The 57,377-nt window shown below is 61.6% G+C and carries 54 protein-coding genes and 1 pseudogene (2 of these 55 cut by a window edge); 23 read left to right on the plus strand and 32 right to left on the minus strand.

The window, feature by feature from the left end; genetic code table 11:
* Positions 1-1,367, plus strand: partial view of an anthranilate synthase component I family protein gene (locus IEY38_RS13680; RefSeq protein WP_188978640.1) — the 3' portion only. It extends 145 nt beyond the left edge of the window; 1,367 of the gene's 1,512 nt are visible here — the last part of the coding sequence; its start codon lies beyond the left edge, outside the window; its stop codon occupies positions 1,365-1,367.
* Complete coding sequence (locus IEY38_RS13685; RefSeq protein WP_188978642.1) at positions 1,364-1,936, plus strand: anthranilate synthase component II; 573 nt, start codon at positions 1,364-1,366, stop codon at positions 1,934-1,936. The genes IEY38_RS13680 and IEY38_RS13685 overlap by 4 nt, the downstream gene beginning before the upstream one ends.
* A 20-nt stretch (positions 1,937-1,956) precedes the next feature.
* Here IEY38_RS13685 and IEY38_RS13690 read toward each other — a convergent pair whose 3' ends face one another.
* Together IEY38_RS13690 and IEY38_RS13695 are read right to left on the minus strand one after the other, a co-directional pair.
* The gene (locus tag IEY38_RS13690; RefSeq protein ID WP_188978644.1) at positions 1,957-3,813 is read right to left on the minus strand and encodes a BCCT family transporter; all 1,857 of its coding nucleotides are present in this window, start codon (positions 3,811-3,813) and stop codon (positions 1,957-1,959) included.
* A 100-nt stretch (positions 3,814-3,913) separates the two neighbouring features.
* Positions 3,914-5,161 carry an NAD-binding protein gene (locus IEY38_RS13695; RefSeq protein WP_188978832.1) on the minus strand — a complete coding sequence of 416 codons (1,248 nt, stop codon included), beginning with the start codon at positions 5,159-5,161 and terminating at the stop codon, positions 3,914-3,916.
* A 172-nt stretch (positions 5,162-5,333) separates the two neighbouring features.
* On the opposite strand from IEY38_RS13695, the gene IEY38_RS13700 reads away from it, so the two are divergent.
* Positions 5,334-5,744, plus strand: a complete 411-nt coding sequence (locus IEY38_RS13700; protein ID WP_188978833.1) for an EamA family transporter — start codon at positions 5,334-5,336, stop codon at positions 5,742-5,744.
* Positions 5,745-5,834: 90 nt separating this feature from the next.
* Positions 5,835-6,215: a Rid family detoxifying hydrolase gene (locus tag IEY38_RS13705; protein WP_188978646.1), complete on the plus strand. Its 381-nt coding sequence runs from the start codon at positions 5,835-5,837 to the stop codon at positions 6,213-6,215.
* A 21-nt stretch (positions 6,216-6,236) separates the two neighbouring features.
* Here the strand turns inward: IEY38_RS13705 and IEY38_RS13710 are convergent, their stop codons facing one another.
* Positions 6,237-6,506, minus strand: coding sequence for a hypothetical protein (locus IEY38_RS13710; RefSeq protein ID WP_188978834.1), 270 nt, complete (start codon positions 6,504-6,506; stop codon positions 6,237-6,239).
* Between the two features lie 167 nt (positions 6,507-6,673).
* Between IEY38_RS13710 and IEY38_RS13715 the strand changes: the two genes are divergently transcribed.
* Together IEY38_RS13715 and fdhF are read left to right on the plus strand one after the other, a co-directional pair.
* Positions 6,674-8,197 carry an NADH-ubiquinone oxidoreductase-F iron-sulfur binding region domain-containing protein gene (locus IEY38_RS13715; RefSeq protein ID WP_188978648.1) on the plus strand — a complete coding sequence of 508 codons (1,524 nt, stop codon included), beginning with the start codon at positions 6,674-6,676 and terminating at the stop codon, positions 8,195-8,197.
* Positions 8,194-11,505 carry a formate dehydrogenase subunit alpha gene (gene fdhF, locus IEY38_RS13720; RefSeq protein ID WP_188978650.1) on the plus strand — a complete coding sequence of 1,104 codons (3,312 nt, stop codon included), beginning with the start codon at positions 8,194-8,196 and terminating at the stop codon, positions 11,503-11,505. The genes IEY38_RS13715 and fdhF overlap by 4 nt, the downstream gene beginning before the upstream one ends.
* Positions 11,506-11,745: 240 nt before the next feature.
* Here fdhF and IEY38_RS13725 read toward each other — a convergent pair whose 3' ends face one another.
* Positions 11,746-12,477 (minus strand): creatininase family protein, encoded by a 732-nt coding sequence (locus IEY38_RS13725; protein WP_188978652.1) that lies wholly within the window; start codon positions 12,475-12,477, stop codon positions 11,746-11,748.
* Between the two features lie 129 nt (positions 12,478-12,606).
* A complete protein-coding gene (locus IEY38_RS13730; RefSeq protein ID WP_188978654.1) occupies positions 12,607-13,458 on the minus strand; it encodes a CPBP family glutamic-type intramembrane protease in 852 nt (283 codons plus the stop codon).
* A gap of 567 nt (positions 13,459-14,025) precedes the next feature.
* Between IEY38_RS13730 and IEY38_RS13735 the strand changes: the two genes are divergently transcribed.
* Together IEY38_RS13735 and IEY38_RS13740 are read left to right on the plus strand one after the other, a co-directional pair.
* On the plus strand, positions 14,026-15,327 hold the full coding sequence (locus IEY38_RS13735; protein WP_188978656.1) for a S8 family serine peptidase: 1,302 nt from the start codon (positions 14,026-14,028) through the stop codon (positions 15,325-15,327).
* A gap of 64 nt (positions 15,328-15,391) precedes the next feature.
* Positions 15,392-16,003, plus strand: coding sequence for an ArsR/SmtB family transcription factor (locus IEY38_RS13740; RefSeq protein ID WP_188978658.1), 612 nt, complete (start codon positions 15,392-15,394; stop codon positions 16,001-16,003).
* Positions 16,004-16,196: 193 nt separating this feature from the next.
* Here the strand turns inward: IEY38_RS13740 and IEY38_RS13745 are convergent, their stop codons facing one another.
* Positions 16,197-17,882 (minus strand): BGTF surface domain-containing protein, encoded by a 1,686-nt coding sequence (locus IEY38_RS13745; protein WP_326838515.1) that lies wholly within the window; start codon positions 17,880-17,882, stop codon positions 16,197-16,199.
* Between the two features lie 335 nt (positions 17,883-18,217).
* On the opposite strand from IEY38_RS13745, the gene IEY38_RS13750 reads away from it, so the two are divergent.
* On the plus strand, positions 18,218-18,496 hold the full coding sequence (locus IEY38_RS13750; RefSeq protein ID WP_170098562.1) for a PRC-barrel domain-containing protein: 279 nt from the start codon (positions 18,218-18,220) through the stop codon (positions 18,494-18,496).
* Between the two features lie 130 nt (positions 18,497-18,626).
* Positions 18,627-19,019, plus strand: a complete 393-nt coding sequence (locus IEY38_RS13755) for a DUF5684 domain-containing protein (RefSeq protein ID WP_188978660.1) — start codon at positions 18,627-18,629, stop codon at positions 19,017-19,019.
* A gap of 315 nt (positions 19,020-19,334) precedes the next feature.
* On the opposite strand, the gene IEY38_RS13760 is transcribed toward IEY38_RS13755, so the two are convergent.
* Positions 19,335-19,925, minus strand: a complete 591-nt coding sequence (locus tag IEY38_RS13760; RefSeq protein WP_188978662.1) for a TetR/AcrR family transcriptional regulator — start codon at positions 19,923-19,925, stop codon at positions 19,335-19,337.
* A 177-nt stretch (positions 19,926-20,102) separates the two neighbouring features.
* Between IEY38_RS13760 and IEY38_RS13765 the strand changes: the two genes are divergently transcribed.
* From IEY38_RS13765 to IEY38_RS13775, 3 genes are all read left to right on the plus strand, one after another.
* Complete coding sequence (locus IEY38_RS13765) at positions 20,103-20,702, plus strand: TetR/AcrR family transcriptional regulator (protein ID WP_188978664.1); 600 nt, start codon at positions 20,103-20,105, stop codon at positions 20,700-20,702.
* Positions 20,702-22,171 carry an MATE family efflux transporter gene (locus tag IEY38_RS13770; RefSeq protein ID WP_188978666.1) on the plus strand — a complete coding sequence of 490 codons (1,470 nt, stop codon included), beginning with the start codon at positions 20,702-20,704 and terminating at the stop codon, positions 22,169-22,171. The genes IEY38_RS13765 and IEY38_RS13770 overlap by 1 nt, the downstream gene beginning before the upstream one ends.
* A gap of 76 nt (positions 22,172-22,247) precedes the next feature.
* The gene (locus IEY38_RS13775; protein WP_188978668.1) at positions 22,248-22,931 is read left to right on the plus strand and encodes a class I SAM-dependent methyltransferase; all 684 of its coding nucleotides are present in this window, start codon (positions 22,248-22,250) and stop codon (positions 22,929-22,931) included.
* On the opposite strand, the gene IEY38_RS13780 is transcribed toward IEY38_RS13775, so the two are convergent.
* From IEY38_RS13780 to IEY38_RS13790, 3 genes are all read right to left on the minus strand, one after another.
* Complete coding sequence (locus IEY38_RS13780) at positions 22,928-23,599, minus strand: AIM24 family protein (RefSeq protein ID WP_170098882.1); 672 nt, start codon at positions 23,597-23,599, stop codon at positions 22,928-22,930. The genes IEY38_RS13775 and IEY38_RS13780 overlap by 4 nt on opposite strands.
* 511 nt (positions 23,600-24,110) lie before the next feature.
* Positions 24,111-24,356: a hypothetical protein gene (locus tag IEY38_RS13785; RefSeq protein WP_188978670.1), complete on the minus strand. Its 246-nt coding sequence runs from the start codon at positions 24,354-24,356 to the stop codon at positions 24,111-24,113.
* A gap of 105 nt (positions 24,357-24,461) precedes the next feature.
* On the minus strand, positions 24,462-25,307 hold the full coding sequence (locus IEY38_RS13790) for a DUF726 domain-containing protein (protein WP_188978672.1): 846 nt from the start codon (positions 25,305-25,307) through the stop codon (positions 24,462-24,464).
* Positions 25,308-25,441: 134 nt separating this feature from the next.
* Here IEY38_RS13790 and IEY38_RS13795 point away from each other — a divergent pair, with 134 nt between their 5' ends.
* The gene (locus tag IEY38_RS13795) at positions 25,442-26,044 is read left to right on the plus strand and encodes a class I SAM-dependent methyltransferase (RefSeq protein WP_188978674.1); all 603 of its coding nucleotides are present in this window, start codon (positions 25,442-25,444) and stop codon (positions 26,042-26,044) included.
* Positions 26,045-26,255: 211 nt separating this feature from the next.
* The gene (locus tag IEY38_RS13800) at positions 26,256-26,627 is read left to right on the plus strand and encodes a cupin domain-containing protein (protein ID WP_188978676.1); all 372 of its coding nucleotides are present in this window, start codon (positions 26,256-26,258) and stop codon (positions 26,625-26,627) included.
* Positions 26,628-26,670: 43 nt separating this feature from the next.
* On the opposite strand, the gene IEY38_RS13805 is transcribed toward IEY38_RS13800, so the two are convergent.
* The 6 genes from IEY38_RS13805 to IEY38_RS13830 all read right to left on the minus strand — a co-directional run bounded on the left by IEY38_RS13805 (position 26,671) and on the right by IEY38_RS13830 (position 31,585).
* Positions 26,671-26,976 (minus strand): hypothetical protein, encoded by a 306-nt coding sequence (locus IEY38_RS13805; protein WP_188978678.1) that lies wholly within the window; start codon positions 26,974-26,976, stop codon positions 26,671-26,673.
* A gap of 60 nt (positions 26,977-27,036) precedes the next feature.
* Positions 27,037-27,960, minus strand: a complete 924-nt coding sequence (locus IEY38_RS13810) for an LLM class oxidoreductase (RefSeq protein WP_188978680.1) — start codon at positions 27,958-27,960, stop codon at positions 27,037-27,039.
* A 48-nt stretch (positions 27,961-28,008) separates the two neighbouring features.
* Positions 28,009-28,755 carry an NAD(P)-binding oxidoreductase gene (locus IEY38_RS13815; RefSeq protein ID WP_188978682.1) on the minus strand — a complete coding sequence of 249 codons (747 nt, stop codon included), beginning with the start codon at positions 28,753-28,755 and terminating at the stop codon, positions 28,009-28,011.
* Positions 28,756-28,871: 116 nt separating this feature from the next.
* Positions 28,872-29,870, minus strand: coding sequence for a DMT family transporter (locus tag IEY38_RS13820; protein ID WP_170098875.1), 999 nt, complete (start codon positions 29,868-29,870; stop codon positions 28,872-28,874).
* A gap of 146 nt (positions 29,871-30,016) precedes the next feature.
* Positions 30,017-30,808, minus strand: coding sequence for an aldo/keto reductase (locus IEY38_RS13825; RefSeq protein WP_188978836.1), 792 nt, complete (start codon positions 30,806-30,808; stop codon positions 30,017-30,019).
* 156 nt (positions 30,809-30,964) lie between these two features.
* Entirely contained in the window at positions 30,965-31,585 is a 621-nt protein-coding gene (locus IEY38_RS13830; RefSeq protein WP_229775313.1) for a hypothetical protein, read from the minus strand.
* A 305-nt stretch (positions 31,586-31,890) separates the two neighbouring features.
* Between IEY38_RS13830 and IEY38_RS21280 the strand changes: the two genes are divergently transcribed.
* From IEY38_RS21280 to IEY38_RS13865, 6 genes are all read left to right on the plus strand, one after another.
* Entirely contained in the window at positions 31,891-32,868 is a 978-nt protein-coding gene (locus tag IEY38_RS21280; RefSeq protein WP_229775314.1) for a M48 family metalloprotease, read from the plus strand.
* Between the two features lie 117 nt (positions 32,869-32,985).
* Positions 32,986-33,990: an alcohol dehydrogenase gene (locus IEY38_RS13845; protein ID WP_188978839.1), complete on the plus strand. Its 1,005-nt coding sequence runs from the start codon at positions 32,986-32,988 to the stop codon at positions 33,988-33,990.
* A 124-nt stretch (positions 33,991-34,114) separates the two neighbouring features.
* Positions 34,115-35,461, plus strand: coding sequence for a metallophosphoesterase (locus tag IEY38_RS13850; RefSeq protein WP_188978684.1), 1,347 nt, complete (start codon positions 34,115-34,117; stop codon positions 35,459-35,461).
* A 204-nt stretch (positions 35,462-35,665) separates the two neighbouring features.
* Positions 35,666-36,238 (plus strand): helix-turn-helix transcriptional regulator, encoded by a 573-nt coding sequence (locus IEY38_RS13855; protein ID WP_188978686.1) that lies wholly within the window; start codon positions 35,666-35,668, stop codon positions 36,236-36,238.
* A gap of 8 nt (positions 36,239-36,246) precedes the next feature.
* Positions 36,247-38,001, plus strand: a complete 1,755-nt coding sequence (locus IEY38_RS13860) for an Nramp family divalent metal transporter (protein WP_188978689.1) — start codon at positions 36,247-36,249, stop codon at positions 37,999-38,001.
* On the plus strand, positions 37,989-38,435 hold the full coding sequence (locus IEY38_RS13865; RefSeq protein WP_188978691.1) for a hypothetical protein: 447 nt from the start codon (positions 37,989-37,991) through the stop codon (positions 38,433-38,435). The genes IEY38_RS13860 and IEY38_RS13865 overlap by 13 nt, the downstream gene beginning before the upstream one ends.
* Before the next feature lie 29 nt (positions 38,436-38,464).
* Here IEY38_RS13865 and IEY38_RS13870 read toward each other — a convergent pair whose 3' ends face one another.
* Positions 38,465-41,509 (minus strand): FAD-binding and (Fe-S)-binding domain-containing protein, encoded by a 3,045-nt coding sequence (locus IEY38_RS13870; RefSeq protein WP_188978700.1) that lies wholly within the window; start codon positions 41,507-41,509, stop codon positions 38,465-38,467.
* 42 nt (positions 41,510-41,551) lie between these two features.
* Positions 41,552-43,330: an L-lactate permease gene (locus IEY38_RS13875; protein WP_188978717.1), complete on the minus strand. Its 1,779-nt coding sequence runs from the start codon at positions 43,328-43,330 to the stop codon at positions 41,552-41,554.
* Between the two features lie 668 nt (positions 43,331-43,998).
* Between IEY38_RS13875 and IEY38_RS13880 the strand changes: the two genes are divergently transcribed.
* On the plus strand, positions 43,999-44,739 hold the full coding sequence (locus IEY38_RS13880; protein ID WP_188978719.1) for a ThuA domain-containing protein: 741 nt from the start codon (positions 43,999-44,001) through the stop codon (positions 44,737-44,739).
* A gap of 46 nt (positions 44,740-44,785) precedes the next feature.
* Here IEY38_RS13880 and IEY38_RS13885 read toward each other — a convergent pair whose 3' ends face one another.
* Entirely contained in the window at positions 44,786-45,388 is a 603-nt protein-coding gene (locus tag IEY38_RS13885) for a hypothetical protein (RefSeq protein ID WP_229775317.1), read from the minus strand.
* Positions 45,389-45,605: 217 nt separating this feature from the next.
* Positions 45,606-46,184, minus strand: coding sequence for an NAD(P)/FAD-dependent oxidoreductase (locus IEY38_RS13890; protein ID WP_188978721.1), 579 nt, complete (start codon positions 46,182-46,184; stop codon positions 45,606-45,608).
* A 111-nt stretch (positions 46,185-46,295) separates the two neighbouring features.
* On the opposite strand from IEY38_RS13890, the gene IEY38_RS13895 reads away from it, so the two are divergent.
* Complete coding sequence (locus tag IEY38_RS13895) at positions 46,296-47,336, plus strand: zinc-dependent alcohol dehydrogenase family protein (protein ID WP_188978722.1); 1,041 nt, start codon at positions 46,296-46,298, stop codon at positions 47,334-47,336.
* A gap of 458 nt (positions 47,337-47,794) precedes the next feature.
* Here IEY38_RS13895 and IEY38_RS13900 read toward each other — a convergent pair whose 3' ends face one another.
* From IEY38_RS13900 to IEY38_RS13950, 12 genes and pseudogenes are all read right to left on the minus strand, one after another.
* Positions 47,795-49,000, minus strand: coding sequence for an ABC transporter substrate-binding protein (locus IEY38_RS13900; RefSeq protein ID WP_188978723.1), 1,206 nt, complete (start codon positions 48,998-49,000; stop codon positions 47,795-47,797).
* 136 nt (positions 49,001-49,136) lie between these two features.
* Positions 49,137-50,069 carry an ABC transporter ATP-binding protein gene (locus tag IEY38_RS13905; RefSeq protein ID WP_188978724.1) on the minus strand — a complete coding sequence of 311 codons (933 nt, stop codon included), beginning with the start codon at positions 50,067-50,069 and terminating at the stop codon, positions 49,137-49,139.
* On the minus strand, positions 50,069-51,184 hold the full coding sequence (locus tag IEY38_RS13910) for a FecCD family ABC transporter permease (protein WP_188978725.1): 1,116 nt from the start codon (positions 51,182-51,184) through the stop codon (positions 50,069-50,071). The genes IEY38_RS13905 and IEY38_RS13910 overlap by 1 nt, the downstream gene beginning before the upstream one ends.
* Positions 51,184-52,164: an FAD-dependent oxidoreductase gene (locus IEY38_RS13915; protein ID WP_188978726.1), complete on the minus strand. Its 981-nt coding sequence runs from the start codon at positions 52,162-52,164 to the stop codon at positions 51,184-51,186. The genes IEY38_RS13910 and IEY38_RS13915 overlap by 1 nt, the downstream gene beginning before the upstream one ends.
* A 231-nt stretch (positions 52,165-52,395) precedes the next feature.
* A pseudogene (locus tag IEY38_RS13920) lies at positions 52,396-52,569 on the minus strand (type II toxin-antitoxin system VapC family toxin); the annotation flags it as partial.
* Positions 52,547-52,747, minus strand: coding sequence for a DUF7557 family protein (locus IEY38_RS21285; protein ID WP_229775318.1), 201 nt, complete (start codon positions 52,745-52,747; stop codon positions 52,547-52,549). The gene IEY38_RS21285 and the pseudogene IEY38_RS13920, both read right to left, overlap by 23 nt.
* Positions 52,748-52,862: 115 nt before the next feature.
* Positions 52,863-54,323, minus strand: coding sequence for a carotenoid oxygenase family protein (locus tag IEY38_RS13925; RefSeq protein WP_188978734.1), 1,461 nt, complete (start codon positions 54,321-54,323; stop codon positions 52,863-52,865).
* 53 nt (positions 54,324-54,376) lie between these two features.
* Entirely contained in the window at positions 54,377-55,366 is a 990-nt protein-coding gene (locus IEY38_RS13930) for a DMT family transporter (protein WP_170098856.1), read from the minus strand.
* Positions 55,367-55,672: 306 nt separating this feature from the next.
* Complete coding sequence (locus IEY38_RS13935) at positions 55,673-55,942, minus strand: DUF7571 family protein (protein ID WP_058991563.1); 270 nt, start codon at positions 55,940-55,942, stop codon at positions 55,673-55,675.
* A gap of 126 nt (positions 55,943-56,068) precedes the next feature.
* On the minus strand, positions 56,069-56,686 hold the full coding sequence (locus tag IEY38_RS13940) for a class I SAM-dependent methyltransferase (protein ID WP_188978736.1): 618 nt from the start codon (positions 56,684-56,686) through the stop codon (positions 56,069-56,071).
* Positions 56,687-56,828: 142 nt separating this feature from the next.
* Positions 56,829-57,107 (minus strand): SHOCT domain-containing protein, encoded by a 279-nt coding sequence (locus IEY38_RS13945; RefSeq protein WP_229775319.1) that lies wholly within the window; start codon positions 57,105-57,107, stop codon positions 56,829-56,831.
* A gap of 151 nt (positions 57,108-57,258) precedes the next feature.
* Positions 57,259-57,377 carry the final stretch of a pyridoxamine 5'-phosphate oxidase family protein gene (locus tag IEY38_RS13950; RefSeq protein ID WP_188978738.1) on the minus strand. 316 nt of this gene lie beyond the right edge of the window, so only the last 119 of its 435 coding nucleotides appear in the window; its start codon lies off the right edge, out of view; it ends in the stop codon at positions 57,259-57,261.

Genomic DNA, 57,377 nt, shown 5'->3' on the forward strand with positions numbered 1-57,377 from the left:
CAGACGGCTTCTATCTCGAAACGACCGGCGGGCAGTCGGGCTGGGGGTACTTCGGCGTCGCTCCGGTCGAGCAAATCGAGGTCACTGCGGGAGCGACGCCCGCAGAGGATGGCGGTAGTCCAAGTATCGAGACCATCGACGAGCTACTCGACCGCGAACACCTGGAACGGGGCGACTGTACGGTTCCATACCCGTGTGGCGCGTTCGGCTGGCTTTCCTACGACGTAGCACGGGAACTGGAAGACATCCCAGAGACGACCATTTCGGATGGCCTTCCACGGCTCCAGTTGGGTGTATTCGACTGCGTCGCCGCGTGGGAGGAGCCACACGATGGAGAGGTCGAACTGCACGTGACGGCGTGCCCCATCGTTGATGGGTCACCTGAAGCGGCATTCGAGCGCGGCCGGGAGCTGGCCCGCGAACTGGCAAAGGACGCCGTCCACGGCGAGCGACACGTCGAAACCCAGCCAACCGCTGCGACGCAGGCCACGTTCGAGAGCGAGTGCGGCGAAGCGGCGTTTGCTGACCGCGTCCGGCAAATAAAACAGTACGTCACGGACGGCGACACGTTCCAGACGAACGTCTCACACCGGCTGACCGCCCCGGCGGCCGTCCACCCGGTCGACACCTTCGACGCCGTCCGGCGGGTGAACCCGGCCCCGTACTCGGCCCTGCTTGAGTTCCCCGGCGTCGACCTCGTCAGCGCCAGTCCGGAACTCTTGCTGGATGTCGATGGCGACCAGTTGCTCACGGAACCGATTGCCGGGACGCGCCCGCGAGGTGATACGCCCGCGGAAGACGAGGAACTGGAGGCGGACCTTTGCAGCGACGAGAAAGAGCGGGCCGAACACGCGATGCTGGTCGACCTCGAACGCAACGACCTCGGAAAGGTCAGCGAGTACGGGTCCGTCGATGTCGCTGAGTACCGCCGCGTCGACCGGTATTCGGAGGTGATGCACCTCGTGTCGCTCATCGAAGGGGAATTGCGCGACGACGTGAGCATCGCCGACGCAGTCGCCGCGGTGTTCCCCGGCGGCACCATCACTGGTGCGCCGAAACCGCGGACGATGGAGATTATCGACGAGGTGGAGACGACGCGTCGAGGGCCTTACACCGGCAGTATCGGGGTGTTCGGCTTCGACGACCGGGCGACACTGAACATCACTATCAGGACGCTGGTCCACTACGACGGCGAATACCGGCTCCGCGTCGGGAGCGGTATCGTACACGACTCCGTTCCAGAGGCGGAGTACCGGGAGACACTGGACAAGGCCCGGGCGCTCGTCACAGCTGTCGACGAAGCCTTGGGCGAACAGGGGTCGTTCGCGGTCGAATCCGGGACCGAACCGATGGAGGGAATCCGATGATACTCATCATCGACAACTACGATTCCTTCGCCTACAATCTGGTCCAGTACGTCGGCGAGTTCGACGATGTCACGGTTCGCCGGAACGACGCTATCGACGTGGCGGACATCCGCGAACTCGACCCGGACGGCATCGTCGTCTCCCCTGGCCCCGGAACGCCAGCGGAGGCCGGCGTATCGATCGACGTTTTCGCCGAGACAGAGTACCCGGCGCTTGGCGTCTGTCTGGGCCACCAGGCCCTCTGTGCGGCCCACGGGACCCCTGTCGGCCACGCACCGAGTGTGGTCCACGGGAAGCCCTCGGAAGTCCGCCACGACGGGACGGAGCTGTACGACGGGGTCGACGATCCGTTCGAAGTGGGGCGGTACCACTCGCTGGCCGTCGAGGCGACCGCGCTCCCGGACGAGTTAGAGGAAACGGCCCACACCAACGACGAGCAGGGGGTCGTGATGGGCGTCCAGCACGTCGAAAAACCACACATCGGCGTCCAGTTCCATCCGGAGAGCATTCTCACCAACGCCGGGAAACAGCTGGTCGAGAACTTCTGTACCGGGATCACCGAGGCCTGACCACACCGCGCGAGTAGGGCCTACTTTTCTTCTGGTGGGTCCACGTCGTGATGGGTCTGGATGTCCGGCAGTTTCCTGACGGCGCGCCTGACGAGTGACGTATGGTCCCGCTCGTTCCGGTACCAGGTCACGGTCAGCCCGCCGACCGCTACGAGCGATATCACGGCGAATGGGCCGCCTGTCAGGACGGCCAGTGCCTGTAACGTCTCAGCACCTCCGAAGAGCAACACCGAGACGGCGACCGCACCCTGGAAGACCCCCCAGAAGACGATATGCGTCGCCGACGGCGCGATTTCCCGTCGCGTCGCCAGAACTGAAACGACGAGTGTTGAGGTGTCCGCCGATGTGGCCATGAACACGATGATGAGCGCGAGAAACAGGAACATGAGGAGCTGTCCCAGCGGCAACGATGACAGCAGCGGGAACCCGGCGACAGCCTCCGAACCACCGCGTTGTGCGATAGCGGCGAGAATATCGGCCCGGCCCGTCTGCTGGACGAACAGCGACGTGCCACCGAGCAAGAGGAACCAGACCATCGTCGCCGCCGAGGTTGCGACGACGCTCGTGAACACGACGGTCCTGACCCGGCGACCGCGGGAGAGGGCGGCGATGAACAGCCCGGCGAAGGGAGCCCAGGAGAACCACCACGACCAGTTCCAGACGGTCCACTCCGCAACCCACTGCCCGCCGGTGTGAAGGCTCAGCGGGACGAACTCTACCACGTATGTCCCGAGTGCCTGCGTCCCGCGCTGGAGGATGAACGACCGTGGCCCGACGGCGACGACGAGGAGCGCGAACAGGCCGAACAGGACGATGTTCAGACCGGCGATGCGACGGATACCGCGGTGAATCCCGGTCGCACTGGAGACGACGAATATCAGCGTCAGTCCGCCGACGAACAGGACCGGTCCGATTTCACCGGCCGCCACCCCCCACTGGTAATTGATGCCAGCGAGGAACTGCTCGCTCACGAGCGCAACCGAAGTGGCGATGCCGCCGATAGTGGCGAAGACAGCCAACGTATCGACTAGTTTGGTCCAGCCCGAATCCAGCCCGTCAACGCCGAGAATCGGTGCCAGCACCGTCGAGACTCGGAGCGGCGCACCCCGTGTGAACGCGAAGTACGCTATCGGGACGCCGATGACGGCGTACGCGCTCCAAGCAGAGACACCCCAGTGAAAGAGGGTGTACACCAGCGCGCCGTTGATAGCGTCCGGCGACCCGGCGGTAGCCCCGATGTACGGCGGCGGCTGATCGTAATGAAACAGAGCCTCCGTGGGCCCCCAGAACACCAGTCCGGCCGCGATGCCGGCAGTGAACACGAGCGTGAAGTACGTCGGGTACGTGTAGCTGGGCTCCGTGTCCGGACCGCCGAGTTTGATGTCGCCCCACGGCCCCACCAGCAGGAACAGGCAGTAACAGACAGCGAGGAAGACGGCAGCGAGAAACAGCGGACCACCGGTACGCAGCACCGTGGCCGCCGCAGCATCGACAGTGCCCGTCGTCCGTGTTGGGAACGCCACCTGTAGCCCGAAGAACCCGGCGAACACGAGCACCGGGAACACGAGGACAGCCGGTTCGTGCTGGGTGAGAAATCCCCGAACGGCCTGCCAGACATCAGTCTGTCGGACACGCAGGAAGACGTCGGCCGCGGCTGGCGCGGTAGTATCTTCGGAGTACGGAAGCAGCGCGATGTAACACAGCCCCGAGCTGAAAAACACGAGCGCGACAGTCAGCCATGCCGGCCCGGTCACGGCTTCGCCAACGAGCGTCGGAAAAAAGAATCCCGCGAGTACGAGCGCCCCGGACGCGGCGCACAGTGGCACCAGTAGCCGGCCGACGATCTCCGCAATGCCACTGGCGTCCGAGGTGGCCATACCTCGATATTCAGTGTCGAATACATATATTACTATCCCAGAACGCCACTGAAACTGGCGACTGTAGCGGTCGAGACCAGCGTCGCTGAAGGTGGCTGGGTCACTCGGAGTCAGCAGGGTTGCTCCCGTCGTCGGTCTCGATTTCGGTTAGTAGCGACTCGGTCGGCCCGCGACCTAGTACCGACTGCCCGAGGAGCCGGCCGCCGATAGAGCGGGGGTTGATAACCTCGTCCGCTCCGACCGCGCGGAACTTTTCGACGTGCTTCTGGTCAGTCGCCGCCGCGACTGTGCGGATGTCCGGATTGACGTTTTTCGTCGCGATGACGGCCAGCACGTCGCGTGCGTCGTCGTTGCTCCCCACCACAACCCCGTTTGCAGTCCCAACGCGTGCGTCCCTGAAGATGTCTTCGTCGGTAGGGTCACCGGTGAGCAGATTCACGCCCTCGCCCTGCAGCGACGCGACCGTTCCCTCGTCGGGCGTGACGACGACGACCTCCGTCTCGTCGCCCAGTTCTTCGAGTAGCGATGCCGTAACGTCTCCGTACCCCAGAACCACGATGTGGTCCTCGAGGAGTGTGAGTTCTGATGCAGTCATAACTCCGAACGCTGTTGCCATTCTTGATTCGATAGCTGGCCCGATGAGCGCACCCACGGCGACAGTGAACGCGCCGGTCCCGAACAGGATAATCGAGAGCGAAAACCACCGTGCCTCCGCCGTCACAGGTGTGATATCGCCGTAGCCGACCGTGGCGATGGTGACGACGACATAATACACGGCATCGCCCCAGCTGTCGAGTTCGAGGAACTGGCCCCGAAGTCCGTACGCACCCACGGTTCCGTAGAGAACGACGCCGAAGATCGCCGACAGCGACGCGATCTGGATCGGCGAGAGGTCGAGCGACTGGTCGAACCGGTGTCGGTTTCGGACTACCAACGGGTACGTGACCAGCGTCATCACCAGCAGGGGGATATCCGTGGGCTGAAAGGTGGCAAGTGGCAGCAGTGTCAGACCGAGAAAGACGACGGCTGCCACACGCCAGGCGAGCCGTTTGCGTCGCTGGAGTCCGACCGTCACGATGCCGAGGATAAACGCGAACAGCACTCCGCCGAATCGGACGAAAGGTAACGGAAGGTCGACCACTGCGGCCAGTGGACCATTGAGTGCAAGCGACGCCTGGCTGAGATTCGAAAGGCCGGTCACGAACGCCAGAAGTGCGACCACGCCGGTCAGGACGACCGTCGGCTTCGCACCGGATAGCTCGTCCCACTCGACGAACGGAATCCTGTCGGCAGGGTAGAACACGTCCTCGAGTGTCCGTTCCGACGAGTCTTTCGGGACGTTATCTATTACCACACTCTTGTCGGAGTCGATATAAAAAACACGCGGCGAGCGGACACCGAACTCAAGACAGCGGGGCCCGTACGATCGGATCAATGCGTCGATTGCACGATGCCAGATGTCGCTGTTCGCCAAGAGCGCTCAGAAAGAACTGGAACCGATTCACGCGGAGGCCGGACGGATGAACGCCGCCGTCCTGTTCGGGCTGGGAACGATGATCGCCTGGGGATTCTGGATCGCGTTTGGGAACGTCGCGTCGAGTACAATGGACCCGGAAACCGCGGCGTTCGTGTCGTACGCAGCCGCGACAGTCGTTACTGGGATATACGTCGTCGTCTCAGGTGCATCGTTCGTCGTCACGAACCGGGGGATGATGTTCGCCGGCGCGGCGGGCGTCGCGGCGGCCGTCGGCGTGGTCTCGACGTTCGTCGGTGTGACTGTGGGCCCCACGTCGATCGTATCCACCATCGGTGGAATGTACTTTATCACTGCCGCAGTCATCGGCGTCATCGCGTTCGGGGAGTCGATGACGCTGACGAAAGCCGCCGGCATCGGGCTGGCGCTGATAGCAATTGTCGTCATCAATCAGTGACTGGACACAACTGGTTGGCTTTCGAGAACGTTGTGTGAGTATGACCCGCTACGGCTGGGATTTATACAGCGAGGCTGGGTGACTTCGATCATGAAGCGCGTGATCGGCACCGATGAAGCTCCGGCCGCGGTCGGCGCGTACAGTCAGGCCACGTCGAACGGCGACCTCCTCATCACCGCCGGACAGCTCCCGCTAACGACAGACGGCGAGCTGCTCGACGACGAACCAGTCGCCGACCAGACGCGACAGTGTCTCCACAACGTCGAGGCGATTCTGGAGTCCGACGGGCTCTCGCTCGACGATGTGCTAAAGACGACTGTCTACCTCGACGACATCGACGACTTCGACGCGTTCAACGAGGCCTACAGCGAGTTCTTCGAAGCGGACCCACCGGCGCGGAGCGCCGTCGGCGTGGGTGCGGTCCCGAAAGGTGCAGCGGTCGAAATCGAAGCTATCGCCACCACCGACTAGCGAAGGCAGCCGTTCCGTCTCCTACCGTAGCTCCATCTGTTCGGCCCGCTCCGCAGCGAGGGCCGTCAATTCGTCGACGCTACTCTCCGAGCGGTCCGCGAGGACGCGGAGCAACATCCCGAGCTGTATCGCCGCTGCCTCACGGAGTTTGGCCGCCTCCTCCGTGTCGTTGCCGAAGTAGTACTCGTGGCGGCCGTCCTCGTGGATAATACCGGTGTACACCGAGCGCAAGTCGTCCTCAGTTATCGCGGCCGACGCCTCCCTCTTGACTTCCTCGAATCGTGGGTTCATCGTTTCGATTGTGGTAACGTCCCGCTGCCTCATTGTTTCGACGGAACGAGCCGGCCAGCGCTCACCCATCAGTACATAAATAAGTGATGTTTTGTGGGGTAGCGGATCCCACTGCAACCGGGACCACTCGGCCGGGATTTTTAATCGTTCAGCACGACGCACAGAGTATGCCACAGGAAACCACGGCCCTCGCTCATTCGACCGTCGTCCGGGTGTCGACGGACGGACGGTCACAGCGCGGGGACCGGGTCCGCTCCGCGGCACGGGCAGCGGCGGACTCAGTCCCGGTCGTCAGGACGGGGCCGACAGGCATCACAGCGACCACACCGCTGGTGATGATTACGAGTAACGGGCGGACAGCCTTCTACGGCGACCCGTCACCGGCGACCGTCCGTGACCTCGTCGACGAACTAGAAGCTGGGACAGTACCGACAGCCGACGCAGACGCCGTCGCTGAACACGACCCCGAGACGGCGTCGCTTCCCGTCCCGGAGCGCGGACCGCTCTCGATCGGTCGCCGCGACGTACTGGGTCCCTGCGGCTGGGTGGCCCCGCTCGAACCGGCCGACTGGTCGTTCGTCTCGCCCGAGCAGACTGCCGACGCTGCAGCAGCAGCCGGGCTGCTGGGCCGGGGCCGCGGGGACGCCGCCGCTGACGAACCGGTCGCCGAGACGTGGGAAACGGCCAGTACAACCGACGGTGACCCGGTGGTCGTCTGCAACGCCAACGACGCCACCGACCTCCCAACGGGCGACGACACGCTCCTCTCTGGCGCACCGATGGCAGTCCTCGACGGGATTGCGGCGGTCGCCGAGCACGTGGACGCCGGCGATGCTGTCATCTATGTGAGCGAGTCGCAGACAGACCTGCAAGCGGACCTTCGCAAGGCGATAGACGCAGCCGTCGACACCCTGCCGGTCGTGCCGCAACTGGTGGCCGGTCCGGACGAGTTCCGCGCCGGTGAACCGACGGCGGCGCTCGAAGCACTGGAGGGGGCCGACCGCATCGAGCCGCGACTCCAGCCGCCCGCACCGGCCAAACGTGGCCTGTACGGACGCCCGACAGTCATCCACACCCCGCGAACGTTCGCGCAGGTTCAGCGGGCCATCGCCGAGCCAGAAGGCATCGACGCTGATGCAGCGGACCCCGGAACACGAATCGTAACGGTCACTGGCGACGTTGCCAACCATGCGACCGTCGAACTCGGGTCCAGCGCAAGCCTCGCGGCGGTACGTGAGGCGGTCGAGATGGACGGGTCGTTCAAAATGGCCTGTGTTGGCGGCGTTCTCGGCGGTGTCACGCGCAGCCTCAACATGGCACCGACCGCCCAGTCGCTTCGAGCAGCCGGTCTCGGTACCGACGGCGTCGTCGAACTGTTCGACACCGACCGGTGTGCCGTCGAAACAGTCGGGAAGCGGGCCCGGTTCGCGTCGATGGAGAACAGCGGCCGATGCGTCCCCGGTCGCGAGGGGACGAAACAGCTCGCTGAACTCCTGCGCGACATATACGACGGCTCGTTCGAGAGCGACAAGATACGCGAACTGTCCCGGGTGATGCGTCAGTCGAGTAACTGCCAGACCGGCGCGCACGCGCCGCGGCCGGTGACCACAGCTATCGACGAGTTCGAACCCGAGTTCCGCGCCCACACTGACGGACACTGTCCAAGCGGTACCTGTACGGAGAAACTATGAGCACAGACAGATCGATTCCACGAGTTCCAGACCTGCACGACCCACAGCCCGAGACGCCAGTCACCCGCGAATTCGAGACCGGAACCGCTAACGACCCGGACGTGGGGACCGACACGGACGACCCGACAACGCTGACGGTTGACGGCGAGCGAGTCACAGTCGCCCCAGGATCGACAATCATCGACGCCTTGCAGGACCTTGACGACGATATCGTCAGCGTCGACCCCGGTGCCGAGGGCGTCGAAGACGACGCCGACGTACCGGCGCTGTGCTACTACGACCGCGACGGCGATTGTAGCGACGAGATCGGCCCGCGTAGTGAGTGTCGGACTTGCATGGTCGAGACCGAGAAACACGGCCTCGTCCCGTCGTGTTCGTTCCCCGCTGAAGACGGCCTATCCGTCTCGACGGACACGCCCGATGCTGAGGAGGCCCGCAGCGTCAACCTTGACCTCGTCCTCTCGAACCACAACCTCCGGTGTACCACCTGCAACGGCAACGGCCGCTGTGAACTGCAGGACGCCGCTATCAGCGAGGGCGTCGACCACCCCCGCTACGGCGTCTTCGACGAGCGCGACCAGTACGAACCCATCGACGACACCTCCTCGTTCATCCAGATCGACCGCAACAAGTGCATCCTCTGTAACCGCTGTGTCGACGCCTGCAACGACGTGCAGGTGGAAGGCGTCCTCCGAATCGAGGGCCACGGCGAGGACACTCGCATCGGTTTCCAGTCCGATGCCGAGACCATGCACGACTCGGAGTGTGTCTCCTGTGGCCACTGCGCTACCGTCTGCCCCACCGGCTCGCTGACCGAGAAAGGTATCGACGGCGCGGCGACGCTCCCGCTCCCGGGCTTTACACAGCGAAACTCCATCGGGAAAGTCATCGAACACGAGGACGCCGAGACCATCGACGACACCACCGCCCCGAATCGTGGCTTCGAACCCGACGACCCACGAGCGGCGAAGGGGAAGCAAGGCCTCGCCAGATTCGCGTCGCAAGCCAAGCGTCGGGCCGGCGACATCGCCAAAGACTACGGGAAGAAGGCGTTTCTCGCCGGCGAACACACCGCCGAGAGCATCGCGGCGAACACGATGCCCGAAGGCCGGCTGTTCGACATCGCCAGCGTAGTCAGTGACTACCGGCTCTCGAAGATCGACAAGCAGGAGACGACCTGCGGGTTCTGTGCCGTCGGCTGTCGGTTCGAGATGTGGGGCAAGGACGGCGACTCGCTCGGCGTCGTTCCAGTCGACGACCCCGACGACGCGCCCGCGAACAACTTCTCGACATGCGTGAAAGGGAAGTTCGGCCACGAGTTCGCCAACAGCGAACAGCGGATTACTGAACCGCTAATCCGCAACGACGACGGCGAACTCGAACCGACGACCTGGGACGAGGCGCTTGAGTATGTCGCCGAGCGCTTCACAGAGATTCAGGACGCCCACGGCATCGACTCGCTTGGCTGTCTCGCCTCTTCGAAGGGCAGTAACGAGGAGGCGTACCTCGTCCAGAAGTTCGCCCGTCAGGTGCTGGGCACGAAGAACATTGACAACTGCGCCCGGCTCTGTCACTCCTCGACGGTGGCGGCGCTCCAGCAGACGCTCGGCTACGGCGCGATGACTAACCGAATCAACGAGGACATCGGCGAAGCCGACGCCTACCTCATCAGCGGCTCCAACACGACGGAGTCACATCCGGTGCTTGCCACGCGGATCAAACAGAACGTCCGGGACGGAGCCGACCTCGTCGTGTTCGACCCGCGGAAGGTCGGCATCGCCGAACACGCCGACCAGTACACCCGGACCAACCCCGGCTACGACGTAGCCTGGCTTAACGGCCTGATCCGGTACATCATCAAGCACGACCTCTACGACGAGGCGTTCATCGAGCGCAACACGAAGAACTTCGAAGAAGTCAGGGAGAAGGTCCAGGCCTTCACGCCCGAGAAAGTCGAGGAACTGGCGGGCGTGTCGCCCGAAGAACTCGCCTCGGCCGCCGAGACGCTCGCCGAGGCTGACAGCGTCGTGTTCGGCTGGGCGATGGGCATGACCCAGCAGAGCCACGGCACGGAGAACCTCATCGCGATGGCCGACCTCGCGCTCGTCCTCGGGCAGGTCGGCAAGCCCGGTGCCGGCCTCTCGCCGTTCCGCGGGCAGAACAACGTCCAGGGCGGCGGTGGCGACATGGGGACGCTTCCGGGAAGCCTGCCGGGCTATCAGAACCCGGCAGACGACGAGGTCGGCGAGAAGTTCGCCGACGCGTGGGGCGAGCGACCGCCCGAGGAACCCGGACTCAAAGTGCCGGAGATGCTCGCCGAGGCCCACGCGGGGAACCTCCGCGGGATGTACGTCGTCGGCGAGAACCCGGCCCTTTCAGAGCCAGACATCCAGCACGCCGCCGAGGCCCTAGAAGATATGCAGTTCCTCGTCGTGCAGGACATCTTCATGACCGAGACGGCGGAGTACGCCGACGTAGTGCTCCCTGCGGCCACTTCGCCGGAGAAACACGGGACGTTCACCAACACCGAGCGACGCATCCAGCGGGTCCGCCCCACGTCCGAACCGCCGGGCAAGGCCCGCCAGGACTGGGAGATCACGCAGGCGTTGGCCCGTCGACTCGGCTACGACTGGGACTACGACCACCCGCGGGAAGTCATGGACGAAATCAACTCGCTCGCGCCCATCTACGGTGGCGTCACCTACGACCGGCTCGAATCCGGCGAGGAACACGGCCTCCAGTGGCCCTGCTGGGACGAGGACCACGATGGCACGCCGTACCTCTATGACTACGACGAGGGGAACTTCAACTTCGAGGACGGGAAGGCCCGCTTCGTTCCTGCCGACGGCGGACACCCCGGGGAAATTCCCGACGAAGAGTACCCGCTGACGCTCACCTCGGGGCGCGTGCTGTATCACTGGCACACGGGCCAGATCACCCGCCGCGTCGAGGGACTGATGAGCCACGTGGGCGAGAGCTTCGTCGAGGTCCATCCCGAGACGGCCGAGAAGCTCGGCATCGCCGATGAGGAGTACGTCCGCGTCGAATCACGGCGGGGCGATATCGTCGTCAAGGCGCAAGTGACAGAGCGCGTCGGCCCGGGGACGCTGTTCATTCCGATGCACTTCGCCGCCGGCGCGGTCAACAAACTCACCGGCGAGACCTTCGACCCGACCGCCGGCATCCCCGAGTACAAAGTGTCGAGCGTCCGCGTGGAAGTGCTGGGGCCGGAGACAGACGAACAGGTGCTCCGGACGCCAGACGCTGGTGGGAAACAAATCCGGAAACGAGGCGCTGGCGACGACTGAGTCGGCGCGGCCGCTTCCAGCCAGTACACGGAATCGCAAGCAGTGTCATAACAGATCCAGACAGTTACGTCATAGACAAGTATAAGTAGTTGTTATTTAGTCTTAACTCTCATCTTTGACTGTTGTTCAGCCCATTTCAAATCATATAAGTATTTTTACTGATGAAATAGACGCAAACAATCTCGAAAGGTAGTCAAATACTGTGGTTTCAATAGAAACTATCTGCTTTCGCCTCAACTCTCACTCACGAGGTCCAGCCGGTCGGTCAGCGATTTCATCAAGGAGGTCAACAAGCGACTCGGTCGCCAGCTCCAGCAGCGTCTCCCCGCGTTCGGCACTTCCCTCGCGTGGGTCGCCGACGACGCCGTTCTCGGTGAACTCGTCGGAATCGAACGCGAGATTGACACCGCTTTGCCACTCCCCCCAGCTGTCGCTGCCACCGTCAGCGGCCTCGTCCAGTCGGTCCTCGTGGACAGTCTCGGGGTTCGTGTGCTGGAGGAGCGAAGTCTCCAGCGGCCCGCCGTGGCCCATGTCGGCGCTGTGGTCGCCGACCGCGTTGAACCACGTGAACGGGACGGCGAAAGCCTCGTCGTGTCGGGTTATCGTGCCCGACACTTCACGCAACGCGTCGATATTGCCACCGTGGCCGTTGACCAGCACCACATGGTCCCAGCCGTGGCTGGCGAGACTACCGACGATGTCACGCACGTAGGACCGAAACGTCGATTCGGAGGTCCACAGCGTCCCGGAAAAGGCCCGATGCTCCTCGGCGACGCCGACAGGGACTGCCGGTGCGACGACGACAGGGTCGTCGTGGCGCTCGGCACCGCGTTCGGCGACTGCCTCAGCGTCGAGCGTGTCCGTTCCGAGCGGCGCGTGTGGCCCATGTTGCTCTGTGCTCCCAACGGGGAGCAGCGCCAGATTCGTCTCCACGTCCGCCATATCAGTCCAGGTTTCGGTCTGTAGATCCATGGGTACGTCTCTGTCCGAAGCGAAAATAAAGCCCAGTTTCTCTCCACCTGTCACCGTTGGTTGCCACTTAGCCACAGAATCGGACACGTACGTACGATCCGGCCCAAGCCTCACAGACAGAGAGAGTAGTCAGTCCCCGGCTGAGGCGTGGTTGTTACGTTGTGACCACATAAGCGGTGTCTCAACGGGTTCTACCACCCGAACGGTCAGGTAGACCAGCGTAACCATGATAGTGTATTCGAGCACGCTGACCACCAGATGTAGTTCAGATGGGACGGTCACCCTGACGAGGAACGGCGGGTGATTCATCGACGCATGGAACAGCGCGACGAGCCAGAGGTTCCCCGAGAGCGCGTACACACTCCCGTAGGCAAGACCCATGAGCGCCAGTCCGAGGAGCCTGACTGCCAGCCCGGAGCTAACGCCGTGCCCCGATGCGAGAAACCACCGCGGGAGATGAAACAGGGCGAACAGGACCGCGGCAAGGCTGATACCGGATAGCACTGCGCGACGAGTCGTCTCACCGGCCAACCGCGTGAATTTCTGCTGGAGGTACGTACGGAAGAGGAATTCTTCCGGGATCGCAGTGAACAGAAGTGAACTGAAAAGCGCCGCGAGATACAGCAGCGGGTGGGCAGCGGTTCTCGACAGCGAGGCTTCGAATCCGGAGATGCCACCCATCGCGAGAGCGACCGCAACAAGGTTGTACAGTCCCCAGAACACGGTGACCACCCCGATCACGGGGCCCAGTGTGCGAACAGACGGGAGCAGAGAACGCGGTGAGACGGTCTCTATTCTGAGCGTCCCAACCGTGAGTGCGACGAGGAAGACACCCCAGAGAATTCCCAGGACGGGCGGCGGCGATGCGCCGGGGGAGATGGTCACCAGTCCGGAGAGGACAACAATTACCAGGAGGTACGTTACAACGGGAACCAACGGCCCGCCGCTGAATCTCGGCAGGCCAATGTCAGGGCGCAACATCCAGTTGGAATCCGATGGGCGACCCAAAATTATCTTTCATCTCGCAGTCCGGTACAAACCCGTCGGCGGCGAGTACCGAGATGTGTGAGTTGGCTACAACCCAGATGCATTGAGATTTAAAACCAGTTTTTAGTCTTTGATAGTTTTAGTATGCTCCCGTCCGACGGTTCAAACGCCGGCGACCGCCTGAGACGGTTCCCGGCTGCCAGCGCCCCCCCCCATGTGCCGCCGGTTTCCCCGAATCGGAATCCATCCCGGTCCGGTTGTCCACACGACAACGGGCACAACCCGTCCTCCCCGTTGTCGATTGCTCGAATCAGAGTACGTTGGTCCGACAGTCGGATCTTGCCACACCACACAGACTGAAAGTAACGATGAAACGACGTGTCCGCTGGGTAGACTGTTCCTATGTGAATGTACGTGTGTCGGTTTTCACGGACGACGTATTCCGCGCTGCGTGTGCCCGAGTAGCCGAACATCTCGGTACAGCGTTCGATACTCACCCAGTGTTCGTTGAGAGCCCGTCGCTCTACGTTCCGGTGGTCGTATCGCGGCAGGTGGTCAACAGTGCGTGATCGGACTGTACTGTTACTGGCCGTCGTCGCAATCATGTTACTAACCGGTAGCATCGCACTCCTCGCAGTGACGGGGCCGACGGACCCCCGCTCGAATAGGGCCGATACCGCATCAGTCTCAGTGTCAGACGGATCAGCCGGCCGGTTCGAACGTCTCCACGCGGCCGGGGTTACAGGTTCGAACGTCTCGGTCGGCATCGTCGATCCGACCGGATTCGATACTGATTCGGAGATGATTGGCGGACAGATCACCGAAACACGAAGATTCGGCGGTGGGTCCGTAGACGACACCCGGGAAACACATGGAACCGCGACGGCCGCCGTCGTGTCACGGACCGCACCGGACGCCGCCCTCTATCTCGCCCGGGTCGACAGCGTCGACAGTTACAGACAGGCAGTCGACTGGCTAGTCCGGGAAAACGTCGACGTGATCGTCGCACCCGTTTCCTTCTACGGACAGCCGGGCGATGGAACCGGGCCAGTCGCCCGGAGTGCGACGCGAGCGACAGAGCGTGGGTCAGTGTTCGTCGCCCCAGCCGGGAATCTCGCACAATCCCACTGGTCAGGACAGTACACCACCGAAACCGTCCAAAACCGGACAATCGAGTTTACCAACAGGAGCAGGCAGAATTACATCCGGGGCGGGACCGAAATCGCGGTCTGGCTCTCGTGGGACCGGGGCCATACAGACGAGGAGTACACAGTCGAACTGTATCGAACGAACGGAACCGACTCCCGACTTGTCGCCCGCTCACAGCCCTATCGCGGTGACGATGTACCAAACGAGCGAATCGTTGCCGACGTCAGGCCCGGCGACTACTATCTCGTGATTCGTGGGCCCGCGTCGCCGACTAGTGCACGGTTACGGCTTGTCTCACCGACACACGACCTCCAGCACACATCAGCTCGAAACAGCATTGTCGCTCCAGGGACGGCCCGCGGAGTTATTACTGTCGGGGCATACAACAGCCGTGTCAAGCAGCTCGAACCGTTCAGTTCCCGTGGCCCGACAGTCGATGGACGGACCGGTGTTGACATCGTGGCCCCGGACAGGCAGTTCGCCGCTGCCGCACCTGACGGCTTCGTCGGCTCTTCGGCTGCAGTCCCGTACGTCGGTGGAACCGCGGCCCTGATGCTAGAGGCGAACGAGTCGCTATCGCCCCGCGAAACAGAACGCCTGCTGGAACAGACCACGAGAGACGTGGGGCGGCCGGGACTCAACAACGAGACCGGCCACGGGGCGGTCCGTCCAGTCCATGCAGTCCGGAGTGCACAGAACCGCACCGACGGTTAAATCTAGTTTTAAGCCAGCCACAGGGCTTTGATGGGTCCCGCATCATATATCCGACAGTGACGCTATGTCGAGTCTCATCGAAACGATACAAGAGCGGACCGGGACAGCGGACGAATCGCCGCGGGTACTCGATGTTGCGGAGAACGAAACCGACGACGTGCTCGATGCGCTCGCCTCGGACACCAGTCGGTCCCTGTTCCGTACGCTGTACGACGAGCCCGGAACGCCGTCCGAGATAGCGGACCGATGTGACACGTCGGTCCAGAACGTCCACTACCACGTTTCGAACCTCAAAGACGCAGACCTCATCGAACCGGTCGAGACGGTGTACTCCTCGAAGGGCAACGAGATGACCGTGTACGGCCCGGCGAGCGACCCAATTGTGCTGGTCGGCGACCACGACCTTGCGCCGCGCATCCAGCAATCGATGAGCAACGTTATTACGGGGATAGGACTCATCGGCTTTGCGAGTCTCTTCGTCCAGTGGGGCGCAGAGAGACTGGCGGACGCAACCGCCGGATCCGAGGTCTTGGCTCCTGCGAGTCCGCATGCAGGGCCAGTCAGTGGAACCAGCACGCTCGCATGGTTCGTGTTCGAAGTCGTCGAGCCGGGCGTGTTGTTTTTCTGTCTCTGCATCACCGTTCTCGGTATCGCTACGCTACTGACTGACGAGTGACTCTGGCGAACCGCTGTCATAGGAAGGACCGCTCTGCCGTGGCGATTTGAGGACAAAACCCACAGAACTTGGTCTCAGATCGCAACGTGACAGCCGTGGGTAAGGCAACGAGATCAGGTCTCAGACGGGGGTAGACCGATCGCCAAGCCCGAGATGGTTTCAAAAACCGTGCGTATAGCCCACTGTCGCGGCGTCAGTCCATCACGGACCGAAGACCGATGCCTACGCCAACGATGGCGAGCACCCCGCCGACAGCGAGAGCGCCGACACCAACCCCGAAGTCCCCAGCCTGTGACTGCTGCGCTGCCGGCGTTTCGCCGGTAACTGAATCGACATCGTTGGAAGACGAGTCTGTGGATGTGGGAGTCACATCTGTGATGCGCAACGAGCCGACCGTATCGGGCTGCCCCTCGGCCACCTCAGTCCCACGGTACAGCGACAGCTCGTAGGTGCCCGCAGCGAGTTGCGAATCGAGGGCGACCTCCGAACCGGATTCGACTGACACGGCATCGGCGTCCGCGGCGGTTTCGAGGGTGGGTTCGTCGTGGCCGGCCGCCGTGGTATCAAACAGGAGGGCGACACTATCATCGCCGTTCCCGTCATGGACGGTCGCATTGATCTCGTAGTTAACGTCCGGGCTCCCGATAGAAATGGTGGCCGCGTCAGCGGTCGCGAGAGCTATCTGAATTCGAGCAGTCTCTCCCTGCCGCCCTGTGACTACTGATTCCTCCAGCCCAAAGTCGGCCGACTCCCCAACCTCGAATTGCTCGCTTGTCGTCCCGTTGGCTTCGATGACGATCGTTCCGACAGTCGGTCTCCCGTCAGTCGACTGCCCATCGAACATGCGGTACGAGTACGTACCGGCGGCGAGCGTGGACGAGAGGTCCGGCTCCGATTCGGTCACGGTCAGCGAGTCATCGGGATCCGGCACTCTGAGCGTCGCTCCGTCCGTGCCGGCCACCGCAGTATCGAAGAGGACTGTCACCTCGCCGTCACCGTCATCGTCACTGACGGTCGCGTTGATCCGGTAGTTAGCCGCCTCGCTGCCAATGGAGAGCGTTTTGGTTCCTCCATCAGTCATTGAGACCGGAATTATTGTGGTGTCGCCCTGGGAGACCTCGACGACGTTTTCGCCATCATCAGTCGGTTCCGGGGTCACTATCTCAGGTACCGTATCAGTACAGTTTCCGTCACACGGGGCGATGGTCTCAGTACGTTCAAACAGTGTGTCGCCGTCAACATGAGCGGACAGTTCGTAGGATGTGTTCGCTGGGGGGCGCGACAGATCGAACTGGGCGACGAACGTCCCATTGGGCTGTACTATGACCTCACTTTGGTAAAGGAACGGGTTCGACGAGTTTTCTGAGATGATTTCGACCGTCATCTCCGTCCCGGGGTCCAGCGTGGTCTCTCCAGTGACCACCTGTTGTTCGTCGGCGTGCAGCGGGAGGCTGTCCTCTGAGACCGTAGCTTGCTGCTCCCCAGCGGCAGCCCCTTGGCTAGTACAGTTTCCGTCACACGGAGCGATGGTCTCAGTACGGTTAAACACCATATCGCCGTCGGCATAGCCGGACAGGTTGTAGGATGTGTTCGCTGGCTGGCGCGACAGATCGAACTGGGCGACGAACGTCCCATTGGGCTGTACTATGGGTTCCCTTCGGTAAACGAACGGGTTCGACGAGTTCTCTGACACGATTGTGACTATCATCTCCGTCCCCGGTTCCAGTGTGGTTTCCCCCTTGACCACCTGTTGTTGGTCGGCGTGCAGCGGGAGGCTGTCCTCTGAGACCGTGGCTTGCTGCTCCGCAGCGGCAAGCCCCGGACCCGTCGCCGCTGCGGCGATAAGCACTGCGGCCAGTGCCACCGACCGAACGCTCACAGAATCACCTCCTGTGGTGCGGGCAACTGTCCGTGCGTTTGAGAGCGATGCTGCCAACAATACCGCGTCGCAGATGGAGGGCAATTCGCTGGCATACAGTCAGCGGTTACGCTGGGACTGAAAAAGCACCAGCGATAGGTTAAAGCCGTCTTGAACCCGGTAATGCTGATCCGATCAATGTGCCGGCAAGTCCGTCATAATGTACCGGTTATATCTGTGACACCGTTTCGGCGGCGACCACATGGCATCCACGTACGCACCCGCTTTGTAGTAAGAGACGATATACCACAGGAAGATGCAGTAATTTTATGGTAATTTCGGGATTATTGACCAGTATGCGAACGGTCCTCGCAAACCAGCTCTCCAACGTCCGGGTCGTGAGTACCGATGGCCGCGAAGTCGGCACACTGCAAAACATTACGATCGATACAGCGACGGGCGAACTTCAGACAATTGTCATTAGCAGCGAGGTTCAGGAAATATTCGGCGTTGAGCGGGATTCCGACGGCGACATTCGATTGCCGGCGTCCCTCATCGAATCGATGCGGGACCACCTGACCATTCAGCCGCCTGCAGAACAGAGTGTTACAGGCGGCGATACTGTGGATTCATAGGTAACCCGTCGGGTGTTCAAACGGGCCGGTCAGGATGCAATTGCTAGCTGTGCGTTTGCAGCGGCAGAGTTCGGTTCTGCCGCGATGATAAGTCGTCATTCTTTTGAAAGTATGCAGGCTAGACGCCGATATGACCCCGCTTGCAGTGGTAGCTGCTCCCCTCCAGAACAACGGCACAGGTAATATTGTATTGCTCCTGTTCAACCTGTTAATTGCCGGTATCCAAATTGCCGGTATGTGGATGGTGTTTGAGAAAGCCGACCGCGCAGGCTGGAAGGCTATCGTTCCGATTTACAACTTCTATGTCATGCTCAAAATCGGCGGGAATGCGTGGTGGTGGTTAATATTGCTGCCGATCCCTATCCTGAACATTTTGGCATTGTACAAAATCCACGCTGGCGTAGCCAGAGCGTTCGGTCGGGGTATCGGTTTCGCGCTCGGACTCACGTTCCTTGGACTGCTCTTTTTCCCGTTGCTGGGCTTTGGTGATTATCAATACCGTCAGTCCGGCAGACTCGCCTGAGATTGGCTGGCGCGCAGCGACATGGGCCAACCCTCGAGACGTAGACGAGTCGAACATCGGGAGTGGATTCATCATCACAACCACGGCCCGAAACCGCTGTATCCCCATTTCAAAGGTGAGACAGCGCCAGCGTTGCAGGAGATTACTTGAGTCAGACTGTTCGCCATTGCAGGTACTCGCAAACGTCCCGGCTATTGTGGCACTGGTTGGACTCCGATTAATAGGTCGTGGTGGCTGTGGGACCAAGGTTCAGACAACCCACAGTTGGTGTTATCGGAACGGCCTGAATTTACAAGGCAGTCGACCACTGGACGATTACTGTAACATCGCGTCAACGTACTCACTCGCCGTCTGCCGGGCCGTTTCGAGTTCCTCGGTGTCATTAAGCATCACGGCGCGGGTCCGGGCACCGTCAATGATCGTCAGCAGCGAACGAGTAACGTGATCCGCGTCGACATCGGTGAACACACCCTCGTCGATCCCGTGATTGATCACCGCCTTGAGCATGTACCGAATGTACTCGTCGTTCTGGCGGAACCGGTCGCTGAACGCCTCCTTGTACGGTGCTTGACTCCGCATCTCTAGCAAGGCGACCGAGAGATCGGGGTTTTCCTGCGGTTTGACAAGCAGTTCATCGAGTAATATTTCCAGTCGGGCTTCGGGGTCCGTTGTCTCGACGTCGTGAATCGAATCGACGAACCGCTCCAGCAGATAATCGAGAAAGGCCGCAAGAAGGTCGTCCTTCGTGTCGTAGTAGTAGTGCACTGCAGCCGTCGATTTGCCGTACTCGTCCGCGATTCGTTTTATTGTGAGATCAGCGTACCCGTGTTCGCGCAACGCCCGGTAGGTTGCCTGCATTATCTCCTCGGTCTGTTCCGAGAAGGTGCGGTCCGATGGTCCACCCATTGGCTAACAGTTTCGCCCATGGTTGGATAACCGTTGTGACCTGTATGCTATTACGGACTGAATTATTAGTTAGTTAGTCTAAATTCAGCCGAATAGATCTAATTATCGTCGGCACCCCAGATTGTGGAATTCAAAGCGTTTTTGACTAATCGGTTAGTAAGTTTTGTCACAGCCGCCATGGATGACGATACAGCTACCGAAATTCTCGAGGCGACGTACCGCGCCCTCTGCCAGCACGGGTACGCCGCGCTCACGGTCAAGGACATCGCTGACGAGGCAGACCGGAGCAAAGCGTCTATTCACTACTACTACGACAGTAAAGAGAACCTCTTTGCGGAGTTTCTGGACTTCTTGTACGAACGATACACTGCAAAAATAGCGGGAGTGGAAGGGAACACGCCGCGGGAAGAACTCGATTCGCTGTTGGATACAGTTCTCACCGATGGGCGACGGACGCCCGGCCAGGAGTTCAGAACAGCGTTACTCGAAATAAAGGCACAGGCCCCGTACAACGACGCTTTCCGGACACAACTGGCCAAGTTCGATGCTGCTCTCTTTGACCAGTTGCGGGAAATTATCGCGGCCGGCGTCGAAACCGGGGAGTTCGATAGCGCGGTCGAGCCGGCCGTCGCAGCGGAGTTCCTCGTGACGGCGATCACAGGTGCCCATACCCGACACGTCGCCACAGACCGTTCGATAGACAGATTCAACGAAACGATTACACGATACGCTGAGACGCATCTTCTTGCAGACGCACCGGCGGAGGCGACCCACTAATGGGGATTCGAAGTCGCGTTGGTGCTCTGTTCAAGGGTCCCGAAGAGTTCGACCTCACGTCGGGTGGCATCGGGAAGCCGCTGTTCTTCCTCTCGATGCCGATTGTCATCACAAATCTCTTCCAGACCGCGTACAACCTCGCGGACACGTTCTGGCTCGGCCAGTACAGCACGGATGCGCTGGCGGCAATCAGCTTCGCGTTCCCAATGGTATTCCTCCTCATTTCGCTCGGAATGGGGATATCGGTCGCCGGTAGCGTCCTCGTCGCGCAGTTTACCGGTGCGGGCGAGGAGCGCGACGCCGAGTACGCCGCCTCACAGACGGTGACGTTCGCCGTCATCGTCTCGTTCGTTCTCGGCATTGCGGGCTATCTCGGCGTCGATACGTTTCTCAGCCTGATGGGCGCGTCAGAAGATGTCCTGCCCATGGCGACCAGCTACATGGAGGTCATCTCGCTCGGCCTACTGTTCATGTTCGGCTTCTTCGTCTTCGTCGCGCTCATGCGGGGCTACGGTGACACGATAACGCCGATGCTCGTCATGTTCGGCTCAGTAGTCCTCAACATCATCATCGACCCGTTCCTGATATTCGGCTGGACGGTCGTCGAGAACGCGCCGCTCGTCGGGACAGTCTCGTTCCCCGAGCTCGGGATCGAAGGGGCCGCCATCGCGACCGTCTTTTCGCGGGCGCTGGCGCTGATCGTCGGGCTGGCGATCATGTTCCGAGGGAACCGCGGCGTCCAGATTCACCTCCGCGATATGGCTCCAGACCTGTCGTATCTCCGCCGTCTCGTTCGCATTGGCCTGCCCGCCTCCGTCGAGGGGACGGGCCGTGCACTGTCGATGAATCTGCTGCTGGTCATCGTCGCGATGTTCCCGGACACAGTCGTCGCCGCCTACGGGATCGGCACGCGCGTGTTCTCGGTCGTCTTCCTGCCAGCCATCGCAGTTGCGCGTGGCGTCGAGACGATGACCGGTCAGAACATGGGGGCCGACAAACCGGACCGAGCAGCGAAAGCGGCCGGCCTCGCAGCGAAGGTGCTTTTCGGCGTGCTCACCCTGGCTGGAGTCCTCGTCTGGTTCACCGCTGCACCGATAGCCGACCTGTTCACGACGGACCCCGAGGTTGTCGAAATCACGACGCAGTTCCTCCGTTACGTCGCGCTTTCCTTCGGCTTCATCGGCATCATGCGAGCCTACACCGGGAGCTTCCGTGGTGCCGGGAAAACGCTCACCGCCGCGGCAATCTCGGTGTTGATGCTCGGGATCATCCGCTTCCCGATTGCGTGGTTCGCCGCTGTGCCGCTCGGCGAAACCGGAATCTGGATATCGTTCGCCATCTCGAACGTCGCAGGGGCGCTCATTGCCTACGGCTGGTATCGACGCGGGACGTGGCGAGACAGCAACCTCACCGAAGCCAAAGTCGATATTGACGAAGCGGGCGTCGAGATGTCGGCGGATGGAGACTGACAGCAGTGGGTGGCGAGCGCGTGTGATACCCTTCGAGTGAACCAATGCTTTCAGGGGAGCCACCGGTACTACTGCTATGCCCACAGAGCCGAACGCCAGTCAGAATCCCTCGTCGCCGCTGTTTGCAGCTATCTACGATCCGGCAACGACGCTCATCGAACGGACCCTCCTACGGCCACATCGTGAGTATCTGGTAGCGGATCTGGATGGAACGGTGCTGGACCTCGGCGCTGGAACCGGCGCGATGTTTCCGTATTTCGATAGCGTGGCGACCGCCTCAACGGAGTTTCACGCTGTCGAGCCGGACCCGCACATGCGGCGGCAGGCAACAGAGAAGGCGAACGCGCAGGCCACGCCGATTCGCATCGAGTCGTCACCGGCGGAAGCTCTCCCGTACGACGACGAATCCTTCGACATCGTCGTCACCTCGATGGTGTTCTGTACGATTCCGGACATCAAGTCCGCGATGAGTGAGGTTACCCGCGTACTCAAACCCGGCGGCGAACTGCGTTTCTTCGAGCACGTCATCGACGACGGATGGCGCGCTGGGCTACAGTCAGCGCTCGCACCGCTCTGGAAACGCCTTGCCGGCGGTTGTCATCTCACCCGGCAGACGGGGACGCGACTCGTCGCGGACCGGTCGTTCGACGTCGTCGAAATCGAGCGACTCAACCTCGGCGTCACACCGATCCGTCCGTTCGTTCGGGGACGGCTCCGCAAGCGCTCGGTGTCTCCGCCGCGACAACTCAGCGGCGATTAACTCTGGCTCTGTGTGACAGACCCTTCCTCGTTCGGCTGGATGACGACGAACCCGTCGTCACCGGTGAACTCCATCTGTATCGACTCACCGGAGGTCTGGCCGATCTCGAACGTCTTGTTCACCTCGATAGACGGTGAGAGGTTCGAACTCCACGCAACGGTGGCATCCGGGTCGGTGAACACCGGCGGCGTCATCACCAGCGGGTCGCCGTGTGTCGTCAGTGCGACTTCGCCGGGGCCGGTGAGGTAGACGTTCGTCAGCCCACCGGCGGCCATACCGGAGAGACTGCCAACGGTGTTGATTTCGTAATCGATGGTTGATTCGAACGCGAGCACGTCAGTGCCGTTGACCGATATCGATTCCCCGTCAGCGAGAGTCAGCACCTGTACCTTCTTGCCGTTCTCGGCCACGTAGAGATGGCCGTTTCCTTCAGCCTCCATGACTGGCGTCCCTTCGCCGCTCACGGCCTCCTTGACAAAGCCCGTGATGCCGCCTTCCGCCGAGGACTTGCCAGTGAACGTGACCTCGCCGGTGTACGCGACCATCGACCCGGCTTTGACCATCACCGTTCCGTCGAGCGGGATGTCGAGCAGCCTGTTGTTCTCTTTCTGGAAGCCATCGCCACCGTCCTCGGGGGCGTTGGAGCGGACAAATTCCTGTAAGTCCATAGTTACATCGAGATACTCGAGAGGCCACCGTCATAGACTTCGTGAAGGATTAAAACACAGTTTGTGCGACTGACCCACACATTGCTTTGGCCATACAGCTGTTGATAGGAAAGAAGTGAGACATTGGTATAGTCGAATAGCTGTTCCGAATAGCTATATTGTTGGTGACGCCGGCTTTGGTTTTGAGATAGCGCCGTTCCCCGCCACATCCGGACAGCGGAGTCGTACACGACACTGCCCGGGACGTACCACCGGTCGCTGTGTATGGGTCGAATTTCTTCGGGCTTTCCGCCGTCTATGGCTTCGATGGTCGAGACACTACTCAGAACGCCCACCGACCCACTCATGTGCGACAGCGATATCCACCATTCGTATATCTGTGGTATCCAGAAGCGTAGCCGCGTCCTGTCCGGGACAACGACAATGTCACACGCAATCGACGGAAGGCAATCGTCTGCGGTAGGTATTCAACCGGTAGATTGCAGTTCAATACGACTCCGAGAGCGAGGCGTCAACCCTCAACGGCATCTCTCGTATGTTCAGCGTCCAGCCCGAACAACAGTCCGGCGAGAAACAGCAGTTCGTTACCCTGGTAGTACTGTTCGAGTACGAAGTTTATCAGACCGATATCCGGTGTGGTTGCTCCCAACAGTACCAGAACGAGCGCGAACGCGGCAGCGAGACCGGCGACCCACCGGACGACGATACCCGAGAGCAATCCCACCACGAAGACGACAACGGCAGTGAAGAGGGTCATATCTCGCTCCAGCGTGTCGCAGCCGTTGGCCTGCCAGCGGTTCCCATAGGGAGCACAACACTTCCGCCGTATATAATTCTATTAGCAGCAGAAAACAGAGCCACGTCACTCGATTTCGGCGACGACACGCGCCAGACAGCCCTCACCTGGTTCGAAGTACGAGTAGTGATCGGCAACGAGATCAGAGACGTTCACGTCTTGATAGCCGTCGGGAAGCGGCCCCGCATCACGAGTCCCAGCGTGGCCGACGGCGTGGGTCCGGTCCGACGCTCGGTACACCCACGAAAGGACCTTGTCGTTGTGGCTGTAGAAATTCGACACCGGGGCGTCAACAGCCCCGATAGCGTCACCGTATCGGCCACCCTGAATCACACTATCGTAGGGAATAGCGCCACCGAGCAGTGACACCGAGGCAAGCGCGTCTGTCGCCCCTTGCTCTGCAAGCACGCGAAGTGTTTCACCGGTCACCCGTGCGCAGAGCGAATGCGCGAGCAAGTGGACGGGTCGCCCGTCGGTTTCGGCCCATTCGACCAGCCACTGACCGAGGTGAGTCCCGTTTGACTCGGCGTTGGCCTTCGCCTGCTCCCATTCGACGTCGGAATCCCAACTGTACGCGACGACCGGTGTGGGCCGTGTTCCGTCAAGCGCTACCTGAGCCGTATAGGCGTTGTCGTGCGCCCTCTCGGCGTCGGTACTAAATCCGTGGATGAACAGGAACACCGCCGACGCATCGTCGAACGCCCACGTACCACTAGTCTCGAAGGCTGGCCCCTCGGCTGTGTTGAGGAGCCCACGCGTGGTAACGACAGGGTGTGAGTCCGGTGCGGAGTACCCGCCAGAGTCGCCCTGCAACGACCAGTACACGTAGGCACCACCGCCCCCAAGCAGACCGAGGCCGCTTCCAAGACCGATGAGCAGCCGCCGTCTGGTCACACCGGTTTGACTGGCCATAGCTTGTAGCTTGTATGTGGGTCACAGGCGAAGGGATAAGTCAATTGAGATTGTCACGCTCGGAAACGGGAAGCAACGCAAGAGCGGTGTCACAGCCCATAGCCTTCATATCTCGGCGGGCGGTTAACGCAGGCATGACGACCTGGGACGAGCGATACCGAGCGGGGACGTACCCACAGCACCCGGACCCACATCCGGTGTTAGAACGATACCTGCCGACCTTCCCGCCGGGTCGAGCGCTTGACATTGCAACCGGGACTGGGCGGAACGCACTGCCGGTCGCAGCGGCCGGGAACCGCGTCGACGCGGTCGACCAATCACGCGCGGGACTTCAGATTGCCCGCGAGAACGCACGCGCCGCGGGCGTCGAAGACGACATCGAGTGGATACAGGCAGACCTCGAATCGTTCGCGTACCCGACGTCGACGTACGACCTCATTACGATCAGCTTCTATCGCCCCGTCGACCGCCTCCCCGATATCATCGAGGCGCTGGTCGACGGCGGCTGTCTGTTCATCCAGCACCACCTCAGGACGACCGACGACGTGGACGGCGGCCCCTCCGGAGACCGGTACCGGTTTGCCTCGAACGAACTGCTCAGGGCCGGGCTCGGGCTGACAGTATTGCATTACGACGAGCGGACCACGACAACGGACGGCACGACCGCCGCAACCGCCCAACTGGTCGCCAGAAAGTCAAAGGGCGGTCGTCAGTCGTATCCAGATATCTCGGAGTGAGTTGGGAGGCGAGCTATCCCCGTCGACCACAGGGCACGGTCCCACTGCGGACGAAGCCGTTCGGGACCGACGCTTTCTGTGGTGCGGGCAAACCCACTCGTATGAATCAACAGCGAGGAGAAGTAGGACCGCTCAGTTGGCGCGAATTGTATCGACTTAGTGTGACGATGCGCCCACGGTCGTTGATACCGCAACTTGGAGGGACTGAGCGATGACAGCGGCCGATTTCGACGCCGTCCGGGAATACGACGACGACCAGTTCTCGGCTGTCGAAGTGTTCCGCAGCGACCGGATGAAAGTCGTCTGTGGCTATTTCGAACCCGGACAGTTTATTCCGGTACACGCACCTGCGAGCGACGTCGCGATACACGTCCAGTCCGGGACCGGTGTCGTCCGTGATGGGGAGACGAGGCGAACGGTCAAGCCGGGCGACGTGGTGGTCGTCGAGGCCGATACCGACCGCGGTGTCAAAGCGGGCGCGGACAGTCGGCTAGAGGCGTTACTGGTGACCGCACCGCCGCCGACCGATGCGGAACACGAACCGGTCCGGAAAGGGCTCAAGAAGGACAAGTTCGACCCCTAACGTCCGGCCGGGTTCGTCTCCCACCCAGGCAACAGGACCGGAGTCACTCGACGACGTACGAGCGGTGTGAGCCGCGGGTTCGCACGTCGACGAAATGGTGGCGTGTCGCATCGCCCACGTTACCGACGGCGGAGTGGGGTGTCTCGTTGTCACTGTACACGCTCTCGGCCGGGCGCAGGTCGCGGTCAGCTAGCTTGTCGGTGACGGCAGCGGGGAGGGATGCGCCGTCCCGGACATCGACGATAAGTAACTGGTCCGTGAAGCTCTTTGCGAGAAACGCGTCGGTGATCGGCTCGTAATCGGTAAGCTCCCCAGCTAAAGCGCGGAGGGCCGCCTGCCGGTCGGTCATCGGTATCTAATAGCTCAGCCGCACCGAAAGCTGTCCGTGCGAACATCTTCCCACCGACCGTCACAGCTCGTCGATGATTTCGTTGGCGAAGGTCGTCATCGCCGCCGCTGGCTCCGCGGCGCGTAGGCCGACGATGACGTGATCAAGGCCGTAGCCTTCGAGCCGTCGGAAGTACTCCCGGAACCACTCGACACCGGCCCGATACCCCTGATGGAGCGGTTCGGGTTCGGCTGTGGGATCAGCAGCGAACTCGACTTGAAGGGCAATCGTGAACGGTTTCTCGGGAGCGTGACTCCGCCACGTGTCGAGGTACGACTCAAGCGTCGACTCGGGGAGGTGATAGAAAATCCAGCCGTCGCCGTTCTCGGCGATCCACTCCGTCGACTGTCTGGCGTTACCAGTCGGAAAGAGCGGGAGCGTGTCCGTCGTTGGCTTCGGGAGAACATCCAATTCGCCGTCGATCTGTCCCCAAGAGCCGTCAATCGTCGGGTATTCGTCTCTCCAGAGTGCGCGGAGCGCGTCGACGCTTTCGCGGACGAGTTGCCCCCGGTTCTCGGGGTCGACATCGAACGCCGGATACTCCGGGTCGCGGTCACCGGAGGCGATACCCAGCACGAGCCTGCCATCGGAGAACCGGTCGACGGTTGCGGCCGACTTCGCCACGTGGATGGGATGGCGCAACGGGAGAACGATGCTTGCAGTACCGAGTGCGACTGACTCGGTGTGGGCGGCGACGTGGGACAGCAGCGACCACGGGTCGAAGGCCCCACCGGCGTCCCCGAACCGTGGCCAGTACGTCGGGACGTCTCGCGCCCAGAGCGCGTCGAATCCGACATCCTCGGCGTGGCTTGCGAACCGGAGTTCCGTGTCGATATCCGGCGTCGATTCCTGCTCGCCTGTGAGCGGAAATCCGAGACCGAACGAGAGGCCATCCTCCCCGTACAGTCGCCGACAGCCGGCATTTGCGTGGTCCACAGCAGTCATCAGGATCCTTTCACGCTGGAGCCGTATTTGCGCACGGATGGACTGCCACTACGGACCGTCGTCCGGGGTATCGACCGACACGGTTCCTGCCCGCTCGTTTCGCGGGAGTTGCCAATCGATATCCAGCGCTCGGTTCGGGAACGATGGCTTAGCAACGACTTCCAACGTCCGATCTTCGGCCGCCGGCGTGACAGGTGAGGCAATCATCAGTCGGGCCACGTCAGCCCGCGAAACACTCCCCCAGAGTTTCGCACCGGGCTCGGCAACCGAGACAGTGTCAGTCCGCGGCCCGCTGGTGAGGACGCCGGGTCGGAGAATCGTATGCCGGATCGGAGCCTCGCGGATTGCGGCTTCCGCCGCCGCCTTTGCGCGTTGAATCGGCTGAATGACGACGTCAAAGGCCGCTGCGAGCGGACTGGCTGGCTCGTCACCGACGCCGATAGCGGATTCCATGACGAACGCCTCGACGCCGGCGTCGACAGCCGAATCGAGGAGGTTGATCGTCCCCGTGCCGTCGACGTACTCGTCCCGAGACCAGACGTCCGTGACATTCGAGCCGACGGCGCTCAGGACGACATCGACATCTGACAGCGCCTCTGTCAACGCAGTCGGATTCAACAGGTCGTCGACGACAACCTCGTCAGCACCGGCCGCCTGCAGGTCCTCTGTCTTCGACGGTGTGCTGGTCAGTGCCCGGACCGTCGGCACGCGCGAACTGAGCAGTCGGAGCGCCGCTCGCCCGGTTCCGCCGCTGGCTCCGGCGACAAAGACCGTCTCCACGTCAGAAGGGTCCATAAGATAGCTTGGGGCTGCCGATACATGATTGGCCGGGCCTGTGTTACCAGCAGGTGGCACGCTGATACGCCCAAAGAACGCGACGCGTCGGGCCGCGATTGCGGCTGCCGATGCGTTCAGTCGTCACACGGCGGCGTCTGCTGCGGCGAGGATGTCTCCTCAAAGCGGTGATAGAGCCGGCGCAGTTCCATGCGGATGGTCACACGCTCGATGAGAGCGAAGCCCGCAACGACGACGAGGAAGCCGACGAGCGTCCACAGTGACACCGACGAGCCGAGCAGGACCCAGCCCATGAGCGCGGCGAAAATCGGCACGACGTACGCGACCAAGTTCGCACGAACCGGGCCGATGCGATTGATGAGGCCGAAGTAGATGGCGTACGCGACCGCCGTCGACGGGATACCCACAGCGATGATGCTCGCAATCGTTTCAGGGCCGATACCGATCACGGCTGTTGGTGGCTCCCCGACCAGCAGGCTCGCGACGTGGAGGAGCACCGCGCCAACGGCCATCGCCCACGCAGTCAGTGGTGTACTGTCCATCTGCGGGCCGACACGCTGGAGGAGCACACTGCCGAGGGCCACGGCCGCGGCCGCGCCGAGGACCAGCAGTTGCCCGATAGCGCTCGCGTCGGTGAACGTCGACGGAGACGGCTGCACGATGATGATAACGCCGCTCAGTGCGATACCGATACCGACCGCACCGAGCCACGATAGGCGGTCGCCCAGCAGCCACCAGGCGAACACGGGTGCGAGTATCGGGTTCAAACCGTACATGACAGACGCCGCTGCGGGCGTGGTCGTGCCCTGACCGAGGAACAACAGCCCGTTGTTGAGCGCGATGAGGAACAGCGCCGCCATCCCGATTCCCAAAAAGTCGCCGCGAGTCCGGGGTAGCCACGTCGACCGGGGCCGAGTAACCACGATGTAGCCAAGCAGCGTCACCGCCGCCAGGTCGAACCGGAGACCGGCAAACAGCACCGGTGGAAGCTCACGGAGCCCGGTTTTGATGGCGACGAACGAACCACCGAATAACATTGCGAGCAGGACAAACAGCGCGCTGTCTCGGTACCGAGCCGGGAGTGAGGGACGATCAGTGAACGTGGAGGGCAACATAGGCCAAGTCAGTTTGACCACCAGTTAGAGCGAAAATATCTCATTACCTGTTCAACGGGTCGAAATGTGAAGAGGGCTGTGGGAGACGTGGTGTCACGGACCGACAGTCGTATCGGCAAATCCCACCGGGAAAGCTCGAAAGCGACTCAGTCCCAGGCGGCGGGCGACCAGTCCGGATCGACGCGTCGGTCGACGGTCTCAATCCCGTCGATTCGGTCGATTTCGGCGTCCGTCAGGGACAAGTCGAGGCTCGCCAGGTTATCGGTGGTGTGGGCTTCACTCGTGGCTTTCGGGATCGCCGTCACGCCCTTCTCGCGGAGCCATGCGAGGCTGACCTGCGCTTCGCTCGCGTCGTGGTCGTCGGCGATGGCTTCGATGACATCGTGACCGAACACCTCACCGCGTGCCAGCGGGGAGTACGCGACCAGTTCGTAGTCCTGTTCGGCCGCGTGCTCGCGGAGTTCCGACTGCTGGAGGAACGGGTGCGTTTCGACCTGATTTGCGAACACCGGCGCATCGAGCACGTCCATCGCCGTTTCGACGTGGTGCGGTTCGAAGTTCGAGACGCCGACGTTGTCGATCAGGCCGCGGTCGACGAGTTCGTCGAACGCCGGGAGCGTCTCCTCGGGCTCGTACTCGCCCGCCGCCCAGTGGACGTACAGCAGGTCCACCGAATCGACGCCGAGTTTGTCGAGGCTCTCCTCGGTCGTCTCGATCACGTCGTCGTGTGAGAGATTCGAGATCCACACCTTCGTCGCCAGGAAGATATCGTCGCGGTCGACGTCAGCCGCGGCGATACCGTCACCGACGGCACTTTCGTTGTCGTAGGCCTGTGCGGTGTCAATATGTCGGTAGCCGGCTTCCAGTGCCGTCCGAACGCTCTCGGCACACTGTTCTGCGTCTTCATTCTGCCAGGTACCGAGACCGAGCATCGGCATACCGCTCGCCCGTGGACCACCATCTGTCGAGGACTGTTTCTGAGTCATTATCGGATACCAGAGCTTGTGACTTTAAGCCGTTTGGGAGGCGGCGGGTAGCGCCGACTATCGGATAGTCTGCAGAGACGCTAGCGATCAGTAGCAGGACAGAGACAGTCAGAAGCCGTATGACCCGAAAATCCAGAGCGCAATCAAAGGCGACACAGCGAGGAACGCGCCCAGGACAACCGTCCCAGAAACTGTCTTCCAACCCAGCTCCCGAATCGGTTTCTCGTACCGCCACAGTTGAGCGATGACGTAGACACCGGCGATGACCACGCCGCCGAGCAACAAGAACGGTGGAAACCCGAGTGCTGGAAACGACGGGAGGCCCACCGCCGGAAACGGCTCCGAACCACTCGAAGCCGCGAAATCGAGACCGATGCCGACAGCGCCGACGGCGGTGGCTGCGACGACATACGAGATCCCGGCGACGACGTGCCGGAGTACTCCAGTCAGTGCGAGCGGCTCCCCATCTGCTGGCAGGACCGATGGGGCTGCATAGCTGCCGAGTCCGGTGTAAAAGAACGGAACAGTTAGAACGCCGACGGCGGCGGCATACGGAAGGACCGACGAAATCGCGACGATGAGAACCGCCACGGTCAGGGCATATGTGCGTCCGGTCGGGCCCCCGAGAACCAGTGCTGGCACAAACAGCACGGCGGCAACTACCGCAGTAAACAGACAGATCGGGACAGAGTAGGGCCGGAACCGTCCAACAAAACGGGATAAAGACATGCTGGTGTCGTTTCGGACCCAAGCGCATAGTTTTTCGCCTCCCCAATGAGAACCGGAGTCGGCATGCTTTTACTCTCCGTTGTTGTATCGTGGCAATAGGATGTCATTATCGCGGGCAAAACGCGCTATCACCGAGTCCTGTCCGGACCGCATCTACCCCTACTTGCCGGACTCTATCAGACCGCGATTCCGCGCGAGACAACAGAGGGTGCCACAGCGGCGACCATTCTAGACCGGAGGAAAGCCGTCCCAGAGCCGCTCCCGGCAGCAGAGCTTGAACACGTGCAGTCCTTCCCCATCGGACGGTGCTCCTCGAACAGCTGCCGACCAGCGGGACTGTGGCCGAGTTCGGCACTGGAGACGGGTCGTTCGCCGAGTCAATCAACAGGATCACGCGGCCGGAAACGCTCTCGTTGGTTGATCAGTGTGAGAGCAGCGAAGAGCGACAGGCTGTTAAGCGACGCTTCAGTGAGCAGGGAGACACTGTTCGTCTGCGGGACGCTGAGCCGATTACCGTGCTCCGTGAGACCGACACTGACTCGCTCGACTGGGTGTATATCAACAGTTTCCACGAGTGCAAGGCCACGCTGGCCGAACTCAAAGAGAGCCAGCGGGCAGTCACAGATGACGGCTACACCACGGGCGACGATTACAAAATCGTGAACGGCGTCATCCCTGCTGTCCACCAGATGGTTCGGCGGCTCTGCAGAGATATGAATATCGAGGTGCCGCGACTGATGGTGATGGACATGGGCGTGCCCAACGCCTTCGCCGTCGGCCGGAAAGGTGCGGGTGTCGTCGTTGTATCGAGCGAACTGATGCAGCTCCTGGACAATGACGAGCTGGAGGGAGTCATTGCGCACGAACTGGCCCACATCAAGAACCGGGACGTCATCACGATGGTCGTCGGGCAGTCTATCGGGATGCTCGTCGGCTACGTCGCCTACTTCGCGGTGCTGTTCAGCGGCGAGCGGAACATCGGCTCGTGGCTCATGGCGATGGTTGCCTCCTCGCTCGCGAACGCGCTGGTCATGGTGTTCGTGCTGGCTATCTCGCGGTATCGTGAGTACGTCGCCGACGCCGACGCTCGCCGCGCTATCGGTACCGGTGAGCCGCTGGCCCGAGCGCTGGAGAAAATCTCACGCGGTGCGGAGGGGCGGGAATCAGCAGTCGATGATAGCATGAACGCCCTCTGTATTTTCAACGCCGACAAGGGGCTGTTCGAGAAGCTGTTCTCGACCCACCCGCCGACGGAGAAGCGCATCCAGCGGCTCCGGTCCTGAATGGAAAGTCGTTTCGACCCGCTCTGTACGGATATGTCCTAACAAACACCCCGTACAGCTCTCTGCTAACTGGCCGCTTATCCGCGTCGAGCCGGAAGTATCGCTATGTCAGACACAATGCGAGCGGCGGTCGTGCCTGAGGCAGGGGCAGACTTCGAAGTCGTCGAACGAGAGGTCCCCGAGCCGGACCCCGGCGAGGTACGGATCTCGGTCGACGCCTGTGGCATCTGTCACAGCGACGTGTACGCGAAAGAAGGGACCAACCCCGTCGTCTCCTATCCGCGGGTCCCCGGCCATGAGGTGGCAGGCCATGTGGACGCCGTCGGCGACGCTGTGGACGCCTGGGAGGTGGGTGACAGAGTCGGCGTCGGCTGGCATGGCGGCCACTGTTCGACGTGTGACCAGTGTCGACAGGGGAACTTCCTCCAGTGTGAGAACGGCGAAATCACCGGACTGAGCTACGACGGCGGGTACGCCGAGTACATGACCGCTCCGTCGGAAGCGCTCGCGAAGATTCCGGAGTCACTTGATGCGGCGGCCGCAGCGCCGTTGCTCTGTGCGGGCGTGACGACGTTCAACGCGCTACGGAACAGCGATGCGAACGTCGGGGATCTGGTTGCCGTGCAGGGCGTCGGCGGCCTCGGTCACCTCGGCATCCAGTACGCTCACGCGGCCGGCTTCGAGACAGCCGCCATTTCCCGAACGCCGGAGAAGGAATCGCTGGCGAAAGAGCTGGGAGCCGATCACTTCATCAACGCGGCGGAGACAGATGCCGGTCAGCGACTGCAGGAACTCGGTGGGGCCGACGTCGTGTTGGCGACAGCACCGTCGAGTGACGCCATCAGTTCCATCGTCAGCGGCATCGGTGTCGATGGCTCTGTCGTCGTCGTCGGCGTCCCCGGCGAGCCAGTTGAAGTGAGCGCACAGCAGCTCGTCCAGAACCGTGGCGCTGTCGAGGGCTGGGCCTCCGGACACGCACGCGACTCACAGGACACGCTGGAGTTCAGTTCGCTCCGCGATATCGCGCCGGAGATAGAGACGTACCCGCTCGAAGACGTTGAGGAAGCCTACGGGCAGATGATCGAGAACGAAGCGCGGTTCAGAGCCGTGCTTGAACTGTAGTCGGGCTGGCCACGATACCGGCAAAAGCCTGTCTGTAAGCGACAGTCACAGTCGAAACTACACTCTCCCGCTTTGACACCACGGAGAGCAACGCCTTTGTCTGTGGGTCAAGAACCCGTATTCAATGGACGGCCCCGCCGAGGACCGCGTCTACTATGTCATCAGCGATCTTCATATCGGCGGCGACGAGCAGCTAGAGGAGGTGGAGTTCCTCGACGAACTGCTCGATTTTCTGGCTCGGTTAGAAACCACCGACGAGGACGCCGAGTTGCTCATTAACGGTGACGCGTTCGGGCTGTGGGAGTTTACCGGGATGTCGGGACTGGAGAAGTTCGACGCCCTCGAAGAAACCTACCCGACGCTGTTCGAGCAGTTGCGAAAGACCGGCGAGAACATCGAAATCACCCTGATTCCGGGGAACCACGACCACGAACTCGCGGCCTACGACGAGTACGTGGAGCGGTTCGCGGCATACAACGTCACTCTCGTCCAGTCGAAATCGATTACCCGCCCGGTTGGAGACGCGGCCATCCACTTCGAACACGGCAATCAGCAGGACCCCAACAATCGCATCAAGGACTGGGGCGACACCAACGTGACGCCGCTCGGTTATTACTACAACACGCTCGTGACGAGTCGAGCCGGCCAGCTCTCGGACCGGGGCCGGTACAACTGGCTCAAGGACGTGCAGGCGGTGACGCCGACGGAACGGGTCCCGGTGTGGATGCTCTCGAAGTACTTCTATCGAGAGATGAATCCGCTACTGCGATATGCGCTGGTCCCGTTCCTGTTGCTGTTCAACATCAGCGCGATTCTGGCGATTCTGGCGGCGCTGAATCTGCTCGGTGTCTGGTCCGCACCGGTGGAAACGACGACATCGTTTCTTGATCAGTTCGGCACTGTCGGGACCGCCATCTGGGTATTGCTGGTGGTGAACGCGTCGCTGGCCGGACTCCTGTTGCTCGTGGGCATCCCGTTGTATCTCCTGCGGCGGGATATCAAGAAGACGATCAACCGCTTTGGCGTCTTCGAGACCGACCTTACGGTCGACACCCAGACGACGTACACGGAAGCCGCGCAGGAAGTATTCGAACAGGAAGACGACGTGGTCGTCTTCTGCTACGGTCACACGCACCGGCCGAGTGTGCAGTCGGTCGATGGCGGCTTGGTCGTCAACACCGGGACCTGGCTCAAACGGCTCCACCGGCGGGACGGTGTCATCGGGCTGCTACCCCCGGTGTTTTATCCCTCCTACCAGCTCTGTGCAGTGCGCATTACGGCCGAAGACCGGCAAGTAGTCGTCGACTACGAGGAAGTCCAGAAACCGAGCCCTAGTCCAGAAGAGTTGACACTTACCGAGCGCCTGCTGACGGTCGGTCGAAAACCCGACATCGAACTGCCAGAGCGTGCGGTCGTGGAAACCGAGCAGTCGGTGCCTGCACCGGAACCGGCTGAGCGAGAATTAGACTGATACAACAGAGCGCGGTCGCTGGCTGAGGGGACCAATAGAAAGAGAGTTTTCGGCATCCCGTTGCTGATGTGTCCGCTGAGAGGGTATTTTCGTGCCTTCGTGTGTGATTGATGTCTATCGAGCGTCAGACAGGAGGAAAGCGTTTGCTCCCGAAACGGAGAGTAGTGCAGAAAAGTCTATTACATACGACTGTAATGGCTACGTATGAGCAATACCGCGGACGATGGTCGGGCTGACGGGTCACCACCGTCCACGGCAGAGTTCACACCGGAGCGAGTGCTCTCGGTGTTTCAAGATCGGGCAGACCAAGCGAAGCCGTTGACGGCAACCGATGTGATGGACGCACTCGGCTGTTCACGGAAGACGGCACACAACAAACTCGATGTACTCGTGGAACGAGGGGATCTGGAAACGCGAAAGGTCGGGGCACGGAGTCGGGTCTGGTGGATCCCGTTCTCCCAACTCGTCGGTTCGGGCACGGAACCACAACAGGACCGCGAGCCGCCAGTTGAACACAGCATCGCCGACGCGGACCTGCCGGGGACGGGGGACGTACTCGACGACCGGCGTGCGGCACTGCGGGCCGCGTACGATTATCTTCGTGAGAACCCTGATACCGATGCCGGGAAACTCATCACCGAGGTGTTTCAGGAGCACCCGGCGGGCTACAAGACCGCTGACGAGTGGTGGGACGCTATCGGGCCCGCCCTCGAGGACCTCCCGCAGGTCGATCTGGCTGCCGACCACGAGCACGTCTGGCACTACGTCGGTGGGTGAGTTCATCGATGCCAGAGGAAAAGCCGACGGAACAGTCGGAGGTAACGGAAGAGACGGAGTCAGAGACAGCAGAGGTGTACGCCTCTCGGAAAGAGCAGCGGTATCCGATCTCATCGTACACCCCGGTCGCGTACGACAACCTCGAGGTAGCACCGGAGAGCGATGCCCATCCGGACACGGGGTCGGGCGGGCGGTTCAGAGAACTCTCGTTGCCGAAAGTGCCGAAACTCCGCCACGTTGTCGGTCCCAGCGCGATCATGCTGGGGGCGTCGCTCGGTAGCGGTGAGACCCTGTTCTGGCCGAATCTGGTCGCCAGTTACGGGTGGGGACTGTACTGGCTGTTCCTCACGGCTGTCTGTCTCCACTTTGTCATCAACACGGAGATACAGCGGTGGACACTAGCGACCGGTGAGAGCGTGTTTCGAGCGTTCGAACGGGTCCATCCGGTCCTCCCGCTGGCCATGCTGGTCGGCGGGTTCATCAGTCTCGGCTGGCCGGGGTGGGCTGCGAGCGCCGCGCAGATCGGCGCACAGGGTCTTGGACTCGGAACGTATGACTTCGGCGGTGTCGACATCGTCGGCTGGCGACTGTTCGGCATCGGGCTCATGGTGTTCATCTGGGTGACCTATCAGGTGACACCGCTGATGTACAATGTCGTCGAGAGCCTCCAGCTCGTTCTGGTGGCGCTGTCTATTGCGTTTTCACTGCTGCTGTTCGTTCTCATTGGGTCGGTGGACGTGCTGGTCGGCGTCCCGGGAAGTCTGACGGAGGTTGGTGACTACTCGCCGGTCGGGACCATCGCCGTACTGGTCGGGGCGCTGGCCTACGCCGGCGCGGGCGGCTACCTCAACCTCTCACAGAGCCTCTGGATACGCGAGAAGGGCTACGGAATGGGCCGGTATCAGGGTCGGATCAAGAACCCCTTTGCCGGCGACGACCCCGAGACAGTCCACGAGGACGGGTTCACGTTCACTCCGGACACGCAAAACCTCAAACGGTGGCGGGGCTGGTGGCGCGTGACACAGCTCGAACACCTGTTGACCTTCCTGCTGGGTCTTCTCCTCGTTACAACGATGCTGGTCGTCATCGCGGTGTCACAGGCACCGGGCGCGACGAGCGACGCGGTCGATATGTGGCTCATCGAGATTGCACCGTCGGTCGGCGGGTTCACGACGGGCGTCATCTACGTCACGCTGTTTCTCGCCCTGTTCACGACTGAATACGCAATCATCGAATCGTTCGTCCGGAACAGTTCCGACATCATCTACGAGCTGTACGGACGGGAGGCGGGCTGGAGCCTGCCGCGGCTGTTCTGGGGATTGCTGACCGTCTTCTGTGGCTGGGGCGTGCTCATCCTCACCCTTCCGATATCAATATCCGATCCCTTCGGGCTCCTAGTCGTCGGAGCGGCGATGTCCGGGCTGTTGATGTGGCCGTACATCATCATTGTCCAGCTCGTCAACACGGTCCGGCTGCCAGAGCACACGATGCCTGGCTGGGGTCGGATCGCCGCGATGTGGGTCGCCGCCGCGTTTTTCGGCTACTTCAGCGTCCTCTTGATCGGAACGGGGCTGACGACACGGCTGGGATTACGGGCGTTCGCCGTCCAAACGACCGTACTCGGCAGTGCACCGGGCGGGTACGCCCTCTGGGCGGTCTTCCTGCTCGTCCAGGTGTACACGATGTATCGGGTAGGACGTGCGAAGGTTGCAGCGGACGGAACAGTCGCTGACGCCGCCACTGCGAAAGGGTGGTTCTCGTGACCGACGAACTCCGCGTCCACTTGCACTACACGATGCGTGGCTCGTACCCGCTCCGGCTGGTCGACGTGTTGTTCTGTACGGAGCGGGCGTACTTCGTCGAATACGACTATCTGACGCCTGTCGACCTGTTGTTCGGGTCGCCGGATCAGCGGGCCGCCGCATTCGCCTCACAGGTGGTCGAGGAGGGCGTCCCCGCGGCAATCGAGACGGCCGAACAGGTCGAGACACAGTCATACGACACGCTCGACAGCGTCGATATCCACACTGGTGGTCGAGTCGGTCGGCCGAAAATCACCGCACAGCCCCGGACAGACTCCGCGACGACGGTTCGCGTCCACGGCCAGTTCGACCCCGAACCGTTCACACAGGCGCTTCGATCAACAGTTGACGGGCACGACGTCACGGTCAGACAAAGAGACGGATTCGGGTTCTGACCACTGCCGGGAGGTGTCGCCGGACCCGGTTACCGTATCGCCGCCGCGACCATCTCGATGGGATGTGGCGGCTCCACGTCACTGTCGCCGAAGTCGTCAATCTGGGACCGGCAGGACGCGCCGGGCGCGACGACTTGCTCGGCGGGCGAGTCATCTATCTGTCCCAGCAGGAGGTCCGCGATGCCCTCGCTCATCGAGTAGTGTTCGGCCTCGTAGCCGAAACTCCCGGCCATGCCACAACAGCCCGAATCGAGCGGGTCGACTTCGTAGCCGGCCCGACGGAGGACGCCGACGGCGTGGTGATCCTTCTTCGTCGCCTTCTGGTGACAGTGGCCGTGGTACGCCAGCGAGTCGCCTGGCTCGTCGAAGGCGATCGTCTCTCCCAGCCGGTACGTGTCGAGGTACTCGCAGACGCCGTACGTGTTTTCCGCGACGGTATCGACATCGTCGCCGGAGAGCAGGTCCCGGTAGTCGACCTGGTACATCACCGCGTCCGAGGGTTCGATGGTGACCACATCCCAGCCGTCGCGGATTCGCGGTGCGAGCGCGTCCACGTTCGCCTGAGCTGTCTCACGAGCGTGGTTTAGCATACTCTTCGAGAACGCGGGACGGCCGCTGTCTGTCACATCGTCGGGCACGACGACGTGGACGCCCCCCGCCTCCAGCACTTCTACAGCCGCTTTCCCGACATCGGGGTGGCTGTAATTCGTGTACGGGTCAGCGAGCAAGAGCACCTTCCGGTCAGCTTTGCTCGCCGCGACCATTGCGCCGCCGCGGTCAGCCCACCAGTCCCGGAACGTGGTCCGGTGGAAGCCGGGTAGCGTCCGTTCTTCCGTGATGCCGACCGTTTTCTCCATGAGCAGTCCCGACCCCGGCAGGTCCATCAGCCAGTTCGATACCGGGGCGAACGTGCTCCCGAGGGAGAGCACGGTCTCGACGTTAGCGAACAGTCGGTCCCGCAACGAGATGCCCTCGCGCTGGTGGTGTTCGTGGACCACCTCGGCCTTGAGCTTCGCCATGTCGACGCCGCTCGGGCAGTCCTTTTTACAGCCTTTGCAACCGATGCAGAGGTCAAGGACTTCCGTGACGAACTCCTCCTCAAAGGGATCATCCGGGAGATCACCGTCCATCGCCGACCGGAGCATGTTGGCCCGGCCGCGAGTGCTCGTGATTTCCTCTTCGGCCGCGCGGTAGGTCGGACACATGACGCCGCCAGTCGTTTCCTGGTGGCCGGTACAGCCCGCACAGCCGTGACAGAGTTCGACCATCCCCTGGAACCCGTTCTCGTTGTCCCAGTCGAGTGTCGGTTCGAAGCCAGCGTTGAATTCGTATTCCGGGTCGTACCGGAGGCTCTCGGCCGGGTCGTGCTCGCCACAGATGTTCCCCGGGTTCAGCCGCCAGTCGGGGTCGAACGCCGACTTCAGGTCGCGGAACGTCTCCCAGAGGTCGTCGCCGTAGAGCTTGCGGTTCCACTGGGTTCGGGCACGCCCGTCGCCGTGTTCGCCCGACACGGACCCGTCGTACTGGACGACGAGATCCGTGATAGCGTCGGAGATGGTTTCCATCGTCTCGATGCCGTCCCCGGATTTCAGGTTCAACAGCGGTCTGATATGCAGGACGCCGGGGCCGGCGTGGGCGTAGTAGGAGGCGAAGGTGTCGTGCTCGTCGAACAACTCCCGGATGTCGGCGATGTACTCCGGGAGGTTCTCAGCCGGGATAGCCGTGTCTTCGACGAACGGCCAGTGCTTGTCGTCGCCCGTCCGCGACAGGAGTATCGGCAGCCCGGCCTTGCGCATCTTCCAGAACTTCGCCTGCCGGTCTGCGTCGTAAGCCTCCAGCGCGTCGACGGCGTGGACGGGGGCATCAGTGATCGACGCCGCCCCCTCGCTTGGGGACTCTCTGGCGTCGTATCCTGGGAGTCGGTCGGCGAGCAGATCGGCGACCTTCTGAGCGCCCTCCTCGGCCGATTCGGCATAGAACTCGACGAGGAGCGTCGAGTCCGTCTCCTCGGGAAGCATGCCGACGACGTCGGCGAACTCCGGTGTCTCCGTAGCGAGATCAAGGAGCACGTCGTCCATAACCTCGACGGCCGAGGGGTCGTGGTCGAGAATCGGGGCCACGTCCCGCATCGCCGAGATGATGTCGTCGTAGGTCAGCATGGCGACAGCCGTGGCCTCGGGAACAGGTTCGAGCGAAACCGTCGCCTCCGTCACGACGGCCAACGTTCCCTCGCTCCCGGCGAGCAGGCGTGCGAGGTTGACTTCGCCGCGCTCCCTGGCGGTATCGACCAGTTCGTCCAGATTGTACCCGGAGACGTTGCGTTTGAGCTCCGGATATTTGTCGTCAATCTCCGCGGCATCTGCTGAGAGGATTTTCGAGACTTCGGCGTAGATCCGAGTTTCGAGGTCGGCGTCGGGGCCGGCCTCGGCCGCTCGTGCTTCGAGATCATCAACGTCTACCCAGCCGAATGTCGTCCGGGTTCCGTCCGCGAGGACGACCTCACACTCCTCGATATAGGCGTCTGTTTTCCCGTATTTCAGCGAGTGTGCACCGGTCGTATTGTTCCCGATTGCACCGCCGAGAACGCTCTTGTCGCCCCAGGCCGGGTCCGGCGCGAACTTCAGCCCGTGAGGTTCGAGCCGGTCGTTGAGGCGAGCAATGGTGATGCCAGCTTGGGCGCGGGCCTGCCTGGCCTCGGGGTCGACCGACAGCGCCTGGTCCATGTGCCGTTTGAAATCGAGGACGACCGCCTCGTTGACGGCTTGTCCGGCGAGGCTAGTCCCGCCACCCCGTGGGAGGACTGGAATGCCCTCCTCGGCGCAGTACTCCATCACCGCGACCACGTCCTCGGTCGAGACCGGAGAAACGACGCCGATCGGGAGTTGCTCGTACGCGCTCGCGTCGGTAGCAAACAGCTCACGGGTGTACGTGTCGAAGCGTACATCACCGTCTACACGGCGCTCCAGAGCCGCCACGAGATCTGGCCGATTGATGTTGTCGCCCTGATAGTCGTAGTTCGCGTTCGGGTCTGTCGCCGGGTCACGTTGCTCGGGGAGTCGGGAATCGTATGCCATGAATGGGAAGTGGGTAGAGGGTAGGTGGGAAGGTGAGTCGGGTTAGAAGGCGCCCGGGGCCACGACGAAGGCCAGGACAAGCGTCAGTATACCCGTGAACACACCGTAGTACAGCACCGGAATCAGTTCGAGACGGATGACGCGTCCCTCCTCGCCGATGAGGCCGACCACCGTGAGGGCGGCGACCACGTTGTGAATGGCGATGAGGTTGCCGATTGCGCCACCGACCGCCTGTGCGGCAACGACAATCTGGGTCGGGGCACCGATCTGCTGGGCGGCCTGGAACTGGAACAGGCCGAACAGGATATCGCTGACCGTGTTCGAACCGGCGATGAAGGCACCGAACGCGCCGATGAAGCCCGAGAAGAACGGGAACATCTGGCCGGTCCCACTCGCCGTGATCTCTGACAGCAAGCCGAGCATTCCGGAGTTGATCGGCGCGGCCTCCAGCACGACGGTACTGCCGGTCCGTTGCATGATCATGACCGTCGCGACAGCGAACCACAGCGCCACGACAGCCGGCGCAATGTTTCGGAGCGCCTCGCTCCACGAGGCCTTGATTTCGTCGGTGGACATCCCGTGGAGCGCGTAGGTAATCACGGCCACGAGGACGAAGAGACTCCCGGGGAGGTAGAACAACTCGACGCCCTCCGAGAACGGCGTGCCGAGGATGTTGTTCCACAGGAGAACGCCGTTCGTCGAGAGGAACTCCTGAATCGGACTGACAACGCGGGTCACGACGAGCAACGCGGCGACGAGGAGGTACGGCAGCCAGGCCATACCCAGCGACATATCCTGCGAGTGTGAGTCTTCAAACGTTGCCGTGCCACCGTCAGCTGCGACCGTTCCTTCCCGGCTGCTGCCCGATGTGGTGCCGACACCCTCTCCGGGCTCGATACTGCCGATCCAGTGGTCCGGCCACTGGGCCTGCGGGCCGAAGTCCCATTCCTCGTCGGGGAGGAAGTAACCGGCCCGTAGCGTGGTCGTGACCACGAGTAGCCCGACCATCGCACCCAGCAGTGCCGGGAACGTCGGACCGAGGAAGTACGCAGTCGCGACGTATGGGATTGCGAAGGAAGCCCACGCGAAGAGGCACAGCGGCAGGACTTCGAGCGCCGGCTTGATGGACCGCTCTTCGCCGAAGAAACGCGTCATCATCGCCACGCCGATGAACGGGATGGCGATGCCGACGATAGCATGGATGAGCGCCGCCCACAGACCAATCTGGGCGACGTACGCACCGACGCTCTCAAAGCCACCCTGTTGCAGCACCTGCTGTGAGGCGCCCGTACCCTCTGCGAACACCACGTCACGCAGCCCGATGATCAGCGGTGTTCCGACCGCCCCGAAGGTGATAGCGAGGATGTTCCCCGTGAGGGCGACGACAACAGCGGCAAGTGGCGGGAAGCCCAGGCCGACCAGCAGCGGGCCGACGATGGCCGCAGGCGTCCCGAAGCCGGCCGCGCCCTCGATGAACGATCCCATGAGGAACACGAGCAGAATGACCTGCACACGCCGGTCGTCGCTGATCGACGAGAACCCTGCGTTGATGACCTCGAACGCGCCGGACTGTTTCAGCGTGTACAGCAGGAGTATCGCCCCGAAGACGATGACAAGGATTCTGGTCGCTGTCAGCGCACCGCGTATCGATGCGGCGGCGATCAGCCGAGGGGACATCTGCCAACCGATGAAGGCGGCGATAGCCGCCACCGCCCACGCGATGGGCATCGTCCGTGTCGCGGGCTGGTACAGCCCGACCATCAGCACCGCGATGGTCGCAAGCGGCAGCAGTGCCATAAGCACCAGTGTGTGCTCAGACATCGGGACTCACCTCTGAGGTCCTGTCCGGACAGGTCGCACTTTCACCGATGATCCGCTCCGGGAAACGGTGTCGTGCTCTCATTTCGTAACCACCTCGGTACGTGGCTCTATCGCTCGAAACCATCCGATACGGCGGTTTCTGGTAGGGTGCATCAGTCACGTCGTCTGGCAGGGAGTATTTATACCTATCTACCGTTTACATTATAGTCTGTACAGAATTTTGCCGGAACGGGAGCGAGAAGCGTTGATACAACAAAAATCAGGGGTTATTTTGTACGAACTAACGGAACGGGATACAGTCGTGTGTAACCGGTATAGCAGTTCTTTACGCGGCGATTTCACTCGACTGTACTCCCACTGAAGAGGGTTACAGTCGTCTGTATTCCACAGTGTCAGGGCAGTATTCACGGTCCTGTGGATACGGCTGGATATCGGGGCGTATCGGCGTTCAGCGTTGCGGCTGTCATAGCCACTGTATAGCGACGCTGGCGCGCGGTGACGAACCGGACACTCAGCGCTGCGCTCTACAAACCGGCATCTGCGGTGAATAATACTGCTGTGGAGAGTTCCCGTCGACCAGCCCGCGAATACGGGAACGAGTCGCGTCCGCTCGTCGTACGGATTGCCGCTTGGCGAACGCCGTTACGGCGGAAGTTGAAACCACGAGTATGACACGCGTCACAGTCTGGAACGAATACGTCCACGAGCAGGAACACGAAGCGGTGGCAGACCTGTATCCCGACGGGATTCACGGCGCGATCGCCTCGGCACTGGAGGAGCGCGGCTTCGACACGGAAACCGCGACGCTTCAGGAGCCCGAACACGGCCTCACTGAAGAGGTACTGGCAGAAACTGACGTTCTGACTTGGTGGGGCCACGCCGCCCACGATCAGGTCGCCGACGAGGTGGTCGCCCGGGTGAAAGACCGGGTCCTCGACGGGATGGGGCTTATTGTCCTCCATTCGGGCCATTACTCGAAGATTTTCCGCGAATTGATGGGGACGACCTGCAGTCTGAAATGGCGCGAAGCCGCCGAAACCGAGCGGTTGTGGGTCGTCGAACCAGGCCATCCCATCGCCGATGGTATCGACGAGTACATCGAACTCCTGGAGACCGAGATGTACGGCGAGCGCTTCGACATCCCCGCACCGGACACGCTCGTGTTCAACTCTTGGTTCGAGGGCGGCGAGGTGTTCCGGTCAGGGTGTTGCTACCGCCGCGGAGCGGGCCGAATATTCTATTTCCGCCCGGGCCACGAGACCTATCCGATTTACCACAACGACGCGGTCCAGCAGGTCCTCGCCAATGCCTGTGAGTGGGCCGCTGCTGGGGACGGTCCGGAGCCATCGTTTGGCAACGCCGACCCGATTGAGGATATTGACGAAAGCGACGAGCGGTCGGTCCACTGATTTCGGCGTGGTGGTTTAGCGGCATCGTACTTAACCGAGTTGGGTTTTACATTCTATTACAACGAATACGCACTGCCATGGACCCTACACAGTCACTGTGGGAACACGGGCTGTGTCTTGTGCCGCCGTCGTTCACCGTTTCCCAGATGGTCAACATCGAGCTGTACCCCAGTACGGAGTGTTGATTCGAGACGATCGACCAACGGATCGAGCGACGTTTCGACCGGCGACAACACCCGCCACCGGTGCGTTCCGATTCGAAGACGACACCGTCCCCGATGTAGTCGGTGACGATAGCAGGTACTGCACAACACCGGTCGATGTGTGCGTGATACGTATATACAGTTCTGGCGGCCGATCGCCGGTCAAGAACCTGGTATTCCCGCGTCCCGGAACAGCGGTGCTCGTCGAGACACTCGTTACAGCGTTCTTCGTCGAGAAACACCTCATCGAGCGCAGAGATGGCGTCAGCGGGACCGTCTACGTGGTCGATACGCCACATAGCGTTTTCGGTCACGGTACACATGCCGTTCCGGAGTCGTAGCGTCGGGTACTCGTGAAACAGGTCCATTACCGGGTCGGCCCCCGCAGTGAACCGGAGGGTGAACGCGAACTCCTTCACAGAGAACAGATTCGGCTGTGATGCCATAGTGAATCAGACGATAATACAGTCAGCCGGCTTTCGAACGCCGAAACGGTCACAGTGACGGGAAAAGGGCACTGACGCTGCGAGTTACGTACCTGCTTAGCATCGACCGGCCAGAACGCTCCAACAGCGGACCCAGCCTGTACTCGCCACTCAGTGGCCAGTAAAACCGTGTTTAGTGGTTAGCAATGGGATAGGCGCTTCCAGAGCCGGTTCGGGTCTACTCCTCGGGACCGAACAGCGCATCCGCGTCGGCGGGCGTATCGAAGTCGTGGAAGTGCTCCCCTTTCTCCTTCGTGAGAATGTTCAGGGCCGCCGCCGCGCCGTCGCCGGCGGAGATGACGGCCTGCCACTCCTCGGCTCGGACCATCCCACCCGTCGCGTAGGCGTGGTCGACACTCGTCTCCATCGTCACATCCACGTCAACGACATTTTCATCAGTCATGTCACAGCCCAGTGTCTCAGCGAGGTCACGGTTAGCCCCAGTCGCGAGGATGAGATAGGAGGCTTTGTACGTGTCATCCTCGGTTACAACCTCGAACCCGCCGTCGGTTTGCTCCACGTCGGTCACTTCTGTGCCCTGTTTTCGGTCGACGCCGAAGCTATCCACCTGCGACCGGGCTGTCTCCATGAACGCGGACCCATCCTGAGAGCCGACCCCGAGATAGTTGAACAGGTGAGCTTTGTGCATCCAGGTCCCATCAGTGTCGAAGACTGTCGTTTCCAGCCCGTTTTTCTGTGCAAACAGTGCCGCGCTCAGGCCGGCGGGGCCGCCCCCGACGATGAGAACGTCCGTCATGTTTCTGCAATTATGTTCCATCGCTGGTAATTGTTTCCATCCAATAAAACGTTCAGTCGGATGTGGCAAAGGCATGAGAACGGTTTTGCACAGCCGCCCCGAAGCGATCGTATGCGCGCAGCCATCTATCGCGGCCCCGGTGAGATCACCGTCGAAGAGGTCCCGCGGCCGGAAATCGAATCGCCCACCGACGCGATCGTACGCGTGACCCACACCGCCGTCTGTGGCTCTGATCTGTGGTTCTATCGCGGCCAGAGCGACCGGGAGGAGGGGTCCCGCGTCGGCCACGAACCGATGGGTATCGTCGAGGAAGTCGGCGACGACGTGCGCTCAGTCGAGCCCGGCGACCGGGTGTTCGCCCCGTTCGTCATCAGCTGTGGCCGGTGTGAGTTCTGCCGGAAAGGACTGCACACGTCCTGTGTCAACGGCGATTCCTGGGGCGGCGACAACGGCGGCGGCCAAGGCGAGTACGTCCGAGCAACGGAAGCCGACGGCACACTCGTCCGCGTTCCTGACCGTCACGCCAACGACGAGGATACGCTCGAAGCGATTCTCCCGCTGACAGACGTGATGGGAACCGGCCACCACGCAGCGGTGAGTGCCGGTGTCAGTGAAGGCGACACCTGTATTGTTGTCGGCGATGGTGCCGTCGGACTGTGTGGCGTGCTCGCGGCCCGCCGTCTTGGGGCGGAACGCATTATCGCAATGGGACATCACGAGGACCGTCTCGAACTCGCGGAGTCGTTTGGTGCGACAGAGACCATCGCCGCTCGCGGCCAAGAGGCCGTGGACGCCGCAGACGACCTGACGAACGGCGGTGCAAACCACGTTCTGGAATGTGTCGGTGCGGCCTCGGCGATGGAGACCGCTATCGACGTCTGCCGGCCGGGCGGGACTGTCGGCTACGTCGGTGTCCCGCATGGCGTCGACGACTCCGGACTGGACGTGTTCTCGCTGTTCGGCGACAACATCGCGCTCAACGGCGGCGTCGCACCGGTTCGCGCCTACGCCGACGACCTGCTGAACGACGTGTTGCAGGGGACACTCGACCCGTCACCGATATTCACGAAAACCGTCGACCTCGACGGCGTACCCGAGGGCTATCGGGCGATGGACGAGCGCGAAGCGATCAAAGTTCTCGTCAAACTGTAGTCGGTCTGCGCTAGCTGTCACCCACGCAAACCGCGAAAGAACTCGCTATACGTTATGCGACCGGTGCTGAAGCAATCTGTACGGACCAAGCGCTGGAGCGTTCAGTGCGCCGTCCTGTGGAGAGCCAGTTATAATCCACAGGTGCTGCTATACTAGCTTTCCGCACGACCGACAACGAGGACGGTCAGCCGACGGGTCGTACGCTAGCGCAACGTCGTTGCAGTGACGGCAATATCGGTCGGAGCCAGTGGTGTAAGAGTGCGTGTTCCCTTCGTGTACTAACATATGTGAGTTGATGTCACGGTGGTATAAATTCTTTCTGGACAAACAGACCACTATACCCTTATATACCATATATACGAGCAATGACTGCTATAGTATTAGATCGTTCATCCAGATATAGAGCTTGATATCTCAATACTGCTACGTAACCTATTGTGAGAGTGGGCAGACAGTGGTTAGATTTCTCCGTTGACGATGTCTGCGACGCGCTGGCGGTCGAACAGTTGTTCCTCGGACGGAATCTCAGGATACGGCCCCTCAGTGTAGGTCGGCCACTCGCCGAACTGGTCGGGATACAGTTGCTTTGCGGTCATCTCCAGTTGGAAGAGATGGAGGATCGGTCCCTGGTACCTCGCTCCCTGTGGGTAGATCCGGTCGTTCTGTACGGCTGTGATTTCTGATCCAACTGGGTCGGATTTGAACGCCTCCCGTCGCTCCGGAAGGCTTGTACTCGGTTCGAACCCACCGAGGTGCAGGATTACGTCCGGATCAGCCGCAAGTAGCGTCTCGAAGTCGACGACAGAGTTCGTTTCGACCGACCCCTCGAAGGCGTCCCGTGCGCCGAATGGGCGAGTATGCGCGGTCAGGAACCCGGGGTTGTCGAGTGTGTACGCATAGATCTCGTCTATGTCAGCCGCGGCGAGCATCACTGTCGACGGGCGCTCCGACTCGGGCGGCAGATTCGCGTCGATGGTCGAGCGCATTTCGTCGTGGATAGCCGCGAGCGCCTCGTAGCGAGCCTGTTCCTGAAACGCTTCGGCGACGAGTTCGAACTGTTCCCAGAGGGTGTAGTACTCGTAGTCCGTCCATCCGGACGGCGGTTCGGCGTGTCGGTCACTCAATGAGTTGCCGAACCAGGGCGAGACGTTGGTAGCGATCTCCGCGAAGTCCTCCCGACCCCAGTTGTCCTGTTTGGCGATCCAGGCCGGGTCAGCGAGATGGATATCGCTATCCAGTTCGTACAGTTTCTCCTTGCTTGGTTCCCACGAGGAATAGAGCCCGGTCCAGTCCAGCGACACCCCCGGCAGCCGTTCGACGAACTGATTCCACAGCCCACTGTAATAGTCCGGTGCGTGCATTGCCGTGACAGTGTCCCCGCGACCCAGGGCGAACGCCATGTCTGCGTGGTGTGTGAGTCGCGTGAAGACAGTCTCCGGTGGCGAGTCGAAGGTCACCGCTCCCATCGGCGACATCGACACGGAGTACGAACCGTTCCCAGTGGGTGTGTCTGTCCCCGACCCGGACTCCGTCCGTCTGGCCCCGGCTTCCCCCTCAGCGTCACTGGTGCATCCCGCAAGTAGCCCAGCGCTGAGAACCGTTCCCCCGTACTTGACGTACTCTCTCCGCGTCGGTGACTCGCTGTCAGTGGTGTCGTCAGCCATTATTTTAGGCTAGCCTAAAAATTGTATAGATGTTCCGGTTCACCGACCCGGAACAAGCCAGTATCAAGCGCTGAATCGGGCGTCTGTATCAAGAGTTCGTGGGGCAGAGCGCGATTTCGCGGTGGTCTTACGGCCCCTATTCGGCCACGACTTCCTCGGCGCGGTCCGGTTCGGCAGTATCGTCACCAGTAGTGTGTTCATCGCCGTCGTGGCGGGCACGGATTGGGTTCACACGTGGTCCGTGTGGCGTGGCCGAGACCTCCGCCTCGATTTCGAAAACGTCCGCAAGGAGTTGCTCCGTCACGACAGCTTCGGGTGGTCCCCGAGCCTGTATCTCGCCGTCTTTGAGTGCGACCATCCGGTCGGCGAGGCGGGCCGCCTGCTCGATGTCGTGCAGGACGACCACGATGGTAATCTCGCTCTCATCGCGGAGCGTTTCGATTATCTCCATCACCTCAAGCTGGTGGTGCAGGTCAAGGAACGTCGTCGGTTCATCGAGCAACAGCACGTCGGTGTCCTGTGCGAGAACCATAGCGATCCAGGCGAGCTGTTTCTGGCCGCCACTGAGGCTACCGACTTCACGTTCACGGAGATGTCCACAGCCGGCCAGGTCAATCGCCCGTTCGACGGCTGCCTCGTCTTCCTCGGTGACGCTGTCGAAGAACCCCCGGTGTGGGTACCGACCGTGATACACCAGATCCTCGACCGAGATACTGTTTGGTGACGTACTCTCCTGAGAGAGCAGGCCGAGCTTTCGAGCGATCGCTTTAGTCTCTAACGTCTGGATGTCTTGCCCGTCCAGCAGTACCGATCCCGCGTCCGGTTCGAGCTGATTGGCGAGGCCTTTCAGCAGCGTGCTCTTGCCCGACCCGTTCGGGCCGACGAGTGCAGTTACGGCCCCGGGTTCGGCGGTGATCGATTCACCGTCGATGACCGGGTCATCCGTCCCCGAGTACGAAAGCACCACATCGTCGCCGACCAGCGGCCGGTCCCGGCGACCGGACTGGGACCCAGCAGCGGTGTCGTTGGCCGTAGCGATACCATCCGAGTTAGTGTTGTTCTGTGACATTAGATCTCACCCATCTGTTCCTGTCGCCGCATCAGGTAGAGGAAGTACGGGCCACCGACGACGCCGGTGACGACGCCGACCGGAACCTGCGCGGGATTCAGGGCCAGCCGTGCACCAACGTCCGCGACGACCATCAGCGCCGGACCGACGAACATGCAGCCGATGAGGAGTCGGCGGTAGTCGCTCCCGACGATGAGGCGAACGATATGGGGAACCACGAGGCCGAAGAACCCGATGATCCCCGCAACGGAGATCGCCGTGCTGGCCGCCAAAATGGCGACCGCGGACAGCATGAACCGGACCCGCTCGACGCTCATCCCGAGCGAGCTCGCGGTCTCTTCGCCGAGCAGGAGGAGGTTCAGTTGTCGTGCACCGGCCAGCGCGAGTAGCGTCGCCGCAAGCGTCGGGATGATAGCGATGCGGAACTCCTCCCAGCCGACGCCCGTGAGCGACCCGGTAATCCAGGCCAGTGCTGACTGGACAACGCCCAGATCGTCGGCGAAGAAGAACAGTCCCCGCTGGAGGGAAGTAAACACCATGTTGACGATGACACCGGCCAGGACCAGTCTAACCGGACTCGTGCCTCCCTTCCACGCGATCATATACACAAGCAGGAACGCGATGGAGCCACCGACCGCAGCAAACAGCGGGAGGAACGGGGCGAGACTGCTGAACAGAACGAGAGTCAGCAGTACGGCCAGTCCCGCCCCGGAACTCACGCCCAGCACGAACGGACTCGCCAGTTCGTTTCGCGTCACAGCCTGGAATATCGCCCCGGAGACGGCGAGACATATCCCTGCAAGTACGGCGACGATTACCCGCGGCATCCGGATGTTCCAGACGATAAGCGTCCGTTTCGGCAGTTCGGGAAGCTCGGTCCCGAGGAAGAACGACTGCCATGCCTGCACACTGAACCACACTTTCGGATCGAACACGGCCTGCCACGCCTCGAGGATCGTCATCGAGTACGCTCCGAAGCTCACCTGAAGCAGACCAGCTCCGAAGGCGACGGCAACGCTCGCGACACAGAGCCCGAACAGGGACCCGTCGAGAGTCCCGAGCCAGGATCTAGCCCACGACCACGCATCGGTAGCTCCCCGTGTCTCGCTGGCCATTACTCGCTCACCTCCGCGCGTCCGTCGCTCGCGCCGAGGTAGTCCCGGATCGTTGCGTCGTCCATCGCATCGAGGACGGCGGTCTGATCGAGCCCCGAAACGACCGCTACAGGGTCTAGGTAGCCCGCCAGCGCTTCCTGGCCTATTTCGGTCCGGTCGGCTTTTTCCCCGGGCGTGATATACGACGAGCGCCGTTCGTCGATGACCGCCTCACGGACCCGCTGGAACCGATCCGAGTCCGGCTCGACGGGCGCGTCCTCAGCGTACCGGTCGTCGAAATATTCGACCCAGGTTGCTCGTTCAGTCCATTCATCGTCTAGCTCGGCCTCGCGACGGACCCAGTCCACGCCGTCAGCGACAGCCTCCCACCACCCGTCGTCAATTCTCGCGTCCGCAATCACCCGACGTGCGACTCGTGCGCCCCGGCCGGCCGCAATAATCGCTTGCATATCCGCCGCTTCGGACGGTGACGCAACGTAGAGACCCGGAACCGGTGTCGTGCCGTCCACGTCGGCATACTCGCGGTCGAAGGTTTCGCGTTCCTCGCCGTCGTGTTCGTCCGTCTCGAACATCGCCGCATCGTCGTCCAGACCCCGCATATACTCGCCGTCGTAGCGGGTCGCGGCGATAACGCGGCGAGTTGTGGCCGTCTCCCCATCCTGCGTCTCGACGACGAAGCCTTCCCCATCGGCAGTCCTGTCGAGCGATTCGACCAGTTCGGGGACGACGGTACAGCCGGCGGTTTCGGCGTGGGCCTGAATACGGTCGTACAGCGTCTCGATGTCGATTCCGGCCGGGAAACCGAGGTAGTTTTCGAGGTAGGCACAGCGTTTGAGCGACGAGCGGCCGCGGTCGTAGATGGCCGTATCGAGGTCCGCTCTGGCCGTGAACACACCCGCCGCACAACCGGCCGGACCGCCGCCAACGATGATGACATCACGGTCGAACGTCGTCCCCGTTCGGTTCCCCACTGCCACCATACTCACGACGCTCCGTTCAGTGTCCGTGACACCGATAGCAGGTGTGACGGTTCAGTGGTGTCCATCGAGTCGTTCAACATACTATTTAGGCCAGCCTAAATAGATAAAGCGTTTTCGAAGTTTAGGCAGACCGAACATCGTGTAAGTAGTTCGCTATTTCTGTCAGAACGGCACCGATTGCTCGGGCGAGTTTGGAAAGTGAAGACGCGTATCAAGAAGCGTTCCGACAGGTCAGTTACGAAGATTCGTGACTTCCATCACAGTCTGAAGAATGTCAGTCTCAAAGTCACTATCCGCGACAACAAGTTCGTCACCTGTTGAGCGAGCGGTGGCCGCGATGAGCATATCGGCTGTTGCCAGTCGCTCTCCATCTGTCAGAAGTTCATCTTGGAGACGAGCGGCCTTCTCGTACGATCTCCATTGCTTCCTCGGCTTCTTCGTCTGACAGTGTCCCTGGAGACATCCCGTCGCCAGTCGATGCCACGATTCGGAGTAAGAACTCGTCCCACGTTTCGTCATCTCGTTTCGCTTCGTCCAGTCTGTCTTTCGTATCAGTGTCGATGGGAATGGACGTTCGACTCATATGAATTTCTAATGAATTTCTCGGACATCAGTGTTTGCACTGCCCGTTCCTGCCCACGAATAGGGTTATTTCTCGAACGGCGATCTGACAGCAGGGGCGGAGCTAAATTACGGACTCAGTTACCGGCCGCCGCTCGAAGCTCGGGGAAGTATCGACCGTGGAAATCGAACGGAGCTGCGTGTGGGAGCGATGCGCTGGCGCGCTCCTCGAACGTCTGACCGTTGAGGACGAGTAGCCGAGACCGGTCGTCATCTGCGTCCAGCGCAACGACTACCACCACGCCGTCGTCCTCGGCGTCGCCGTCGGGTGCGGGGACAAACACCGGCTCACCGAAGTAGTCCCCGCCATCGTCGAATGTCTCGACAGCACCCGTGTCCGTGTCGAGTTTCAGAACGCGACGGGCCCACTCGGTGACTGGTGTGTCCATCCCCATCGCGTAGACGTAGCGGTGCGGGCGACACCACCGAGCCGGTGAGACAGTCGGGAGCGCGCTGCCGTCAGGGTACAGCATCTCGCGTGAGACCGTCACATCGGCATCGCCGTAGCGAGTTACACCGCTCTCGGTACCGAGGTCAAGGGTGAACCGCTCGATGCGGCCGACGATAGCGCCCATCTCGCCTGCACGGAGGTTGTCCAGATACAGCGAGTCGATGGTCGTCGCGTCTGGTACTGTTTCGAGGTCGAACACCAGTTCCCTGCCGCCGGCTCGTTCGAACGCGTTGACGTGGTGGAAGCCGAACACGGCGTCGATGACCGGTTCAGCGACGACGGTTCCAGTAGTGCGGTCCATGACGATGATTCGGGTCCCGCGGTCTGGTTCCCACTCGAATTGCTCGATGAAGGGTGCCTGTCGCCCGGGTTTAAGAAACCGTCGCGGGTCGAGTCGAAGCGGGAACTCGGTCAAGACGACGTACCGGGGCGTCAGCGCGAAACTGTGCATGTACGCCGGCTGGTCGGTGTCGACGCTCCCGACGTGTCGCCGGGTCCCATCGGGCGACATAGCACTGACGTGGTACTGGCTGGTCCGTCCGAACGCCGTGTCGACGTTGATGAGGACGCCGCTCGTCGGGTCACGTTTGAGATGGGCACAGGAGAGTTGCCCTGTCGGCACATCGTCGTCGTGTTCGAGGTGGCCCGTCGTTTCGAGTGTGTTCGGGTCGAAGCGTACCTTCCGGGGCGATTCGGTCAGGGCGAGGTACTCGCCACCGAACCGTTCGGCGATGATGTTCGTGTTGTCGTAGGGGTCAGTCAGGAACGTCGCCAGCCGCGAGCGAAGTGTCGTCTCGCCGGTCGCAAAGCCACCCTCGAACTCGCCACTCGTCGCCGCCTCGTACGCGTCCGTCCTGAGGAAGCGGTTCCGATAGTGTACGGCGTCACTGTCGGGGTCGAAAGTGAACCGGTACAGCATCGCGAAGCCGTCGAACCAGTGGTTGACACTGCTACCGTTCGGAAGGGAGAACGCGCCGGGTCCGTTCCGGATGAGACTGCCACGGAGCCAGTCCGGGAGGTCACCGGTCACGGAGATGGATGCCGCCGTCTCGTCGTGGAGCGAGTGGAACCCGGGATGTGAAGCCATACCGTTACAATGGGTGACAGGGGCTAAGCCCTGACGCCCATGCTATCAGGGCATCACTCGCGTGTCGTGTACGCGTTCCCGCTGACAACGACGCAGTCGTCCTGTGGCCCGTACGGTCGGTACGACGGCGAGTTTGTCCGGCGGCGGCGTAGCGACCGGAGCACGTCGGCTTTCACCCACGCGAAACCGACCACGATTACGGCGAAGCCGGCGATAGTCACCGGACCGAGTGTTTCACCGAGCAGGAGCCAGCCGCTGATAGCCGTCACTGCCGGGACCACGTAGGAAACCAGGCTGGTTTCAGCGGCCCCGACCGTGCTGATCAGGCGGAAGTAGAGGAGGAACCCGATTGCGCTGGCGACGATACCGAGATACGCGATTGCCGCGATCTGTTCGAGACCAACCGTGACGGTTCCGAGCTGCTCCGAGGGCAGCCCCGCACTGACAGCGTGCAGGATGCCCGCACCGAGTAGCGTCATCCAGGCCTGCAGGCTCACGAGCGGGAGCGAACTGGTGTAGCGTTCTGTCAGGACTGCGCCGACAGCGAAGGCGACAGCTGAACTGATGAGCAGGGCGACGCCGAGCAGTCGGCCGCCGACTGCTCCCGGTGTGGGGTTCGCGATGATAACCACGCCGATGAATCCACAGACAGTGCCGATGAGTTCGTGCGGTCGAGCCCTGTAGCTCGGTATCAGCGTCGATGCGAACGCCGGCGTCACAACCGGCGTGAGACTGAGCAGGATTGCGCCGAAGGAGCTCGGGACGTACTGCTGGCCGAGAAACAGGAGCGCGAAGTGTGCGCCGATGAGGACAGTGCCGCCGATGAGAATCAGCGACCAGTCATCGCGGGTCTGCGGGCGCAGTGACCGGCCGCGCCAGAGAGCATAGCCAAGCAGGACGACTGCAGCAATATCGTGTCGGACAGCTGCCAGCAGCACCGGCGGGACGCTTTCGAGACCAGTCTTGATCGCCACAAAGGAAAGTCCCCAGATGAGTGCAAGCGCAGCAAACAGCAAGCCAATATGTCGTGTCGAGCGTGTCATTCCAGTAGAGATCAACTATATGTGCTGGAGGAGTATGAAGCTTCTATCGCCACTGTGACGCACACGCACGGCCTCTACGGCCACGTCTGCCGTTCAAAAATTCCTGAAAACAGTGTGTGTCCGCGGTGCTATCGATGCCACTTGTGCCAAGACGTATTGTTCTCCTCGACTACATACCACGGAGTTCTCATTCGGTCGCCGAACAGTCTATCAGCTCACTGCCAATAGCGTCAAAAACGAGAATGATGCCCACGTCGGCAGCCCTGGGCGACTGCTCCCGGCCAGCATCCAAGTGTATGACCCGAGTCAGGTCGACATCGTGTCGAAATGCCAGCCCGGGTCGGTCCCGGTTTCGTCAATGTGCTCGGACCGGCACGCCGGACAGCAGTCAGGGACAGCAGTTTCAGACCGGGGAACGTACACCGCGCCGTCACACTCCACACAGGCGTCCGCGACGACTGTCACGCAGTCCGCACAGAGATTGAAGTCGTCGACTGTGAGGTCTCGCAGGGGTTCGAGTTGTTTGTCCAAGATGTACTCGTCGATAGCCGCCTGACAGTTTTGGCACAGTTGCATAGCGATCCAACTTGACCCATGATACCGTGACACAAATAGTTGCTGCCCGGTTATCGATTGTGAATGTACCGACGGCTAGCTGTTCGATGACGGCACCACCGAGAAGTGACAGAGACAGGTGGTGGGCTAGGGTGCGCGGAACACGCGAATGGTGTCCCGAGACGTGGGTTCGCGGATTAGCTGCGCGAACCCGAGTTCCGAGAACACCTGCTTCCAGTTGCGGTGATACAGCGGGAACTCGTCGTTGACGTAACTCACGTCTGTGTCTTCACGTCCGCGATCAGGGCTGTTGCCCTCGTTTTCAGCGATGACGAGGAGGTCGCTGGCGATACGGGCAATCTCTTCGAACACCCACGCGTCATCGGGGTGGATGTGCTGGAGCGTCTCGACCGAGTAGACGACATCGAAGGCGTCGTCTTCGAACTCGGTGACGATGTCTTCGAGGGCACCGGTGTGGAACGTCCCCGAATCCGCGAGCCGCGGGTAGTGCTCGGCCATCACGTCGAAGGATTCCTCATTGATGTCGATACCAGTGAGATTCCCGTATCCGTTAGTCTGCAGGTGTGCAAGATGGCGGCCCGAGCCACAGCCCAGTTCGATGATCCGGGCATCGTCGTGGACGTAGTGGTCGAGCACGTTGGCCAGCGTCTCACTTACCTCGTTCGGTCCGATCTCAGCGTAGTACGCCGGCGAGAACTTCCCGGAACGGGAGGCCCAGTCGTCGCGAACGTCGTCCGGGTCCATACCCACCGTACACCGTTGCAGAATAAATGCACCACGAAGTGCGTGCCGGACAATCGGTGAGCGCACGCGGGAAATCACAGTGTACAGTTCTGCAGGTGACGCTCCTCTCAGACTGTCAGCGGATAGAACTGCCAGTGTCGGGCTATGACTCGTACTGGAGCAATCGGTCAGCCCGCGTTTCAAGCTCCGTCTCGTCGATCTCGCCCGAGGCGTACTGTTGTTTGAGCGTCTCCAGCGAATCCGGCTCGGCGGTCGCCTCGCCCTGTAGCTGCACGTACAGCAACGCGCCGACCGCCACAACAGCGATGGTGAACGCTACGAGCAGTAGCCACCAGCCGCCGGGGGCCATGCCCATACCCGTTGCCCCACCGTGGGGCCCCATCGGTCCGTGCTGGAGTAGCGCAGTTGTTGGCGAAAGCATCTGGGACACCTCTGTTTGTAGATACGGCCCTCACGGCATAATTACGGTCGCTGGTTCCCGCAGACTGAGAACGCAAACCGACGAAAAGCAGCGAACACAGCGCTACAAGGGGTTCGATGGCTGCCACTGCTAGTGGCTTGCGACACCGGTTTCATCCGACTCGGAATTCACGTCCGTCCCAGTCGTCGATTCGAAGTTCGTACGGCGTCGTAGTCGATGTGTCGTCCCAGCTGACTGGGTTGGGGGCGAACTGTGTGTTGCTGGCCAGCG

This window comes from Haloarcula sebkhae, assembly GCF_014647415.1.
In the GTDB taxonomy this organism is placed as follows: domain Archaea; phylum Halobacteriota; class Halobacteria; order Halobacteriales; family Haloarculaceae; genus Haloarcula; species Haloarcula sebkhae.

Bases quoted from the DNA above. Each gene is read 5' to 3' on its own strand.
- IEY38_RS13820 (WP_170098875.1), bottom strand. From the start codon at position 29,870: ATGTTGCCCTCCACGTTCACTGATCGTCCCTCACTCCCGGCTCGGTAC.
- IEY38_RS13780 (WP_170098882.1), bottom strand. From the start codon at position 23,599: ATGGACTTACAGGAATTTGTCCGCTCCAACGCCCCCGAGGACGGTGGC.
- IEY38_RS13830 (WP_229775313.1), bottom strand. From the start codon at position 31,585: ATGTCTTTATCCCGTTTTGTTGGACGGTTCCGGCCCTACTCTGTCCCG.
- IEY38_RS13930 (WP_170098856.1), bottom strand. From the start codon at position 55,366: ATGACACGCTCGACACGACATATTGGCTTGCTGTTTGCTGCGCTTGCA.
- IEY38_RS13855 (WP_188978686.1), top strand. From the start codon at position 35,666: ATGAGCAATACCGCGGACGATGGTCGGGCTGACGGGTCACCACCGTCC.
- IEY38_RS13825 (WP_188978836.1), bottom strand. From the start codon at position 30,808: ATGCCGATGCTCGGTCTCGGTACCTGGCAGAATGAAGACGCAGAACAG.
- IEY38_RS13905 (WP_188978724.1), bottom strand. From the start codon at position 50,069: ATGTCACAGAACAACACTAACTCGGATGGTATCGCTACGGCCAACGAC.
- IEY38_RS13685 (WP_188978642.1), top strand. From the start codon at position 1,364: ATGATACTCATCATCGACAACTACGATTCCTTCGCCTACAATCTGGTC.
- IEY38_RS13890 (WP_188978721.1), bottom strand. From the start codon at position 46,184: ATGACGGACGTTCTCATCGTCGGGGGCGGCCCCGCCGGCCTGAGCGCG.
- IEY38_RS13700 (WP_188978833.1), top strand. From the start codon at position 5,334: ATGAACGCCGCCGTCCTGTTCGGGCTGGGAACGATGATCGCCTGGGGA.
- IEY38_RS13805 (WP_188978678.1), bottom strand. From the start codon at position 26,976: ATGACCGACCGGCAGGCGGCCCTCCGCGCTTTAGCTGGGGAGCTTACC.
- IEY38_RS13915 (WP_188978726.1), bottom strand. From the start codon at position 52,164: ATGGTGGCAGTGGGGAACCGAACGGGGACGACGTTCGACCGTGATGTC.
- IEY38_RS13800 (WP_188978676.1), top strand. From the start codon at position 26,256: ATGACAGCGGCCGATTTCGACGCCGTCCGGGAATACGACGACGACCAG.
- IEY38_RS13935 (WP_058991563.1), bottom strand. From the start codon at position 55,942: ATGCAACTGTGCCAAAACTGTCAGGCGGCTATCGACGAGTACATCTTG.
- IEY38_RS13945 (WP_229775319.1), bottom strand. From the start codon at position 57,107: ATGCTTTCGCCAACAACTGCGCTACTCCAGCACGGACCGATGGGGCCC.
- IEY38_RS13710 (WP_188978834.1), bottom strand. From the start codon at position 6,506: ATGAACCCACGATTCGAGGAAGTCAAGAGGGAGGCGTCGGCCGCGATA.
- IEY38_RS13690 (WP_188978644.1), bottom strand. From the start codon at position 3,813: ATGGCCACCTCGGACGCCAGTGGCATTGCGGAGATCGTCGGCCGGCTA.
- IEY38_RS13940 (WP_188978736.1), bottom strand. From the start codon at position 56,686: ATGGACCCGGACGACGTTCGCGACGACTGGGCCTCCCGTTCCGGGAAG.
- IEY38_RS13755 (WP_188978660.1), top strand. From the start codon at position 18,627: ATGACCCCGCTTGCAGTGGTAGCTGCTCCCCTCCAGAACAACGGCACA.
- IEY38_RS13895 (WP_188978722.1), top strand. From the start codon at position 46,296: ATGCGCGCAGCCATCTATCGCGGCCCCGGTGAGATCACCGTCGAAGAG.
- IEY38_RS13875 (WP_188978717.1), bottom strand. From the start codon at position 43,330: ATGTCTGAGCACACACTGGTGCTTATGGCACTGCTGCCGCTTGCGACC.
- IEY38_RS13740 (WP_188978658.1), top strand. From the start codon at position 15,392: ATGTCGAGTCTCATCGAAACGATACAAGAGCGGACCGGGACAGCGGAC.
- IEY38_RS13730 (WP_188978654.1), bottom strand. From the start codon at position 13,458: ATGTTGCGCCCTGACATTGGCCTGCCGAGATTCAGCGGCGGGCCGTTG.
- IEY38_RS13725 (WP_188978652.1), bottom strand. From the start codon at position 12,477: ATGGATCTACAGACCGAAACCTGGACTGATATGGCGGACGTGGAGACG.
- IEY38_RS13715 (WP_188978648.1), top strand. From the start codon at position 6,674: ATGCCACAGGAAACCACGGCCCTCGCTCATTCGACCGTCGTCCGGGTG.
- IEY38_RS13900 (WP_188978723.1), bottom strand. From the start codon at position 49,000: ATGGCTGACGACACCACTGACAGCGAGTCACCGACGCGGAGAGAGTAC.
- IEY38_RS13760 (WP_188978662.1), bottom strand. From the start codon at position 19,925: ATGGGTGGACCATCGGACCGCACCTTCTCGGAACAGACCGAGGAGATA.
- IEY38_RS13860 (WP_188978689.1), top strand. From the start codon at position 36,247: ATGCCAGAGGAAAAGCCGACGGAACAGTCGGAGGTAACGGAAGAGACG.
- IEY38_RS13885 (WP_229775317.1), bottom strand. From the start codon at position 45,388: ATGGCATCACAGCCGAATCTGTTCTCTGTGAAGGAGTTCGCGTTCACC.
- IEY38_RS13795 (WP_188978674.1), top strand. From the start codon at position 25,442: ATGACGACCTGGGACGAGCGATACCGAGCGGGGACGTACCCACAGCAC.
- fdhF (WP_188978650.1), top strand. From the start codon at position 8,194: ATGAGCACAGACAGATCGATTCCACGAGTTCCAGACCTGCACGACCCA.
- IEY38_RS13765 (WP_188978664.1), top strand. From the start codon at position 20,103: ATGGATGACGATACAGCTACCGAAATTCTCGAGGCGACGTACCGCGCC.
- IEY38_RS13705 (WP_188978646.1), top strand. From the start codon at position 5,835: ATGAAGCGCGTGATCGGCACCGATGAAGCTCCGGCCGCGGTCGGCGCG.
- IEY38_RS13750 (WP_170098562.1), top strand. From the start codon at position 18,218: ATGCGAACGGTCCTCGCAAACCAGCTCTCCAACGTCCGGGTCGTGAGT.
- IEY38_RS13810 (WP_188978680.1), bottom strand. From the start codon at position 27,960: ATGACTGCTGTGGACCACGCAAATGCCGGCTGTCGGCGACTGTACGGG.
- IEY38_RS13880 (WP_188978719.1), top strand. From the start codon at position 43,999: ATGACACGCGTCACAGTCTGGAACGAATACGTCCACGAGCAGGAACAC.
- IEY38_RS13925 (WP_188978734.1), bottom strand. From the start codon at position 54,323: ATGGCTTCACATCCCGGGTTCCACTCGCTCCACGACGAGACGGCGGCA.
- IEY38_RS13770 (WP_188978666.1), top strand. From the start codon at position 20,702: ATGGGGATTCGAAGTCGCGTTGGTGCTCTGTTCAAGGGTCCCGAAGAG.
- IEY38_RS13785 (WP_188978670.1), bottom strand. From the start codon at position 24,356: ATGACCCTCTTCACTGCCGTTGTCGTCTTCGTGGTGGGATTGCTCTCG.
- IEY38_RS13775 (WP_188978668.1), top strand. From the start codon at position 22,248: ATGCCCACAGAGCCGAACGCCAGTCAGAATCCCTCGTCGCCGCTGTTT.
- IEY38_RS13850 (WP_188978684.1), top strand. From the start codon at position 34,115: ATGGACGGCCCCGCCGAGGACCGCGTCTACTATGTCATCAGCGATCTT.
- IEY38_RS13845 (WP_188978839.1), top strand. From the start codon at position 32,986: ATGCGAGCGGCGGTCGTGCCTGAGGCAGGGGCAGACTTCGAAGTCGTC.
- IEY38_RS13870 (WP_188978700.1), bottom strand. From the start codon at position 41,509: ATGGCATACGATTCCCGACTCCCCGAGCAACGTGACCCGGCGACAGAC.
- IEY38_RS13790 (WP_188978672.1), bottom strand. From the start codon at position 25,307: ATGGCCAGTCAAACCGGTGTGACCAGACGGCGGCTGCTCATCGGTCTT.
- IEY38_RS13815 (WP_188978682.1), bottom strand. From the start codon at position 28,755: ATGGACCCTTCTGACGTGGAGACGGTCTTTGTCGCCGGAGCCAGCGGC.
- IEY38_RS21285 (WP_229775318.1), bottom strand. From the start codon at position 52,747: ATGAGTCGAACGTCCATTCCCATCGACACTGATACGAAAGACAGACTG.
- IEY38_RS13910 (WP_188978725.1), bottom strand. From the start codon at position 51,184: ATGGCCAGCGAGACACGGGGAGCTACCGATGCGTGGTCGTGGGCTAGA.